Origin of the sequence: Bacillus cereus group sp. BfR-BA-01379 (assembly GCF_022663605.1) — a bacterium.
GTDB classification, from domain to species: Bacteria; Bacillota; Bacilli; order Bacillales; family Bacillaceae_G; genus Bacillus_A; species Bacillus_A mobilis.
Genome location: NZ_JAKUFT010000025.1, coordinates 1 through 57,671, shown reverse-complemented (window position 1 = coordinate 57,671; position 57,671 = coordinate 1). Strand labels below are relative to the sequence as shown.

The following is a 57,671-nucleotide window of genomic DNA, read 5'->3' as shown; positions in this document are numbered from 1 at the left end:
CTCTATCATGTAATTTATACTCCTTCTTTAAAAATGACTGTATGACAACATATATCGGAATGTATAAGTGCATCACTATAACAATTGCTATTATGATAGGTATTTTATTATCTAAATGAACAACAAACTGTTCTACAACAACTGTTAATAATACAATCCAAATAACATGTATAAAAACAAACCATCTTTTCTCTAATTTCCGAGCCTTTCGCACACTATTTTTCGTATTGTTTAGCAGCTCTGAGCTAGGAATCACCTCTCCCGCTAAGCTACTTTTTATCTTTTGATCAAACTTATCTCCCGTCATAATCGACCCCCTCCAAATGTTCCCGCATTTGCTTCTTCGCATAATTAAGGCGGTATTTCACCGTACCAATCGGTATATTTAATATTTCGCTCATTTCTTTATAAGAGTATTGTTCATAATAGTAGAGTACGAGCACGGTTTTATATTTTTCATTCAATAACTGTATAACTTCCCGTATCATTTCCGCTTCCACTTTTTGAATCAATTCTTCTGATATATCCACTTCATCTGCGAAATCGACTTCTCCCCCATACTCTTTATGAAACAAATCTAATACGCGATCTTTCCACCTTTTCTTCTTACGATAAAAGTCATAAAACGTACGAACACAAATTGTAGTAATCCATTTTTTATAATTTTCCACGCAGAAAAGCTGGTGCCTAGAGGAAAAAACTTTTATCCAAGTCTCCTGAAAAATATCTTCTGCATCTTCTTTCGTTTTCGCTAATTTATAGCATAAGGAATATATTTGCTGCTTATATATATCAATTAATTCTTCTACCTTTTCTTCCATCTTAAACCTCCTGTCATTTATATAAGACGACGCAAATTCTCCTTTTGTTTGATAAAATTTTATTTTTTTATTATTTCCATACAAAAAGGCAATCACAACATCGTGTGATTGCCTTTTACTAAAAGCGCAAAGTCGGCTTCGCTTTTCTTTATGTCCAACTCTGCCTCCTAGCCCCTTCTGCCTAAGAACCTTCCCCACAAGAAGATAAAATGCATCTTCTGTGGGAAAGAACCTTAGCCCGCGGGACTAAACAGTCGGCTCCGCTTTTCTTTATTGTCCAGCTCCAGCGGCTAGAATACTCGGTGGCTTCGCGCCTTCCTCCGAGGCAAAGTACGCCTCTCTGTCAGGAGCTCCATCCCCCTCCTATTCTGAACGAGCCGCTTCCGCTTTTCTCTATTACATTTTTTCTGGTGCAGATACTCCTACGATTGCTAATGCGTTTTGAAGTGTAGTACGTACTGCCTTCATTAACTCATAGCGAGCTTTACTTAATTCTAAGTTGTCTTGATTTAATACTTTTTCTGCATTGTAGAAGCTGTGTAATGCTGCTGCTAATTCAAATGCATAGCTTGTAATGCGGTGTGGCAGACGTTTTTGCGCTGCATCCGCAACTACAGCTGGGAATTCACCAAGTTTTTTCAGTAACTCTACTTCTTTCTCAGAAGTAACAAGTTTGTAGTTCACGTCTCCGCCTGTAGCTAATCCTAACTCTTCACCTTGACGAAGGATACTGCATACGCGAGCATGAGCATACTGTGCATAGTATACTGGGTTTTCATTAGATTTTGATACAGCTAAGTCCATATCGAAGTCTAAATGAGAATCACCGCTACGCATTGCGAAGAAGTAACGCATTGCGTCCACGCCTACTTCTTCCATAAGCTCACGAAGTGTAACTGCTTTACCTGTACGCTTACTCATCTTCATTTTTTCACCATTTTGGTACAGTTGTACCATTTGGATAATTTCTACTTCAAGTGTTTCTTTATCGTAACCAAGCGCTTGAATAGCAGCTTTCATACGAGGAATGTAACCGTGGTGGTCAGCACCCCAAATGTTGATTAACTTATCGAAACCACGCTCTAATTTATCACGGTGGTAAGCGATGTCTGGCGTTAAGTATGTGTAAGAACCGTCGTTTTTAATTAATACACGGTTCTTGTCGTCACCGTAAGTCATAGAACGGAACCAAGTTGCGCCGCCTTCTTCAAAGATCTCATCACGCTCTTTTAACACTGCAAGTGCAGCATCGATTTTTCCGTTTTTGTATAATGATGTTTCTGAGAACCATACATCGAATTTAACACGGAAGCTTTCTAAGTCTTTTTGAAGTTTTGCTAGCTCATATTTTAAACCGTATGAACGATAGAACTCATAGCTTTCTTCTGCATCAGCTTTTGCATAACGATCACCAAATTCTTCAGCTAAAAGCTTACCGATTCCAATGATGTCCGCACCATGGTATCCGTCTTCTGGCATTTCTTTCTCTAGCCCTAAAGCTTGCATGTAACGAGCTTCAACAGAAAGAGCTAAGTTATGAATTTGGTTACCAGCGTCATTAATGTAGTACTCACGAGATACATCGTACCCTGCTTTTGCTAATACGTTACATAACGTGTCACCCACTGCCGCACCACGTGCATGTCCTAAGTGAAGGTCACCTGTTGGGTTTGCAGATACGAACTCAATTTGTACTTTTTCACCTTTACCAGTATTCGTTTCACCGTAAGCTTCGCCAGCGTTAACGATTGTTGGGATTAAGTCTGTTAAGTAGCTATTATCCATGTAGAAGTTAATGAAACCAGGACCTGCGATTTCAATTTTTTCAATAGAAGCTTTTGCTTTATCGAAGTTTGCAACTAATTCTTCTGCAATCATACGAGGTGCTTTTTTCGCAACGCGTGCAAGTTGCATTGCCATATTTGTAGAGAAATCACCGTTTGTTTTATCTTTTGGAGATTCTAATACAACGTTTGGAATCTGTTCTTCTGTCGCTAATTCTGCCTTTAATACAGCAGCTTGAATTTCTTCTTTAATTAATCCTTTTACTTGTTCTAAAGAATTCATTATTTTGCCTCCTTCAAATTAAGTGTAATTGTATATCTGCCAGCTTCTTGTTCACTTAGAAGCAATGCGTACGTTAAGAAGAGTTGTCCTTTTTTCTTTTCATCCGACCATTTAAAAAGAACGTTATCCGTTTTCGTTTGCAATGCAAACGTACCAAGTTCACTCGTATACGTACCAGTTGTCCATTCACCTTTCACATGCGTTTGACGCATTGAAACAGCACCTGAACGCATAATGAGAACTTGTTCACCTTGAATTTTAATAATTGTTTTCACTTCGCCCTGTTCGTTCGGCTCTTGGAATGTTACATATGTACCTTGACCTTTTACATAGTATTGACCATTTGCTTCAAAAGCAACGGTTTCCTTCCTCGCCCCTTCACGGATTTCTGTTACGAAATGAACGTGTACCGGCAAGCCTGCAAGTTGTTTCTCCACGTCTTGCACACCCTTCACATGTTATAGATATTAAATATTACTTATAATAAATCACTTTTCCTATCATATCAAAAAAAACCTCTGTCTGTCTGCTGAAAAATCAGGAAAACTCCTTTTCAAAAAATAATTCACTTTCACTTTATTTCATATGATAAAATATTTTTTAAATCTAAATATTCTTTCATTTAAAGAGGTGAGTTAAGTGCTACCAACAAAATTGAAAAAAGGTGATGAAATTAGAGTCATTTCACCATCTTGTAGTTTAAGTATTGTCTCAAATACGAACCAAGAGCTTGCTATAAAAAGATTAACTGACATGGGCTTTCAAGTTACATTCTCAACATATGCTGATGAGATCGATCGATTTGCTTCTTCTTCCATTTCTTCACGCATTCAAGACCTCCATGAAGCATTTAGAGACCCGAATGTAAAGGCCATTTTAACGACACTTGGCGGATACAACTCTAATGGTTTATTGAAACATCTCGATTATGATTTAATTCGAGAAAATCCAAAGTTTTTCTGTGGCTATTCTGATATTACCGCTTTAAATAATGCCATCTACGCAAAAACAGGACTCGTTACATATTCAGGACCCCATTTCTCTTCATTTGGAATGGAAAAAGGTCTCGAATATACGACTGATTACTTTTTAAAAAGCTTAACTTCTAATGAGCCTATTGAAGTCCTGCCATCTGAAAAATGGAGCGATGATTCTTGGTACATCGATCAGGAAAATCGAGAGTTCATTAAAAATGAAGGATACGTTTCCATTCACGAAGGCGAAGCAACTGGAGTGATTATCGGTGGTAATATGAGCACATTGAATTTACTACAAGGTACACCGTATATGCCAAATTTACAGGATAAAATTTTATTTCTTGAAGAGGATAGTTTAACTGGAACAGCTACTCTTAAAACTTTTGATCGTTATTTACATTCCCTTATGCAGCAACAAGATTTTGAGTGCGTAAAGGGCATCGTTATAGGAAAGATGCAAAAAGGTGCAGAATGTACGATAGAAGACATTCAAGAAATGATCGCTGCAAAACCTGAACTTTCACATATCCCTATCATTGCAAACGCAAGTTTCGGGCATACAACCCCGATTTTCACTTTCCCAATTGGCGGACGTGCAAAAATCATTTCTAACAAAGAAAAGACATCGATTACCATTTTAACGCACTAAAAAAGGAGCGAATGAGTCGCTCCTTTTATGGTTTTTCTATTTTTTCCAACGCTTTTTGCGGAATTGATTCTTTTGAGATTTCAGCCCATCCTTTTCCTTGCATACCTTTTGCATAAATTTTTATAAATGCTCCCGTATGCAATTCACGGTTCATCATTCTTTTCACAACTTGTAACTTTCCGTCTTCTGTATACCCTTTAAAGGTATATAAGTATTCTCCATCTTTTTTCTCACCTTTATCTATAACCGCATAATAATCTTGTATTTCTTTATTTGAAAAGAAGTTGTCTACAAAAGCATGTACACCTTCTGTTTTTGTGTTTAAATAATATGCTGTTCCCCCTAAAATAATGGCGAACACAGCTAAAACTTTAATTACCAATTTCATAAATGCGCCTCCTGTTTGCACTTCTTTCTCACTAACCTTATGTCTATACATGTATTATACGAAAAACAACATACTATACTCTATCGAAACGCCTTACACTTTCCTTACATTATTGTAAGAGTTTTTCCCTTTATAGCAAATTCCCATCAAAAAATTTTTCCGTTTAACAAACTTTTATATTATTATTGAATGATACGAATTTTTATTACAAAAATCAAAGGAGACAGTTTTCAAATGGCTATCTTGCAAGGTTTAGCACTATTACTTGTTGTACTTTGTCTATTTACACTTTTTAGTTACCGTGCTCCTTACGGCATGAAAGCAATGGGTGCTTTAGCTAATGCAGCAATCGCAAGTTTTCTTATTGAAGCATTTCACCGTTATATCGGTGGAGAAATGTTTCATAATGACTTTTTACAATCAGTAGGAGAAGCTTCTGGTAGTATGAGCGGTGTCGCAGCGGCAATTTTAGTCGCACTAGCAATCGGTGTTTCACCCGTATATGCTGTGTTAATCGGTATCGCTACTAGTGGGTTCGGTATTTTGCCAGGATTTTTCGCTGGATACGTTTGTGCTTTCGTCGTGAAATTTCTCGAAAAGAAATTACCAGCTGGTGTAGAATTTTTAGCAATTTTATTTATTGCCGCACCAATCTCGCGCGGCATGGCTATGCTTATGGATCCGCTCGTGAACGCAACACTCGGTAAAATCGGTTCTATGATTTCAGTTGCAACTACAGAAAGTCCTATCATTATGGGTATTATGCTTGGTGGATTAATAACAGTTATTTCTACCTCTCCATTAAGTTCTATGGCACTAACTGCAATGCTTGGATTAACAGGTTTACCAATGGCAATTGGTAGTCTTGCCGTAGCAGCCTCAGCCCCAATGAACTTTATTTTCTTTAAGCGACTAAAAATTTGCTCAAAGAAAGACACAATCGCTGTAGCAATCGAGCCTTTAACACAAGCCGATGTTGTTTCAGCAAATCCAATTCCAATTTATGCGACAAACTTCGTTGGCGGTGCACTTGCTGGTATTATTACATCTCTGTTCCAGCTCGTTAATAATGCGCCAGGAACAGCATCACCAATCCCAGGACTTCTTGTCTTATTCGGATTTAATGACGTTGTAAAAGTAACAATTGCTGCTATACTATGTGGAATCGTTACCACGATTGTTGGATATATCGGATCAATCATATTCCGCAAATATCCAATTCGTTCTGCTGATGAAATTCGCGGCATTACTTCTGAAGAGAAGGTTGCATAAAAAAAGAGCCCCCCTATTCATATAGGAGGCTCTTTTTTTATGCAGCTATGGCAGCTAGAATGATTGGTGGCTTTGCTTCTTCCTTCGAGGCAAAAAACGCCTCTACGTCTAAAGCTCCATCCCCCTCACATTCTAAACAAGCCGCTTCCGCTTTTACTTTATCCAGTTACGCCTCCTAGACCCTTGCGTCTAAGAACCTTCCCTGCCAAAAGGTAAAAAAGCACCTTTTGCAGGAAAGAACCTTAGTCACCGGGTCTAAACAGTCGGCTTCACTTTTACTTCACCCAACCGAGCAGCATTTCCCGCACGAATTTGCTTGCTGCGACTGGTGTTTGATCACTATGGTCGTAGACAGGGGCTACTTCTACTAAGTCTGCTCCAACTACATTTATATTTGAATTTGCAATTGCTACGATGGAATCTAATAATTCTTTAGATGTGATACCTCCAGCTTCTAACGTTCCTGTTCCTGGAGCGTGAGCTGGGTCTAATACGTCAATGTCGATTGTGACATAAACTGGGCGTCCTGCAAGTTTCGGCAATACTTCTTTTAACGGTTCTAATACGTCAAATTTATATAAGTTCATACCTACTTCTTTTGCCCATTCGAATTCTTCCTTCATTCCAGAACGAATACCGAAAGAATATACGTTTTCCGGACCAATTAAATCGCACACTTTACGAATAGGTGTAGAGTGGGATAAAGGCTCCCCTTCATACGATTCACGTAAATCAGTATGAGCATCCATATGGATGATTGCTAAATCCGGATATTTTTTTGCCATTGCCTTAAAAATTGGCCAAGACACTAAGTGCTCACCGCCGAGACCTAGTGGAAACTTATCGGCATCTAAAAGTTTTGATACATACTCTTCAATCATGTCTAAACTACGTTGTGCGTTTCCGAATGGTAATGGGATATCACCCGCATCAAAATATTTTACCTCTTCTAGTTCACGATCTAAATATGGGCTATATTCTTCAAGACCGATTGATACTTCACGAATACGTGCAGGGCCAAAGCGAGAACCTGGACGGTAACTTACTGTCCAATCCATAGGCATCCCGTAAATAACTACCTTTGACTCTTCAAAACTTGGATGACTTTTAATAAATACTTTACCTGAATAAGCTTCATCAAAACGCATATTCTTTTCCTCCTTATGTGGAACTTAAGGTATCCCAACCTTTCATTATTTCTCAAATTTGGAGCGCATTGCTCCTCTTTCTCGATTTACCGGGTCTTCTGTTTCATAACAAGAAGACGATTTTCTTTACAGGAGTGTAAGTAGCTAGCATGTTCAAGTCTTCTGGACAAACACCTTAAATGAGCTACTTACACTTTATTTGTTCAATACGATTCTCTTACTTAATTAAATCGCCAACAAATTTCGGTAATGCGAATGCTGCATTGTGTAATTCTTTTGTGTAGTATTTCGTTTCGATTTCGTGGAAACGCTCTTCACTTACTTCTAATGGATCATGTTTTTTAGATCCAATTGTGAACGTCCAAAGACCACTTGGGTAAGTTGGAATGTTCGCAGTGTATAAACGAGTAATTGGGAAGATTTCTTTTACGTCTTTAAACACAGTTGTAATTAGTTCTGGTGTGAACCAAGGGTTGTCCGTTTGTGCAACGAAAATACCGTCTTCTTTTAACGCTTTAGAGATTCCAGCGTAGAAGCCTTTTGTAAATAAGTTTACTGCTGGTCCTACTGGCTCAGTAGAATCTACCATAATTACGTCATATTCATTTTTGCTTTCTGCGATGTGTAGGAAACCGTCTCCTACTTTTACTTCTACACGCTCATTGTCTAATGCACCTGCAATTGATGGTAAGTATTGTTTAGAGTACTCAATTACTTTTCCATCGATTTCAACAAGAGTTGCTTTCTTTACGCTTGGGTGTTTTAACACTTCACGAATAACACCACCATCACCGCCGCCAACAACTAATACGTTTTCAGGGTTTGGATGTGTAAATAAAGGTACGTGCGCTACCATTTCATGATAAACGAACTCATCTTTTTCTGTTGTCATAACCATGCCGTCTAAAATAAGCATGTTTCCAAACTCTTCCGTTTCAACCATATCAAGTTTTTGGAATTCTGTTTGCTCCGTATGTAATGTGCGGTTAATACGCGCCGTAATCCCAAAATGTTTTGTTTGTTTTTCAGTGAACCATAGTTCCATCGTACAATCACGCCTCTCAATGCAAATTTATAATAGGGACATCATTAATGTCCCCTAACAAAAATAAAACAAAACATCCAAAAAGTATAGTTAAAAGTAAAAAAATACCGAAAATATATTTTAGTCAGAGGGTTCTAACATATATATGAAAAAGGATTGCCCTGCAACAGGAAAGAAAACCCTTTCTTAAGAAAGGGCGTTTGTCTCTGCTTCTACTGGCTTTCGAACCGGAATTAAAATCATTACACAACCGACTAGCACAACAATTCCACCGACTAAAAACGGACTTTGCGGTGAAACAGTGTGACCGATGATTCCTGATAAGATTGGAGCAATTGCGCCACCTAACCAACGAACGAAGTTATAAACACCTGATGTAACAGATCTTTCATAAGGTGAAATATCCATTACATAACTTGTAAATAGTGCATTATTTAATCCGGATGCTAATCCTGATAGAACAATTAATACAATTTGTAACCACATAATTTTCACAAAGAATAGTGCGATTAAGAAAAGCGCAAATACGAGTAAACTGCCTTTCAACAATGTTTTCGGCTCATATTTACCTTCTAGCTTATGGGCTAAAATTGCAGAACCGTAAGCTAACGCTAATCCCCATCCGCAAAATACAAATCCTAATTGAATAGCAGATAAATGCATAATAAGTGGTGAATATGCTAACACAACGAAAAATCCGTAGTAATATAACATTCCTGAAATCGCACCTTGCATAAACGGTTTATACTTCACCAGGTTAAGTAATTCTCCCACGCCTGCCGCTTTACGTTTCACTTTTCGCTCCGGTTCTTTTACAAAAAAGAAAACTAAAATAAATGCTAAGAAAATTAAAATACTCGTCGCAAAAAATGGATAACGCCAAGAATGTCCACCTAATATCCCGCCTAATAGCGGTCCGCCTGCCATCCCTAAACCGATAGCTGCTTCATACAATCCTACCGCTTCATGAACTTCTTTACTTAATGCAATCAATAATGTCATCGCCGTTGCGAAGAACATCGCATTTCCTAATCCCCATCCTGCACGGAAAAGAGATAATTGAGCAATCGTTTGCGATATACCACATATAAACGCAAATACAGTCACAATCGCAAGACCAATCGTCATCATTCGTTTATCACCAAATCTCGATGCGAATACTCCAGCTGGTAACATCATAATTGCCATCGTTAAAATATATGCTGTAAATAACATCTCTACTTGCCAATGCGATGCACCAATCTTTTCAGCAATAATCGGCAAGATTGGATCGACTACCCCTATACCCGAAAAGGCAAGGAAGGTAGCCACCACTGTAATCAATCTCCCTAGTTTTTGTTTGCTCTCCATTTTGATTACTCTCCTTTTGTATTCTCTAAAAATGTCGCTGCGCGATGTAAACTATCTTCGAGTTCCGCCTTTACGCGCTGCATTTGCTCCATTTTCTCGTCTAGCGTTTGCACTTGTTTTTCAAGCATCTCTTTAATTTCTTGAATCACTTCGCGGTCACGAGGATTCTCACTATTTCTTCTTTGCTCCATTCTTTCTTTTAACGATAAGAAATGTTGCATTTCTTGAAGCGTAATCCCTAACACTTCTTTCGCTTCCACAATCCTTTTAATTCTGGCGATATCCTCTTCTGTATACAGGCGAATGTTCCCCTCACTACGTTCAGGGGGATGAATTAAACCAATTTCCTCATAATAACGAAGTGTACGTTTTGTTAAACCAACTTGCTTTGTGACTTCATCAATTTTATACATGTTTATTCCTCCCTTCACTCGATTATTACATTTTACGTTAACGTTAACTTTCGTGCAACTGTTAGACTTTTGTAAATGTTTATCCTATTCAATTGTATTTTTCCAAAAGCAGTTTCATAATGAAAGAAAAGAAACGATAAGGAGATTTCCCTATGAATAAACCACTTATTTTCGCTCATCGCGGGGTAAAAGGAACACATCCAGAAAACACGATGATTGCCTTCCAAGAAGCAGAACGTATTGGTGCCCATGGCATTGAACTTGATGTCCACCTATCAAAAGATGGTGAGCTTGTCGTGATTCACGACGAAACAGTAGATCGTACAACAAATGGCATAGGTCTTGTTTCTGAAAAAACGGTAGCGGAATTACAAGCTTTAGATGCTGGCAGCCATAAAGATCCTTCTTTCCATGAAGCAAAAATCCCAACGTTACGCGAAGTATTCATTTGGCTATCTACAACAAAGTTACAACTCAACATTGAGTTAAAAACAGATGTCATTCACTATCCAAACATTGAAGAAAAAGTTGTCGCTCTCGTTCGCGAATATCATCTATCTAATCAAATTGTATTCTCATCATTTAACCACGGCTCTGTTTCATTACTAGCAGAAATAGCTCCTGAAATCCCAAGAGCAATTTTATATGATACACCACTTGCTGATCCGATTGCTGAAGCAAAAAATAGAAACGCAACTGGTTTACACCCGAACTTTCGATTATTAACAAAAGAATTTGTCCAATTTGCACAAAATCAAGGGTACGCTTTCCGCCCTTATACAATTAACGAATACAACGATTTACAGACTATGATTGACTACGGCGTAGATGTCATTATTACCGATTGGCCAGCACGTGCCTTTGAGCTCCTTTCTTAATTAAAGGAGCTTTTTGTTTTCGAAATTTCATTGTTTAAAATAACCGAAAACCCTCAATACTAATACAATAATGTTTGTATTAGTATTGAGGGGCTGAAAAAGATGGATCAAACTATGAATCCGAAACTTAAAAAATATAAACGTCTTTTCTTCACCGTAATGTTTTCTTCTGTTCTTTTTTTCGTTTTTTCCTTTTTTGTTATTATTATAGTTGCAAAAATTATGGGACCTCCTCCTGTTGCCGTCCCGCAAACGAGTGTCTTTTACGCTAATGATGACACTGTTATCGGACAAAGTAATGAAATGCAAAAACGTTACAATGTATCTCTCAATGAAATCTCTCCTTATGTAAAAGAGGCGACACTATCTATCGAAGATCAACGATTCTACAAACATCATGGTTTTGATATGAAACGTATTGCTGGCGCTATTGTTGCCGATTTAAAAGCGATGGCAAAAGTCCAAGGTGCTAGTACGATTACACAACAGTATGCTCGTAACCTATACTTAGATCATGATAAAACGTGGAAACGTAAACTATTAGAAGCGATGTACACAATTCGCCTTGAAGTGAACTATAATAAAAATCATATTTTAGAAGGATATTTAAATACAATTTATTACGGGCATGGCGCTTACGGAATCGAAGCTGCGTCTCGTCTATATTTCGATAAAACAGCAAAAGAATTAACATTAGCGGAAGCTAGTATGCTCGCAGGTATTCCGAAAGGACCTAGCGTCTACTCTCCCTTTTTAAAAGAGGATCGTGCGAAAGGACGACAATCTCTCATATTAGACGAAATGGTAGAACAAGGTTATATTACGAAGAAACAAGCAACGTCAGCGAAAAAAGAGCCATTAACCTTTGCCTCATTAGATACGAAAAAAGTAGCAGAGATTGCGCCTTATTTCCAAGATGCTGTACAAGCTTCTCTTCTGCGTGATATCGGATTAGATGAACAAGCATTACAAAAAGGTGGTTTGCGTATTTATACAACGCTAGACCCTAAATTACAATCGGTCGCAGAGCAAGCTGTAAAAGATCACATACCTGACACAACAAACATACAAACAGCGCTCGTCTCTATGAATCCAAAAACAGGTGAAGTAGCTGCCCTTGTTGGTGGAACTGATTATAATACGAGTCAATTTAACAGGGCTACACAAGCCGCTCGCCAGCCTGGATCTACATTTAAGCCATTCCTGTATTACGCGGCATTAGAACGAGGATTCACCCCTGCTACGCGCTTAAAAAGCGAATATACTGTGTTCACTTTAGGTGACGGTGTTTCAAAGTATAAACCGAAAAACTATAAAGACTATTATGCAGACGATTTTGTAACAATGGCGCAAGCTCTTGCGGTCTCTGATAACGTATACGCCGTGAAGACCAATTTATTTTTAGGCGAAGACATTCTTACAAAAACAGCGAAGCAATTCGGTATTACTACCGCATTAAAAGATGTTCCGTCTCTTGCTCTCGGTACATCTCCTGTAAAACCAATTGAAATGGTTAACGCTTATAGCATGTTCGCAAACGGTGGAAAAGAAGTAAAACCAATGTTTATTCGCCGCATTATGGACCATGAAGGAAATATGTTATACGATGCTCATTTAGAGAGTAAGCAAGTTCTTGATAGGAGCAAAGCGTTTGTGATGGAAGAAATGATGACGGGTATGTTTAATAAAAAACTAAGCAGTTATGCTGCTGTAACTGGTCAATCGATGTTATCAAAGTTATCAAGAACATATGCTGGAAAGTCTGGTTCTACTGAAACGGATAGCTGGATGATTGGATTTACCCCACAAATCGTAACGGGTGTATGGGTTGGATACGATCAACCCAAATCGATTTCAAATGTAGCAGAACAAGGATATGCAAAAAGAATATGGACCGATACGATGGAAAAAGGCTTAGATGGACAACCTAAAAAAGAGTTTAAACAACCAAATGACGTCGTTGCAGTCGATATTAACCCTGAAAACGGAAAAATCGCTACAAAAAACTGTCCCATTTCAGTTAGAATGTATTTCGCAAAAGGTACAGAACCAACTGAATATTGTATGGATCATGTTGATGATAAAGAAGAATTTGAAAAGACAACTGAGGAAAAGAAAAAAACAAGTTGGTGGAAAAAATATCTTCCTTGGTAAAAAAAAATAGCTGACGGGCATCCGTCAGCTATTTTTTATTCACTTAATAATGCACTGCGCAATTCTTCACTAGATTCGTTCCAAATCGCTTCATTATGTTCTTTCAAGAACGTACCAAGTACTTTTTTAGATGATTCATCCATATGGTCAACCATAATTTGACGCTTCATTGATTTATCCATTTTGTTTACGTGCTCTGGAAGTGATTTATATCCGCGGCGAATTTCACGGTCAACTGTCATTTCACAAGCTGTTACACCTGCATAATAAGCTCCTGTCGCCGTTCTTTCAATCGTTACCCAAACAAGCCAAAATGGTTTTCCGTTTGGAACTTCATCTTTATTTGTTAAAAACTTAATACCCTTCTCGACTGTACTACGTGCATGCATTGCACCGATATCAACAAATGCTGTTTTCTCTAGTACATCGACAAATACAGGTGAAATATTTTCTAGACTTAATGCTCCAACACCAAAACCACCATGTCCATCCGTTGAATCATTTTTCACGATATTAAAACCGATTTTTTTCTTTTTCTCTGTCATATGTAAGCTCCTCCTCGTTTAAAGGCCGAAAATAGGCGCAATGATATTCTGTAAAAATATTAATACATACGGAATAACAACATTAAAAATAGGCTGGATTGTGTAATTGCTAAGCGGTGTAATAACAAGAATTAATAACGCTATCGCTCCATACTTTTCATACTGTGTCATTTTCGCACGAATATTTGCTGGTGCTAAATCCTCCACTACGCGATATCCATCAAGTGGTGGAATTGGTAATAAGTTAAAGACAAGTAAAACGATATTCAACATAATAAAAATCTGGAAAAATTGAGCTAATGTATCTGCTACTGCAGATGGGATTGAGTACAATACGCCAAATTTTAATAAGCTATACCAAATAATTAAACCGATTGCGCTTAAAATTAAGTTACTAATTGGTCCCGCAATAGAAACTAATATTCCTGCAAGACGCGGTCTTTTAAAATTATACGGATTAACTGGTACCGGTCTTGCCCAACCAAAACCAAGAATTAATACAGCAATCATCCCGATAGGATCTAAGTGTGCCATCGGTGATAATGTTAAACGGCCTTGCTTCTTTGCTGTATCGTCTCCAAATTTATATGCAACATATGCATGCGCAAATTCATGCACTGATAATGCAATAATAATGGCCATTGCTACCAACGGAATTTGGTGCAACGGATATCTAAATAACTGATCCATGCTTCATCTCCTCTTCAATATGTCAAAAAAAGAAAATATTTGTTTTTTCGATTGTTCTTCCCTATAATCCGCTATAATAAGAGTGTAACTTACATAAAAGGAGCGATTATATATGCCATACGTAACAGTGAAAATGCTAGAAGGACGCACAGAGGAACAAAAGAAAGCTCTTGCTGAGAAAGTAACAGCAGCAGTAAGCGAAACAACTGGTGCTCCTGAAGAAAACATTGTTGTTTTCATCGAAGAAATGTCTAAAAACCATTATGCAGTTGGCGGAAAACGCTTAAGCGACAAATAATTTCAAGTTCTTTCATAAGAAGCAGCTCTTAGCTGCTTCTTATTTTTTTCCTTCTAGTAACTCGATGATTCTCTCTTTATATTTTCCTTTTCTTCCATCTTCATAGATTAAATCATGCGGATAGAATAATTTTTGATCCCTTCTCTTCTTACCAGTAATCGCCTCAACAATATCCGATTCACGTGAAAGCTCTCTAAGCTCCCCATTTGGCATAAGAAGTAAGATTGGTAAACGCTCTTCTTCTTCACCAGCACGGTAAAAATCGTACGGTAAGTCTGATGTTGAATCAACTACTAAATAGTATTCTGGATCAAGTCCAATTTTTTTGAATAAGCTACTTAATTCCATCCAATTATCTAAACCGTGCTTATCTGTAAACTCTACGTATTTAAATAGGTTTCGATTCATAAAACGGCGGCATAAATCACTTAAAATTGGATCTTCTTCGTCTTGCCATACTTGGAAGTAATAATACATAACGTTCTCGTCTAACTTTAAATAATCCTCTACTGTTACTTCTTCTTCAAATAAAGAATAGAAATGAACCGGATGATTTTTAAATGTATAATACTTCTCGTGCAATGATTTTGCACGGTGTAAAATCTTCGTTAAAATGACTTCGGCACTGCGCGTTACCGGGTGGAAATATACTTGCCAATACATTTGATAACGACTCATAATATAATGCTCAACAGCATGCATACCACTATTTTTAATGACTACTTGATTCCCATACGGACGCATGACACGTAGTATACGTTCCATATCAAAGTTTCCATACTTTACGCCAGTGAAATACGCATCTCTTAATAAATAGTCCATACGATCTGCATCAATTTGACTGGAAATCATACTAATCGCTAATTTATTAGTAGATGTTTTTGCGATTACATCGGCCACCTTTTGCGGAAAGTCTTTATCCACGCGGCTTAATACACGGTTAATTTCCGTATCTCCAACGATAATTTTTTGCGTAAATTTCTCATGATCTAATGAAAATACCTTTTCAAACGAGTGAGAAAATGGGCCGTGACCGACATCATGAAGTAATGACGCACATAAACATAACAATCTATCTTCAGCATTCCAGTTCGGTCTGCCATCAAACACATCATCAATCATACGACGAATAATTTCATATACACCTAACGAATGAGTAAAGCGACTATGCTCTGCACCGTGAAATGTAAAAAATGTCGTTCCAAGCTGCTTAATACGGCGCAAGCGTTGAAATTCTTTCGTTCCGATTAAATCCCAAATAACACGATCGCGTACGTGCACATATTTATGTACCGGGTCTTTAAACACTTTTGTTTCGCTGAGTTTGTCGTTTAAATATACCACCTTCCGACATCCCCCTTTCTTTACTGCATTCTTACTATATATTATAAACGAAATAGGAAACAGAAAGAAATGAAAGACTATATTAATTGCCCTTATATAAAGAAAAAATCACTTTTACCGAAGTAAAAGTGATTTTTTCTTTATACATTATTTACCTAAAACGAATTCAGCAACTTCATCTAAGATCATTTCTTTACCTAGAGGGAAGTAACCTTTGTTTAAGTCTTCGTTTTTAATTGTAAATACGTGGTTATTTTTAACAGCGTTCATGTTTTTCCAAATTGATTCTTCTTGGAATTCTTTTAGACGCTGAGAACCGTCACCAGTTGTAAATACAAATAGGTAATCTGGGTTATAATCGATTAAAGCTTCTTTTTGTACTTGTACTAATGGTTTATCCGTTGGTGTACCTTTAACTGCTGGTAATTTCAAGTCATTAAAGATTACGCTACCGTAACCGTAGTCACCGTATACACGGAAAGCATTTGGATATGCAGCCATTTTCATGAATGTTGCATCTCCAGTTTTCGCAACGATTTTGTCATGTAATTTGCTTGCTTTTTCTTCATACTGTTTGAACCATTCTTTTGTTTCTTTCTCTTTACCGAAGATTTGACCTACTTCTTCGAATTTTGGACGCCATTGGTCTAATGGAGTTTTTAACATAACTGTTGGTGCAATTTTAGATAATTGATCATAGATCTTTTCTTGACGATTGTTTACAAGAATTAAGTCTGGTTTTGCAGCAGCTACTGCTTCGATGTTAATTTTATCGCCCCAAGCAGAGCCAACTGGTTTTACGTCTTTTAATTTCTTTTCAATATGTGCATCAATTTTTTCTTGAGATGTATTAGCAGTAATAATTGGTTTCATACCAAAAATTAATAATTCTTCTGTTGAACCACTAAGGTCAGCAATTTTCTTTGGATTTGCAGGGATTTTAATTTCCCCTTTTGCGTGTTGTACAGTGCGCTCTTCAGTTTTCGCATCCTTCGCATCTGCTTTCTTCTCTTCTTCTTTGTTAGAACAAGCTGCAAATAGTACAGAAGTAACGACTAGTACCATTGCTAATAGTGCCATTTTAAAATTCTTCATGTTCCCACTCCTTCTAGCTGTATTTCTCTTATAAGTTACAATGAACTATAAGAAACAAGATTAACAATTAATAAATATATATCGATTAATTGTTGCTTATGCCCCGTTCTAACGGGTGTTCAACTTCCTATTTACTAATAAGAAGCTCAACGTCCATTAGAAGCCCCCCTCTTTACGAGGGGGATTCTACTTATGCTTTTTTACGCAATTGATTACTAATCATCGCTAAATCATATGTTAAACAAATTGGTTTACAGTTTACTGGACATGGAACGATTTGAGCTTCAATCTCAAATACGTTACGAAGTGTTTCACTCGTCATCACTTCATCTGGCGTTCCTTGTTTCATTAACTTACCCGCTTTTAATGCAATCATATGATCTGAGAAACGAGAAGCATGGTTTAAGTCATGGATAACCATAACAATCGTTCTACCTTCTTCTTCATTTAACTTTTTCAATAAGTTTAATACTTCTAATTGATGCGCCATATCTAAGTACGTCGTCGGTTCATCTAATACTAGTAATTCTGTTCCTTGTGCAAGAGCCATCGCAATCCATACGCGTTGACGTTGTCCACCTGATAACGCCTCTGCTGGACGATTTGCGAATTCTGTCATTCCCGTCACTTCAAGTGCCCAATGAATGTAACGATAATCCTCTTCTTTCAACGTTCCAAATCCTTTTTGATGAGGAAAGCGTCCATATGAAACAAGCTCAAACACAGTAAGGCCAGTTGGCACTTCTGCAGTCTGTGGTAAAATTGCCATTTTCTTTGCGATTTCTTTCGTTGGTTGTTTCTCAATTGCTTTTCCGTCAAGATAAACAGTACCTTTTTTCGCCTTCAAAATACGAGAAGCCGTTTTTAATAATGTGGACTTCCCACAACCATTCGGTCCAATAATTGTTGTAATTTTCCCTTCCGGAATTTCAACTGTTAATCCATCAATAATTAACCCTTCATTATAGCCAACAGATACCGCATCAACTGCTAAAGTTGCCATACAAAAAGCCTCCCTTTATTTTGTCCTCATAAGTAAGTATATAAAATACGGTGCACCAATTACAGAAATAACAAGACCGACCGGTATTTCTGAAGTTGTTAACACACTTCTTGAAATTACGTCTGCGAATAAAAGTAAAAACGTCCCTATTAGTGCAGCGGTAGGCAGCATAATTTGATGTTTACCACCAACAAGGCGCCTCGCTAAATGGGGAGCCATTAAGCCGATAAAACCAATTCCTCCGGCAACAGCGACAGATGCACCAGCTAAACAAACTGCAATAAATAATAATTTACGTCTTTCTTTTTCTACATTTACACCAAGGCCAACAGCTGTAGAGTCGCCTAGGTTCATTACATTTAATATGTGCGCCTTACTAATAGCAAGTGGCAAGAAAATAATCATCCATGGAAGTACACTTAGTACGAACTTCCAATCTGTGCCCCACAAACTTCCTGCTAACCAAATCGTCGCAAAACGGAAATCGTTAGACGTCATCTTCATAGAAAAAATTAAACTAACAGCACCAAATCCAGCTGCAACAGCGATACCGACAAGTATTAATCTCGTTGATGACACGCCGTCTTTCCATGCTAGTAAATAAATGATAACTGCTGCTAATATCGCACCAACTAACGCGAAGAATGGAAGGATAAACACAGATAAAAATGTACCAGTCCCAACTTTACCGAAGAAAAAGTAGACGAAGATAACAACTGTTAATCCCGCTCCAGCGTTAATACCGATAATACCTGGATCAGCAAGTGGATTTCGTGATAACCCTTGCAAAATCGCACCTGACATTGCTAAAGCAGATCCAACTAATATAGCAATAACCATACGTGGCATACGGAATTCAAATAAAATAACAGACTGATCTTCAGCCCCAAGTCCAACCAATGACTTTAATACGTCCATTGGTGGTATTTTAAATGTACCTGTATTTAAACTTACTAAAAATACAGTAACGATTAATCCTACTAAAATTGTTAAAACCGAAACGTTCTTTTTTGTTAAGACACTTGTCCTCACATTTTCCCTCTCCCTTCGTTACGTGCTAAGTAGAGGAAGAATGGAACCCCAATTAGCGCTGTAATTGCTCCAATTGGCGTTTCAAACGGCGGATTAATAACGCGAGATAACATATCTGCACATTCAATTAACAGTCCGCCTAAGACCGCAGAACATGGAATAACCCATCTATAGTCTGAGCCTACAAGGAAACGAGTCATATGCGGGATTACAAGACCAACAAATCCAACCGATCCCGCCATAGAAACTGCAGAACCTGTTAACACAAGAACAAGTACTGTTCCGATAAATTTAATTAATGTCGTATTTTGACCAAGCCCAATCGCAATTTCTTCACCGAAGCTTAAAATTGTAATATACCTCGACATTATAATTGCAATAAAGAGACAAACAAGACCAATCGGTACTAACATATTAATACTTTCCCATTTCACACCAGCAACTCCGCCTGCATTCCACATACTCACCTCTTGGGCAAGGTTGAAATATAGCGCAATTCCAGATGAAATGGCCCCTAATAAAGCACTAATTGCTGCACCTGCTAAAGCTAATTTCACAGGCGTTAATCCACCTGGTGAAGAAGATCCAATTCCATATACAATGCTCGCTCCAAACGCAGCACCAATAAACGATGCAATAACGAACATTAAATAAGGTGAATTAGGGAAGAATGCATACATAATTGCAATTCCAAATACAGCCCCATCTGTAATCCCCATTAACGATGGGGATGCAAGTGGATTTCGCGTCATACCTTGCATAATTGCCCCTGATACTGCTAAAAAGGCACCTGCAACTACGCCCCCTATCGCTCTAGGCATGCGAAGTTCTTGAATTACGTTATGATGCGTAATAGAACCGTCAAACTGAAACACAGCTTGCCATACAGTCTTTAAACTAATATCTGCAGCACCAAACGAAATAGACAATGCCATGCTTAAAGCTAACAAAATTGTACCTACTATTAAAATAATAGAAGCAATGAGCGGTCTGCTCTTAATCTCTTTAACATTCACATCTTGCTGTTCTATACTCCTTGCGCTCGCTTCCATCCCTCAACCATCCTAACCAACAACATATATTTAATGAAATGAAATCTATTCTCAAATAGTAATAAAAAAATAAGCGAATCAACCTTTTCTTGATAATGATTCTCAGAATCAGACACCTTCTATTCTACCTATCGCTTCCAAAGACTGTCAACTATTATTTTGAAATACAAATTCATATAGGCCGAGACCTTAATAAATAGATAATACCTATATATCATTACCTATTATCATCACCAATTAAGCTTTCTCAGAATAAATCCTTCCTCTTCTGGGCATAAAAAAAGAAGAGTAATCTGTTCACTCTTCTTTTCCTTACTTATTTAACTTTGCTTCAATTTTTACAATTAATTCGTCTTCTGTTGGAGCCGCAACTGGACGGTTATTTACAAATGCAAATGATTTTTTACGACCAGGACCACAGTAAGACTGACATGCAACTTCAATTTTTGCACATGAATCTACTTTTTTTAACTTCGGAATTAACGTTTTAACGTTCGTTGCCTGACAATCATCACACACACGAAATTCGTTTCCCATTATATAACACTTCCTCTATTTTAAACTTTTCTCAAGTACATTTAAAAATAAACACTAAATGGTATTTTACCGCTCTTTGAAGCTCGTTGCAAGTTTCCCTATAAAGCTCTTTCCTCATATAATGCTTCATATTTATATGTTCTCCTACAGAAGTTCCCCTCATTCTTGGCAAAATTTATCCCGCTTTAACGGGTAGTAAGACTCCCACCTCAAAATTCAGCGAAAGCAAAGAATCTAGGTGGGGGTCGGGCTGCCCATAAAAGTCCGATTGGTGAAGGCTAATAATCAGTGGGGGATGAAGAAAACCCCCACTGATTAAAGTTTCACTTTATACCCTTCATCGAAATCTACTATATTTTTAAAAGCTTTGTATAAAAGCTCCTTTTTTTGCCCATTATAAAAATAGGAAGTTCATAAAAAGAAAGGGAGTTGAATCTATGAAAGTAAGACAAGATGCTTGGACAGATGAGGATGATTTATTACTTGCTGAAACTGTACTTCGTCACGTTCGAGAAGGAAGTACTCAATTAAATGCATTTGAAGAAGTAGGAGATCAATTAAATCGTACATCGGCTGCCTGTGGTTTCCGTTGGAACGCTGTTGTTCGCTATAGTTATGAACAAGCTCTTCAACTAGCAAAAAAACATCGTAAGGATAAAATGCGTGCTGCAAGCGGTGAACAAGCGAAAAAACGTTTACTTTATACACCACCAGCTTCAGAGGCGATAACTGATTATGAAGAATTCGTACAAGAGGAAGCAATTGTACAATATAAAGAAGCTATTCCATATCAAGAATCTACTGTTCCTGCTGCAAAAAGCTCTATGACAATGCAAGATGTTATTTATTTTTTACAAACAGTCGGATCTTCAAATATAAAAGTGACAGCTCTTGAAAACGAGAATACGAGATTGAAACAAGAAATCAAATCACAAATCCTTCGAAATGAAGAACTAGAAAAGAAACTAGAAAAATTAGAAAAACAATCTCATACTGTACAAGAAGATTACGAAACACTTATGAATATTATGAACCGCGCTCGTAAGTTGGCAGTTATGGATGACGAGGAACGTTCTCAAACATCTTTCCGAATGGATCGAAACGGTAATTTAGAAAAAATTGCAGAATAAAAAGGATGCATTGCATGCATCCTTTTTTTGTTACTTCACCTCAACCATATGCACTTCTTCTACGTTAGAACCTCTCTTTATATCTGGGAAAATCTTTTCCTTTGGATTTTCTTTAAAGGCTGCTAATCCAATCGTTTTTACCGGTTCATTTATCTTTGTATATTCAGCATCACTAACAACTGCATACATATCTGTATATTTACGCGCATCACCGATTACTACATTACCTTCATATTTCATTTTCTTTCCATCAATTACTACATCTTTTTGTTCCTCTTTAGCGAATACGATTCCCACTTCATCTGAAACAGATGGCAATGCTTTAATTGGTTCCACATCTTCTTTTACTACCTTTTTCAGCATGTTTTCTTTTACCATTTTTTCAGCTGTTGTTTTATTCATAATTAAAACCTTTTTCTCATTGACAGTACCGAGTTTTGCTTCAAATTTACTTTTGGATTCAATTTTATCTTTATATTGATCCATTGTTTTTTGAACGCCTGTTTCATCTCCGTACATAACAACGCCCTTTGCTTGGGGCGCAATCATATCCATAATAGAACAGCCACTAAATACGGCTGCTGACATAATCGCTACAAGTCCTAATTTAACTTTTTTCATTTGTATGCCTCCCAAAATCATAATTGCATCTCTTAGTTTAACCATCGTAGCTCGTTTAACCAATTCACTTTCCTTACAACAACCTTACAATTCAGTAAGGTTCCCTCTCAAAAACTAATTTCGTTATTTTTTGCTATAATAGAGATTGTCATTTTAAAGATAAGGGGTTAGTTATATGAGCAATTCCCGTTCCATTTTATCTCAGCCAGAGTGGCGTATTGTAGATCAATCTAGTTTGGGTCCAACATTCCATGCATTGCAGTCATTCGCAATGGATGACACATTATGCACAAGCATTGGAAACGGTCAATCAGCTGCAACAATGCGTTCTTGGGTTCATCACAATACAATTGTTCTTGGCATTCAAGATTCACGCCTACCACACTTAGAAGAAGGTATTTCCTTTTTAAAGGAAAACAACTTCCATGTTATCGTTCGTAATTCTGGCGGACTTGCAGTCGTACTGGATGAAGGTGTTTTAAATGTATCGCTTTTATTCCAAGAGACGGAAAAAGGTATCGATATTGACCTTGGATACGATACAATGTGGCATTTAATTAAGGAAATGTTACGCGATTACGATGTTACAATCGAAGCAAAAGAAATTGTTGGTTCTTACTGTCCTGGTAGCTACGATTTAAGTATTCGCGATCAAAAATTCGCTGGCATTTCACAGCGCCGTATTCGCGGCGGTGTCGCTGTCCAAATTTATCTATGTGCTACAGGAAGTGGCTCTGAACGTGCCGCACTCGTTCGTGATTTCTACAACCTAGCCATTCAAGGAGAAGAAACACGCTTTACGTACCCTGAAATTGTACCGAGCACGATGGCTTCACTTTCAGAATTACTTGGCGAAACCATTACAGTACAAGATTTAATGATGCGCCTTTTAAAAACATTGCAACAATTCGCTCCAAAGTTAACACCATCTCAATTAACAATAGATGAAATACCTTTATATGAGACGAATTTACAACGTATTATTGATCGTAACAATAAAGCACTTGGCTTAGAAAAATAAAGACCGTCGCTATTATAGCGACGGTCTTTATTTCAATTCATTATAAAATTAAAGTGCTTGAGCTGCTGTAATTAAAGCTAACTTGTACACTTCTTCTTCGTTACATCCACGAGATAGGTCATTTACAGGCATGTTTAAACCTTGTAAGATTGGTCCTACTGCTTCGAAGTTACCTAAACGTTGAGCGATTTTGTAGCCAATATTACCAGCTTCTAAGCTTGGGAATACGAATACGTTAGCATCACCTTTAATTGTAGAACCTGGAGCTTTTTTCTCAGCTACAGATGGTACGAATGCAGCATCGAATTGGAATTCTCCATCTAAAGTTAATTCTGGAGCCATTTCTTTTGCAATGCGAGTTGCTTCTACAACTTTTTCTGTTTCTGGAGATTTCGCAGAACCTTTTGTAGAGAAGCTTAACATAGCAACGCGTGGATCAATACCGAATAGTTCAGCAGTTTTCGCACTCTCGATACCAATTTCAGCTAAATCTTGGCTGTTTGGTGCAATGTTAATTGCGCAATCAGCGAATACATATTTCTCTTCTTCACGTACCATGATGAATACGCCAGAAGTTTTTGTAACACCTGGTTTTGTTTTAATAATTTGAAGTGCTGGACGAACTGTATCAGCTGTAGAGTGAGCTGCACCACTTACTAAACCGTGTGCTTTGCCCATGTATACAAGCATTGTACCAAAGTAGTTTTCGTCTTTAAGGATTTTGCGAGCGTCTTCTTCAGTTGCTTTACCTTTACGGCGTTCAACGAAAGATGCTACCATTGCATCCATTTCTTCGTATGTAGCTGGGTCATAAATATCAACGCCCGCTAATGTTAAATTCATGCTAGCAGCTTTTGCGCTAATTTCTTCTTTATTACCAACTAAGATTGGTTGTACTAACTCTTCTTTTGCTAAACGCTCTGCAGCGCCTAAAATTCTTTCATCAGTTCCTTCAGGAAGTACGATAGAAATGCCTTTTCCTTGAACTTTTTCTTTTACTGTTGTAAATAAGTTGCTCACGAATAAACCCTCCTACTTATGTTAAAAAAACTCTATCTTTAAGAATACTGCTTTTCCTCTCTATTTTAAACTTATAGCTCCCAAAAAATAGATAAAATGAAAATGATTATATTTTCATAAAATTCAGCCTAGAAATAATGCCCCTTTAAGCCTTATTCCCTCCTATTTTCAAATAAACTTAAATGTGACAATTTTATGCGCCAAAGCTTTATATAGATGATTTTAAAACTATATATGCTATAGTTAACGTGTAAAACTATCATTAATTGAGGTGAATAGAATGAGTGAAGCAACAACAACGTTAGATGGCTGGTATTGTTTACATGATTTACGTTCTATTGATTGGGCTGCATGGAAAACATTATCTAGCGACGAACGCGGACAAGCTGTGTCTGAATTTTTAAATGTCGTTGAAAAATGGAACGAAGTAGCTACTGCGAAAAAAGGCAGTCATGCAATGTATACAGTTGTTGGCCAAAAAGCTGATATTATGCTTATGATTTTACGTCCAACAATGGAAGAGTTAAATGAAATTGAGACAGAATTGAATAAAACAACATTAGCTGAATATATGGTTCCTGCATACTCTTACGTATCTGTTGTTGAACTAAGCAACTACCTTCCAGCTGATGAAGATCCATATCAAAACCCACAAATCTTAGCTCGCTTATATCCAGAACTACCAAAAGCAAATCACATTTGCTTCTATCCAATGGACAAGCGTCGCCAAGGTGATGACAACTGGTACATGCTTCCTATGGAAGAACGCAAGAAAATGATGTACAGCCATAGTAAAATTGGTCGCCAGTACGCAGGTAAGGTACGCCAAGTTATTTCAGGATCAGTTGGATTCGACGATTTTGAATGGGGCGTAACATTATTCGCTGACGATGTTCTTCAATTTAAAAAACTTATATATGAAATGCGTTTCGATGAAGTAAGTGCTCGTTATGGTGAATTCGGAACATTTTTCGTTGGAAACATTTTACCTGACGAAAAGGTAGAGAAATTTTTACACATATAAAGTGAAACTTTAATCAACCTTCACCAATCGGGCTTTTACGGGCAGTTAATCGCCCACCTAACCTCCTTGCTTTCGCTTAATTTTGAGGTGGGGATCTTACTGCCCGTTAATGCGGGGTAAATCGTGAAAAAAGGAACGAAATTCGTTCCTTTTTTTATTACCCTCTATATTTCTCTTCAAAAACCTTCTTTTCTCCGCAAATTTGAACAAAAATCGACAAATTCCTTTCAAATTCCTTACAAAATTGTAACCTTTCTATATCCAAATTTATGCTAAAATGGTACGAGCTACATGCTAATAACGATGCGAAGGTGATAATCTATATGAAGAAAATCTTGTCTATTTTACTAGCGTTTTTATTGTCAATTTCTTCCTTAGGAGTAACAACATCCCATGCGGAAGAAAAGATACACATTGAGGCAGCTGCTGCACTTCTATTCGATGCAGATACAGGAAAAATACTGCATGAACAAAATCCAGATGAATTGCTAGCTATCGCTAGTATGTCAAAACTAATTGTTGTTTATGCTGTATTAGAAGCAATCAAAGAAGGAAAAATCACTTGGGATACAAAGGTAAACATTTCTGATTACGCTTATGAAGTTTCACGTAATAATGAATTCTCTAACGTTCCGTTTGAAAAGGGACGTCAGTATACTGTAAGAGAATTATATCATTCTATCGTTATCTTCTCTGCAAACGGATCTAGTATTGCCTTAGCAGAACTTCTTGCAGGAAGTGAGAAAAACTTCTTAAATCTTGCAAATGAACATGCAAAAAAACTAGGGTTAAAGAAATATAAATTTGTAAATGCTACTGGGTTAAATAACGCTGACTTAAAGGGAAAACATCCTGAAGGAACGGATCCGAATGGAGAAAATTCCATGTCAGCTCGCGATATGGGTATGCTTTCAAAAGCAATGATTACAAAGTATCCAGAAATGCTAGAGGATACAAAACAAAGATTTAGAAACTTCCCAGATAATCATCCGAAACCAATTCGTATGGAAAACTGGAACTGGATGTTACCAGGTGCCGCTTTCTCTTATGAAGGAACAGATGGTTTAAAAACTGGTAGTTCTGATACTGCTGGATACGGATTCACTATTACAGCAAAACGTGGTGACTTACGCCTTATTTCAGTAATTATTAAAACAAAATCAATGGACGAGCGTTTCACTGAATCTCGTGCATTAATTGAATATGGATTTAATAACTTTGAAAAACAAAAATTAAAAGTTGATAAACACAATACAATCTCTGTAGTAAAAGGGAAAGAAGATCAAGTAACTGTTGCACCTGAAAAAGAAATAACAGTCATTGCGAAAAAGGGTGACAAATCACCTTACAAAATTTCTACTGAAGTAGATAAATCGCTCGCTGAAGGTGGACATTTAGTCGCTCCTGTTAAGAAGGAGGCGAAGGTAGGTTCCATCGTCCTAGAACCGACTGATAAATACGGATTTTTAGATGGAAATAAAAACATGAAAGTTACTGCGAAAACGACAGAAGAAGTTGAAAAAGCAAATTGGTTCGTATTAACAATGCGCTCTATTGGAGATTTCTTCTCAAACTTATGGTCTAAAGTATTTTAATGATGAAAAGCTAGCTCATGCTAGCTTTTTTTATTTTCCTCTCTCCATGTAAAACTTCGTTTGGTTGTCATATCTGAGTCCTTTTTCTCATACGTATGAACTAGTAATTGTTACACACTTCATCTAGAGATAAACCTCTTTCCACAAGGTATTCCAAAAAGAGAGGTGACACATAATGGGCGTTATTGCTTATAACGAAGAAGATGTAAAGTTGTTAGCTAGACTGATGCGTGCTGAAGCCGAAGGAGAAGGACAACAGGGGATGTTGATGGTCGGAAACGTTGGGGTAAATCGTGTCCGCGGAAATTGTTTAGATTTTAAAAAAATACGGAATTTACGTCAAATGGTGTATCAAAATCCTGGCGGTTTTGAGGCAACGCAAAAAGGGTATTTTTATCAGCGTGCAAGAGAACAAGATATCGCATTAGCAAGGCGAACGATTCAGGGACAACGCTTTTGGCCTGCCAACTTTGCCTTATGGTTTTTTAGACCTGAAGGCCCTTGTCCGTCAACTTGGTATAATCAACAAAACTCTGGTCGCTTCAAAAAGCACTGCTTCTTCCAGCCATCTGGCGAAGATTGTCCTAGCGTTTATTAAGGATTGATAATGAGGAGGGATTTTTGAATGGCACAGCAACAAAACCCGTATTACGGAACTGGATTTTATCAACCATCTGGAACTTATGTACAACCGCAACAAATGACCCCACAGCAACAGCAACAACAGCAAGCGATGCAACAACAAGCGGCGCAAGCTCAATATGCCGTTTCTCAAGGCATGTTACCATTAGAACAATCCTATATTGAAAATATCCTTCGTTTAAACAAGGGTAAGCAAGCTACGGTTGTAATGACTTATGAACGTGGTAGCTCACTCGGTACCCAATCATATACAGGTATTATCGAAGCAGCTGGTCGTGATCATATTGTAATTAGTGAGCCACAATCAGGGAAACGTTTTTTACTATTAATGATTTACTTAGATTATGTGGAATTCCCAGAAGAAATTACTTATTTACCTAGTCAACAAGCAACTTATGCTCCAAGACCATAAAAAAAGCTGGCATATGCCAGCTTTTGTTTTTTATAACCCTTTTACAACTGCAGTTCCGACTAAGATCCATGCTACGATAAAAGCTACACCACCAAGAGGTGTAATTGGGCCAAAGAACTTAATACCTGTCGTACTTAATGCATACAAACTGCCTGAAAACATAATAATCCCAGCTACCATAAGCCAGCCAGCAGTAGTTAAAAGTGATGATTGAATTTTATCCATCAATAAAGCAACTACGAATAGTCCACCTGCATGAAACATTTGATATGTAACGCCTGTTTTCCAAACTTCTAACATTTTTGCAGAAACTTTATTTTCTAAACCATGTGCTCCAAAAGCCCCTAAAGCAACAGATAGCCCTGCTGCAATACAACCTAGTAAAAAGAAAATTTTCATCTTAATTCCCCTTTTTTTACCTTTATCATAAGCAATTTTTTCATATAAGCCAAACGATTTATCTTCTAGAAATCAAATAAAGAATTACCGTTTGCACCTTCTTCTTTTATATAAACAGGTTCTCCAGAAACCGGCATAACTGGTTGAACTGTCGTCATAGGCTGAGATCCAATTACTTGCGATGGAATCTCAGGTTCTCTATACATAGAAGGCTCAGCTTGTTCATCTAATAATAAATCACATAACGCACGCACAACTAATAAATGCGCTTTTGATTGTTGCCCTTCACTGCTTTTTGCCTTTGCAATTTCATTCGCCATTTTATTTAAAATCTTATCGCTCGATATTTGCATTCCTTGTCACCTCTTACTTTGTAGTTCTTTCTCAAATTGTCCCAGCTTCTCTACTGAACCAAACACTATTATCATATCATGTTCTTGTAGTTTTTCCTGCCCCGTTGGATTATGTATAACATCCCCATTTCTCAAAATGGCTAAAATTGTTACATCAAATTGATTTCTCACATCACTCTCTAATAACGATTTATTAGTTAAAATAGAGCCCTCGCCGACTGCAATTTCTTCAATTACAAATGACTGCTCCAAGCCATACAGTACTGTATCAATATAATGAACTGTTAGCGGATTCGCAATACCTTTTGCAATATGAATTCCTGCCATGCTAGATGGATTAATCACCTTATTTGCCCCAGCCCGCTTCAATTTGTCTTCAGTTTCTGGTTTTTCCGCTCTTGCCACAATTTTAATTGCATCGTTTAATCCCCTTGCCGTTAATGTAATAAATACATTTTCGGCATCATTTGCAACGATAGCAACTAAACCAGCTGCCTTTGAAATTCCGGCATGATGTAACACTTGGTCTTCCGTTGCATCTCCGTGTACATACAAAAGTTTTTCCTTCTCTAATATGCTTTCATCTTTATCCACGACGACAAATGGAATTTTCTTTTCTTGCAATTCATGTACAACTTGAAGCCCTACTCTACCACAACCACATACGATAATATGATTTTGTAACTGTGCTATTTGTTTATCCATCTTCTTCCTCCGCACTGCATGAAATAAATTCCCTTCAACAATCATAGCTGCCACTACACCAATTGCATACGTAACAATGCCGACTCCAATCGGTATGATAAGAAGCGCAAAAACTTTTCCTGCCTGTGTTACAGGAACGGCATCTCCGTATCCAACGGTTAATACAGTAATCATCGTCATCCAAAATGCTTGAAACAAACTAATCTCTTCAATCATCATAAATCCTAACGTTCCAAGAATTACAACAAAAGTCATACATATAACTGCTATCCATAACTGCTTACGTGCATTCATATCGTGCTTCAACTCTTTTCTCTATCTACAATCTTTGCCAGTGGAAATGAAATACATATATACTAGATACGGAATCTATGAAAGAGGTTGATATAATGAAAACATTTCTTTCCGCCTTACAATGGGCGCTATTTATTTTAGCTGGGAGCCTTATCGTACCAATTAGCGTCGCAACTAGTTATGGTCTCGATGGCGCTGAAGCTATTGCATTCGTACAAAGAACATTATTTGTTCTTGGTTTTGCTGGCCTACTGCAAGCTATATTTGGGCATAAACTTCCCATTCAAGAAGGTCCTGCAGGTCTTTGGTGGGGAATTTTCTCCCTTTATGCAAGTTTAGGTGTCGTATTATTTGGATCCAGCAATGAAACGCTGAAAGTCCTTCAGTACGCTTTCTTATTAAGTGGTATCATTTGTATTATTCTTAGCGTTTTTGGATTCATCGATAAACTAGTTCGCTATTTTACGCCGACAGTCATTGGAACATATTTATTTCTTCTTGTCGCGCAACTTAGCGGGGCCTTCTTAAAGGGAATGTTCGGCCTTGACGGACAACATACAGAAGTACAAGCTAACGTATTTATTCTTTCACTCATTGTTATTTTACTATCCTTTTTCATCATGAAGCTACCTATTATTGGACAATATTCCGTTCTTTTCAGTATCGTCTGCGGCTGGATATTATTCGCATGCTTCGGATTATCTAATCCAGTAACGCCTGTGACCGATATAATCCGTTTTCCGTCTCTGTTTGTTTTCGGAATGCCTCGTATTGAATGGAACATGGCAATTACGGTAGTTTTCGTTACACTATTACTTCTAACAAATATGTTGGCAAGTATTCGCGTTGTCCAAAAGATTGTCTCTAAGTATGAAAAAAATGCAGCACCAGATCGTTTCAAACAAGCCGGCATTATAACAGGAATCAATCAATTGCTAGGAGGTCTTTTTTCAGCTATTGGACCTGTCGCCATTTCTGGATCAGCAGGCTTTATCGCAACGACTAATATTTATAAGAGACTCCCATTTATGTTAGGATCAAGTTTTATTATTCTCGTTAGTATATTCCCAAAGATTACTTCATTCTTTGCGGCAATCCCTGTCGCAGTCGGATATGCTGCCATTTATCCTGTATTTGCAAGCATGATTGGTCTTGCCTTTCGCGAATACGAAACAGTGCAGAATAAAGAACGATTATTTAAAGTAGCAGGTCTTTCAATCTTTACAGGAGTTGGAGTTATGTTTGTTCCAGCAGGGGCATTTTCTACGCTCCCACCATTTTTAGCATCGTTTTTAAGTAACGGTCTCGTTCTTGGATCTGTAATGGCAATTTTGCTTGAAATACTATTTTCTCGTTCAACAGAAAAACAACCATCGTAAATTGGAAAACTTCCATTATTGCACTCTATCTTTAGAGTTGTTACGATAATGATAAAGTGAGAGCTAATCAAGCATTAGCGGTATAAATTATCATGGGCAACATGCTCATGGTAATTTATACTAACAATATAGAACTTTTCCTAACTTCATATGAAGAAGTTCGATGTCTTACTATATATTCCCCAATATCTTCATAAAACTTTATTTCTATTTCAACAAAGAGAGGAATTTTCAATATGACTTATAAAATGATTGTTTTAGATTTAGATGATACTTTATTACGTGACGACCATACCATTTCACCTCGTACGAAAGAAGCCCTAATGACTGCACAAGAACAAGGTGTAAAAGTTGTACTTGCTTCTGGACGTCCAACTTTTGGTATGCGCAATGTAGCGAAAGAACTTCGTTTAGAAGAATACGGCAGTTTCATTCTATCTTTTAATGGCGCAAAAATTATTAACTGTAAAACAAACGAGGAAATCTTTAGTAGTACGCTATCTCCTGAAATCGTTCACAACCTATTTGAAATTAGTAAAACTGAAGATGTATGGATTCATACTTATATGGGCGATGATATCGTAACGGAAGAAAATAATCCTTATACTGAAATCGAGGGCGATATTACTGGTATGCCAATTGTTGTAGTGGATGACTTTAAAGCTGCTGTTCAAGAGCCTGTAGTAAAAGTATTAATGAATAAAGAGGCTGAACGCCTTGTTGTAGTAGAAAAGAAACTACAAAAACAACTAGAAGGCCAATTAAGTGTTATGCGTTCTAAACCATTCTTCTTAGAATTTACTGAAGCTGGTGTTACAAAAGGAACGAGCTTAAACAAACTGATCCAAAAGCTTGGCATTGAGCGTGAAGAAGTTATCGCAATGGGCGATAGCTATAATGACCAAGCGATGATTGAATTTGCTGGTCTTGGTGTTGCAATGGGCAATGCACCAGATGATATTAAAGAAATTGCAAACTACGTAACAGATACAAATATGAACGATGGCGTTGCAAAAGTAGTTGAGAAATTTGTACTAAAAAACGAAGTACTTGCTTAATAGTTTCATTCACAAAACCTATTTGAAGTCAAATACTTCAAATAGGTTTTTATTTAAATTACCACGTTTTTGTGACTATATTTTGAACTTTGCACTATTCTCGTAGTGTAAACTTTCTTTTTGTATATAATGAAACAAAATAGACTATTTTATTTTGAAAAAGAATACAAATTTACTATATACAAGCATACGTTAAAGGAGGCTATTTCATGTTATCTACACCAATCGGACGATTAAGAGCAATCGGCTTAATTGAGGGGATTTCTTTCCTATTACTATTATTTGTAGCAATGCCATTAAAATATTTCGCAGGATTTGCAACAGCTGTTAAAATTACAGGTATGGCTCATGGTGTTTTATTTATTCTATTCATCTTTGCGGTAATTCAAGTAACAATCGTACACCGCAAATCAATTGCATGGGCACTTGGGGCATTCGTTTCATCAATTATCCCATTCGGTACATTTGTACTAGATGCAAAATTAAAGAACGAACAACAATAATAAAAAGGTAGTTAACAACTGTTAACTACCTTTTCTATTTATAGATTTGGTATTTCCCAATCAATTTCTCTCTCGTCCATATTAGCTAAAATCGTATTTACTTTAGAGTATGGCTTACTACCAAAAAAACCACGTCTTGCTGATAGTGGGCTTGGATGTACAGATTCGATAATATGATGCTTCGTATTCGTAATTAACTTTTTCTTCGCCTGTGCATGACGTCCCCACAATATGAAAATAACTGGGTTTTCACGTTCATTTAATAGCTCAATTACACGATCCGTGAAATGCTCCCATCCTTTTCCTTTATGAGAATTCGCCTCACCTTGACGAACTGTTAATACCGTATTTAATAATAAAACTCCTTGTTCTGCCCACTTTACTAAATAACCGTTATTCGGGATTTCATAACCATATTCATCTCGGAGTTCTTTATACATATTTAACAATGACGGTGGCGTTTTAATGCCGGGTTGTACCGAAAAACTTAAACCATGCGCTTGATCCGGTCCGTGGTATGGATCTTGTCCTAAGATAACGACCTTTGTATTTGCATAACTTGTATACTCTATAGCGCTAAAAATATTTTCTAGTTTCGGATACACAACATGTGTACTGTACTCTTCTTTCAAAAAATCAACCAGCTTGTGATAATATTCTTTCTCAAATTCTGGTGCCAATAAAGAACCCCAATCATTTTTTAAAGCATTTTTCATACTTTCACTTCCCGTCCAATTAATTCACCATATCCTGCTTTGTAAATACTACAAACGAAATAATAAGGGACACAACGGCCCAAACAGTTAAATTCATTAAAGAAAACCCCATCGATAAACCTTGTAATGCAGGTAATTTTCCTGATAGATAATCTGTTAATGATAAATTCACACTAAAAATATATTTCGCACCTTCCCAAGATGTTGCGAATGAGCTCAAAATGCCACCTGCAATTAATGCGGCTAACATAACACCCATACCAGCTGGTGTATTTCTAATTAAAACAGAAACCATAAATGATATAGTTCCGACAACGATAGCAACAAACCAAGCTAATCCATACGCCATCAAAATATATTGCCACTGCGGAATAAGATGCACAAAATTCGTATTTAACGTTTCCTTATCGATAACAAAACCTGTTAAAACAGGTAAATTCCATCCTGAGTATCCAAATACAAGACCTGATAATACGTAAGCAAACAGACCGACAAGTAACAGTATGAGTGAAATGAAAAATAACATCGTCACGTACTTACTAAGGAGTATTTTCCAGCGCCGAATCGGCCGCGTAAGTAGCATCTTCATCGTTCCATCACTTCGTTCTCCTGAAACAATATCAATAGCAACAATCATTACAAGAAGCGGAATAAACAATGTAATTCCTTGCTCAATAAACGCCCTTACAAAAGTCGGTGCGCCTGGTGCCATCGGGTTAATATCGTGATCTAAATAATATTGTTGCTGCTCCACTCTTACCTTCAGCCAATCCCGCCATTCTTCTGGTAGTCTAGAATTGTTCAAGCGGTTTTGAGAATCAACAATTTGTTGTTGCAGCGAAACTTTCCAATCCGTTGTACCTAGCCTTTTTTGTGTCGTTTCTACTTCACGATACTGCGCATACACAAAAAGCGGGATTAAGATTGCTAAAATAAGCATGACAACAAAAATACGTTTCTTACGATAAATTTTCTCCGATTCATTTAAAACTAGATTCGCAAATTCACGCATGCTGCTCACCCCTTGTGAGTTCAATAAATAAATCTTCTAGCGTAAATACAAGCTCCTTAACACTATGTACATCTATCTCGTTTTCTACAAAATGTTTATTCCAATTACTTATAGATGCGACATCCATGCGGCATAGTAATCGATCATCTTCTATACTCACTTCTCTTACTTCCTCAGCATCTTCTAGCATATCTTTCGCCTTAGAAATCGGTGTAACAATCCATTCTACACGATCACTTGCTGTTTTAATTAACTCTTCAACCTTGGCAACTGTTATCATTTTTCCTTTATGAATAATAGCAACCCGATCGCATATCATTTGTACTTCGCTTAGCAAGTGACTTGAAATAAACACACTCATATTTTCTTCTTCCACAAGCTTATGTATAAATTCCCTAAGTTCTCTAATTCCAGCTGGATCTAAACCATTTGTTGGCTCATCTAATATGAGTAATTTAGGATTCCCAAGGAGCGCTTGCGCAATGCCAAGGCGCTGTTTCATACCAAGTGAGTACGTTTTTACTTTATCGTGAATCCTTTCATCCAAATGAACCATTTGAGCAATTTCAATAATACGTTCATCCGATATACCACCTAACATACGGGCAAATTGTTTTAAATTTTCCCATCCCGTTAAATATGTATACAGTTCAGGGTTTTCAACGATACTCCCAATTTGACGCATCGCTTCTCTGAAATTTTCCTTAATAGAATAGCCGCCGATAGAAATTGTACCTTCTGTTTCTTTAATCAATCCAACTAACATTCGAATGGTAGTTGTTTTTCCGGCACCATTCGGTCCTAGGAAGCCAAACACTTCTCCTTGTTTTACATCGAAGGAAATATTCTCTACAATAGTCTTCTTCCCAATTACTTTCTTCACGTCTCGTACAGAAAGTATCGTCGTCATTTTACCCCTCCTTGTTCTAGCTTTAATTTACTCACAACATTTTGAACTAATCGGTCCGCCATATATATATACCCTACTTCATTCGGATGAAAATGATCGGAGTATAATAAATCTTTCCCGCGGTTTTGGAATAAATCAAATGTCGGTGTAATATACACATTTTTATTATTTAGCGCTAATTTTTCTAGAGATGCATTCCAGTCTACAACAATGTTTGATGATCCTTTTAAATCTGCTACATCTTCAAAAGGATTGTATAAACCAAGCCAAAAAATAGGACTATCTGTATTTAACTTACGAATTTCTTCTATAATTTTCTTCGCTTCATTTTGGAACGTTTCTGTATCAGGACGATATGTTTCTAAGTCTATCTTTCCAAGTGATTCCCATCCTGGAAATAAATCATTTCCTCCTATCGTTAAAACGATTACATCTGCTTGCTTAATTGAATATTGAGCGCCACTACTCTCCATTTGTTTTAATAAGTCAGGCATTTTTGCACCACTAACAGCTAAGTTAGTTAAAGCAATCTTTTGCTTATAATCTTTTTGTAAATCTTCTTTCATTCGTCCAATATAGCCAATTCCTTCTTTATCACCAACACCGCGTGTTAATGAATCACCTAAACTAACGATTTGTAACGTTCCCGTTTTCTTTTTCTCTTTTGCCACTACATCGGTCTTTTTAATTACATTTGAAGCTTTCGGATTTAACACATCATTTACACCTGAAACAAAGCCATATGCAAATAAACAGAAGGATGCAATTGTAATGAGTAGAATTACTTTTACTACTTTTGATCTCATATCAAAACCCCTTTTAGCCCTCATAGATTGTCCATAATTATACCAAACGCAATTTTGAAAAGCGATTTTCACACCTTATCTATTATGTTGTTTCCCTATGTACTAATTCTGGCAATAACTCTACGTGCTTTACATCTATTTTCTCATCATTAATCTTTTCATATAATAATTCGAATGCCTTCACACCAACATTTTTACTACAATACGAAATCGTCGTAATGCCTAAAATATCTGCCACATCTTGATCATCACAACCGATAATCGTAATATCTTCTGGAATACGAATGCCTTGTTTTTTCGCTTCCGTTACCATTCCCGCTGCAATATGGTTGCAAGATACAAGAAACGCTGTTGGTTTTACTGACATATGGGCCCATTCCCTAATTACATTACGCCCATCTTCCACCGTAAAACAGCCTTTAAACTTCCAGTCCTCTATCGGCGTTACAGCAATCGGTTGAAGCGAATCCTCATATGCTTGTTTTCTTCTCTGGCTATTAATACTATTACTTCTTCCAATGCAATACCCAATACTTGTATGGCCAGCATCTATTAAGCTCTTCATCCCGCGCGAAAACACCTTATAGTAATCAATATGCACACTCGAAATGAAATTCGAGTCTATTTCTTCGCACATAACAATCGGACCAAATTTCGTATATTCTTCAAGCTTTTCCTTACTATTCGCCCGGGAACATATAATAACCCCATCAAGCTTTTTCATTTTTAACATATTCAAAATTTCTAATTCTCTTTCCTCACTATAATTCGTCTGACAAAGCATCATATTATAATTATTTTTTGCTGTTTCCTTTGATATCCCTTCGATAATAGCGCTATAATATTGATCATTTACGTGTGGTAATAAAACGCCAATGACATTCGTTTTCCCTTTCACTAAATGAATTGCATTCACATTTTGCGTATAATTTAAATCTTCTATAATTGCTAAAATTTCTTTTCGCTTCTGTTCATTCACATATGGATGATTATTCAGTACACGTGAAACCGTTGAAACAGATACCCCAGCAAGTTCAGCAATCTTTCTTATATTCGTCATCTCATTTTCCCCTTCTCTGCAAAAATTCTCCCTTGACCTGGTAAGCTTTCCACAATATATCCTTTCCTAGCAAATACATTTTGAAAGGATATACAACTATGCTTCGATTCAAATTAGAATATATATTTTTCATTGGCGGTCTACTCACCCTCGCCATCGGTATTAATATGATGACGACAATTACTTCCTTTGGACTTAGCCCTTATGATTCCTTCTTTATTGCACTATATCAAAATTTCGGGATAAGTATCGGTTTTTGGATTTTCATGATTAATTTTGCTTTTACTCTTATCGTACTCTTTTGGAATAAAAAACAAATTACGATCGGTACAATTGTAACGATGGTTCTTATTTCCCTTTTTGTTGATTGGATCGGTTCCATTACAACTATTATGGATGCTATCCGTTCTCTTCCAAAATATATAACACTTATTTGCGGAAATCTATTCGTTGGAGCTGGGATTGGTCTTTACGTCTCTACAAACCTTTGTGCAGCACCTCAAGAAGCTTTCGTTTTAACGGTTGCTGAGAAAAAGAAATGGACATTTAGAAGAACAGAAATTTCATTAGCGTTTTTATTTTTAACGTTAAGCTTCCTATTAGATGGACCTATCTATTTTGGAACAATCATCTTATCTTTTACAACAGGCTGGATTATTCAAGCATTTATTCAAATTGGTACGCAAATTTTAAATAGAAAAAAACCTATTAAGCAGGCCGCTTAATAGGTTTTTTATTAGAGGAGATGCTACTTTGCATCTCCTTCAATTCGGTAATTTGCTTTCAAACAATCTATTTCTTCATACGATTGCAATGTATGTAGAATATAATCATAATCAGCAAGAGACGCACGATGCGTTACAATTACAATTTCAGCTTTTCCTTTCTCTTCAAGCGGCATTTGAATAATCTTTTCAAAACTAACACCACGCTCAGAGAATAACGAAGTAATTTTTGCAAATACACCAATTTCATCTTTTACATGAAGTCTTAAAAATTTCTTCACAACAATTTCGTCTGGCTCTTTTAATACCTTTTTATACTGCGGGGATACCGCACTATTTCCGTTTACACCTAATCGAATATTTTGCATGACAGCTACTAAATCTGAAACAACAGCTGTTGCTGTCGGTAAGCTTCCTGCACCTGGTCCATAAAACATCGTTTCTCCAACCGCTTCACCATACACATATACAGCATTATATTCGTTTTGTACGGCCGCAAGGGGATGTGTATTTGGAAGTAGCGTTGGTTCAACTGTAACTTCTAATTTTTCACCATCTCGCTTCGCAAGACCGATTAATTTAATCGTGTAGCCTAAACTTTTACTGTATTCAATATCTTCTTCTGTAATAGAAGTAATTCCTTTTACCTTCACATCTCCAAGCTCTACATTTGTAGAGAAACCAAGGGTAGCCAAAATCGTCATTTTTCTTGCTGCATCTAAACCTTCCACATCTGATGTTGGATCTGCTTCTGCAAATCCAAGTTGTTGGGCTTCTTTTAACACGTCGTTATATGCTCTCCCTTCATCTGACATTTTCGTCAAAATAAAATTTGTCGTTCCATTTACAATTCCCATTACTTTCGTAATAAGATCTGAAGAAAGTCCTTCTACGATACTTCGTAAAATCGGGATTCCTCCAGCTACACTTGCTTCATAAAACAAGTCTGCTTTATTATCTTTTGCTACCGCTAAGAGTTCCGCCCCATGTAACGCCATTAAATCTTTATTGGCAGTTACAACATGCTTCCCGCTTTGTAAGGCTTGCAAAATATATGCTTTTGCATCATCAATGCCACCCATCACTTCGATGACAACGTCAATATTTGGATTATCTAAAATTTCATTTGCATCTTGTGTTAATAGAGTAGAAGGTACCTCTACTTCTCTCTCTTTTTCAATATTTTGTACTAGTACTTTCGTTACTTTTACAGGACAACCTACTTGGTGTATGAGTCTCTCTTGATGATCTGTAATAATACGAACTACACCGCTACCAACTGTCCCAAGGCCTAATAAGCCCACTTGAATTTCCTTCATAATACTGTCCACCCCTCAAAAATTGTGTTTAGATGAAATTATATGAGTAAAAAATCTGAAAAACAATGTTTTTTGAACATTCGGAAAAATATAAGTTAATCTTTACAAAGAAAACGTTGCCACGTGTTACACAATCTTTTTTTTATAATACATAAGGGGTTTCTTGATACACGTAATAATTCAGCCAATTAGAGAATAATAGATTCCCATGGCTTCTCCACCTCACAAGCGGTTTCTCGTTTGGATTATTATGCTTAAAATAATTTTTCGGCACATCAATATTCAACCCTTTTTGGCAGTCCCGTTCGTATTCTTGCTTTAACGTATCACAACTATATTCACTATGCCCGAGCGCAAATACTTGCCTTCCTTCTTGCCCAATAACAAGGTGAACACCCGCTTCCTCAGAGTTTGCTAATAATGTTAATTCTTTCACCTCTCTAATATCACTCTCTCTTACTTCTGTATGACGAGAATGCGGGGCAAAAAACAATTCATCAAACCCTTGTAACAATTTCACGTGTTGCTCACGGACTTCATGTTCAAATACACCGAACATTTTTTCCTTAAGAGGATACTTTGGAACACCATAATGATGATACAAACCAGCCTGCGCCCCCCAGCAAATATGAAGCGTAGATGTTACATTCTTTTTTGAATACTCCATAATACGTTTAAGCTCTTCCCAATAATCTACCTCTTCGAAAGAAAGAGTTTCAACTGGTGCTCCTGTAATAATCAGCCCATCAAATTTCTCATTCTCAATATCACGGAATGTTTTATAGAAACTCGTTAAATGTTCCTTTGCTACATTACGGGACAAATGTGATTCCATATGAAGTAAATGAACATCTAATTGCAACGGCGTGTTGCCAATTAAACGAAGTAATTGCGCTTCTGTGTCTTGCTTTGTAGGCATTAAATTTAATATAGCAATTTTCAATGCCCGGATATCTTGTGTTTCTGCTCGCTCCTTCGTCATTACAAAAATATTTTCCTCCTGCAACACTTTGCGAGCTGGTAAATCTTTATCAATTATGATCGGCATGTTCTTTGCCTCCGACTAGCGCTGCTTCTAAATCAGCAATAATATCAGAAACATCTTCTATACCAACCGATAAACGAATTAAATCTGATGTAACGCCAGCTAAACGCTGATCTTCAGCACTTAATTGTCTATGCGTCGTGCTAGCAGGATGTATAACGCAAGTTCGCGCATCTGCTACATGCGTTACGAGAGTTGCTAGTTTTACATTTGCGATAAATTCTTTCGCAGCTTCTAATCCTCCCTTAATGCCGAATGTTAAAACACCACTAGCACCTTTTTTCAAATACGTTTGTGCTAACGAGTAATTTTCATTACTATCTAGTCCCGGATAATTCACCCATTCAATACGTTCATGATTAGCAAGCCACTTAGCAACTGCGAGAGCATTTTCACTGTGACGCTCCATTCGTAAATGCAGCGTTTCTAAGCCGATATTACTAATATACGCATTGAATGGGCTCATACAGTTTCCGTAGTCTCTTAATAATTGAACACGTGCCTTCACAATATAGGCTGCTGCACCAAAATTTTGAACATAACTTACGCCATGATAACTTGGATCCGGTTCAACAAGTTCAGGATATTTCCCATTTGTCCAATCAAAGTTCCCTCCGTCAATGACAATACCGCCTAAAGAACTTGCATGACCATCAATATATTTCGTCGTAGAATGAACGATAATATTTGCTCCGTGCTCAAATGCTTGGCATAAATAAGGAGTTGCTAATGTATTATCCACGATAAAAGGTACTTCCAACTCTTTCGCTGCATCTGAAAACTCTTTGAAATTTAAAACGTTCATCGCTGGATTTCCTAGCGATTCTGCATAAACCAGTTTCGTCTTATCATTAGCAAGGGCCACAATTTCATCAGCAGTTAAATTTGGATTAAAGAACGTAACATCAATACCAAGCTTACGCAAACTCACTCCAAATAAATTAAACGTCCCGCCATACACTGTGGAAGAACAAAGCAGGTGGTCTCCGCTACTACAAATATTTAAAACAGCAAGCATAATAGCAGCCTGCCCAGAAGCCGTTGCAACAGCCCCTACACCACCCTCTAAATCCGCTAATTTTTGCTCAAATGCAGCTAAAGTAGGATTTCCAATACGCGTATATATATATCCTTCTGCCTCTAAATTAAATAGTGCTGCTAAATCGTCCGAAGTATCGTATTTATACGTTGTACTTTGATAAAGTGGCAAAACACGCGGTTCGCCATTCTTTGGTGTATAGCCACCTTGCACACAAATTGTTCCTTTTCCCCATGATTCTCCCATCTCTCATTCTCCTTTCTTTTATACAAAATAAAAAAACTGCTCCTTTCCTGAAAACAAGAAAGGAGCAGTTTGAAAACACGCTCTAAAGGCTCTTTCTTATCTCTCAGGATTTATTACCTGCAGGATTTGGCACAATTCCGTTATACGGCTGTTGCCAAGGTTTCATCGGGCCTGTCCCTCCACCTTTTCTTGATAAGACTATGCAATTACCGTTGATTTTATAGCAATAATTTCCTAATGTCAATCAGTTTTTCTGAATGTTCTAAATTAACTACGAAGAATTTGACATACATAACAAAAGAAATATATTCCATATTCATTTGAAAAAGACCTTTTAAAACCCACGATTACTATATAGAATTAAGTAAGTAGTTTAACTGTATACATTTCAAATTCTCACGAGACCTCAATATATTGAATAAGCAAACCTCTCAAAAAGATACTATACATATTCATTTCATTTCACAGTAGCATATTGAATCCTTTCGACATTAAAGCTTACATAACGGAGGTATAACATGACAAATACAAAGGATATGCACTATATACTCGTCCTATACGGCATTCTTTTAGGCTCTATAGTAGGAGCAACAGTCTGGCTATTTTTAGTTACAATAAATATCGGCATTCACTTTATTTGGGGATACTTACCTACTATTTTCTCTGCTCCTCCGTATTACACTATTTGTGTAACAACTATCGGTGGTATTCTCGTCGGTTTAACTCAAAAATACTTCGGCACATATCCACGTCTTATGCCGGAAGTGATGGGTGAATATAAAAAAACAGGTAGAATTGAATACCGTTTCGTACATAAATCTACTTTAACTGCGATTATCGTTTTAATATTTGGAGCTAGCTTAGGTCCCGAAGCAGCACTTGTTGGCATTATCGGTGGACTTTGTACATGGATAGGAGATCGCTTTACATTCGCATTAAAAGGAATGAATGAACTAACAGAGGTTGGAATTGGTGCTACTTTAAGTGTAATTTTTAACGCACCATTATTCGGTTATTTAGCTCCAAATGAAAATGAAGGTGAGCGAATTAACGAATTTTCTAAAGGAAAAAAAGCAATTGTATATTTAGCTACCACTTTCTCTGGTTTTTCCGTTTATTTATTACTTAGTAAATTCGATAATCGTGGATCCTTTATCGTTGATTTTGGAGAAGGTTCCCTATCTCTTAATGAATGGATTGCCTTTCTACCACTTGCTAGTATCGGTGCTATAGTTGGCTTCTTTTATTTCAAATTAGAATTCACATTAGAGAAATTAATCCATCCCTTAAAAGAATACAAACTATCACTTGGAATTATCGGTGGTATTTTATTAGGAATTACAGGAACTTTTCTCCCGTACACGTTATTCTCAGGAGAACATCAATTAAAAGATTTAGTCATTGAATGGAGCCATTTATCATTCTGGGTACTACTTCTTTCAGGGGTTTTAAAATTATGTATTACTGCCGTTTGTTTAAATACAGGTTGGCGCGGTGGACACATTTTCCCCATTATATTTGCGGGATCTAGTATCGGATATGCTATAGCATCCATTATCCCTATAGATCCAATTGCTTCGGTAGCCATCGTCACGACAGCAATTTCAAGTTATGCATTAAGAAAACCAATTGCAATAACATTACTATTGCTCATGTTTTTCCCGCTCAATTTACTACTACCGATGCTTGGAGCGGCAGCGATTGGTAATGCATTTCCACTTCCTAAAAACAACAACGCTACAAGCGAATAAAAGTAGGCAGTAGGGACAAAAGTTCCACTGCCTATTTTTATTACACACGTTGCTTCAATAGTGCGTATAACTCTTCAAAATTTTGCACTTCATATGTTGGCACAATCTCGCTATCATTTGATTTCTTTTCTCGATTAAACCAACAAGTATCAATTCCCGCTACATATCCGCCTTTCATATCAGCACTTAACGAATCCCCAATAATGAGCCCCTTTTCTGGAGCAAAATTAGGAATTCGTTCAAAAACATAATCAAAATACTCTTTCATCGGCTTTTGGAATCCTGTATCCTCAGAAACAAAAATATCTTGAAACAAGGCATGTAATCCTGCATTACGTAAACGTTTATCTTGCGTCTGAGAAATACCGTTTGTCACAATATATAAATCGTAATCACTCTGAATTTGACTTATAAATTCAAACGCGCCTTGCATGAGCTGATTTCCTTCTTCTAAGTAGCTACGATAATTATTTTCGAATAATATCCCATCTACCTCTTCCCCATATTCTTTCAACAAAATCGAAAATCGTGTATTTAAGACTTCATCTCGATTTATTTCCCCTTCTTCAAAAGCCTCCCAAAGGCGTTTATTAATTTTTTTATACTGCGCTTCAACCTCTCTAGTTAGATTAATCCCTCTCTCTTCAAACAGCATACGTAACGCCACTTTTTCCGCCTTTTGAAAATCTAACAATGTATCATCTACATCGAATAACAATGTTTTATATTTTTTCATAAGCCCTTCACACCCTCTTTTCTACAAAAATAAATTTACGTAAATCGTATCATTCCTTCTTGTAAACATAATAGGAGATATCTCATACTAAACAGGAGGTGAAAACATGAAAGTTAGCAAAAATAGCGAAGAAATCTCTCATTACATGCAAACTTCCAACTTCCATACCCTTTTTTCTTTTAATGTCTTACCATATGCTGAACTACACTCCTTTCAAAAGAAAGAAAGGATATGTAATGAAGGCGTTGATGTTCCTTATCTTTATTACTTAATTTCCGGGAAAGCAAAAATATATATGAGTCACAAAAACGGGAGGGTCTCCTTAATTAACTTTATTCAAGAACCTTCGTTCATTGGGGAATTAGGGTTAATCGGCGTCGAATCCGTTACGAAAACGGTGGAAGTGATTGAAGATTGTATGTGCTTGGCGCTCCCTCTTAAAGAATGTCAGCATCTTTTATTGCAAGATCCTATCTTTCTACAGAAACTATGTAAATTTATCGGCGAAAAAACAATTACCCGAACAGAAAGTTACGCAAAAAATAATAGTTATCCGTTCGAAAACCGGTTAGCGGCATTTATTCTATTAACAGAACAAAATAACAGTTATACAGAGAAACATACCGAAGCTTCGGAATACTTAAATGTCAGCTACCGTCATCTTTTATATGTATTAAACCAGTTTTGCCAACAAAATTACTTACAAAAAGACGGAAGGACCTATTACATACAAGATCGAATTCAATTAGAAACACTAGCTGATGAACTTAAAATATAAAAAAGCAGCATTAACGTTTATATGTTAATGCTACTTTTTTCGAGTGACGATTCTATTTTCAATTAAAATTTGCTTGCTACTTTAGCTGCTTCTTCAAGACCCGCTGTAATGATCTCTTCTGCTTTATCAGGGAATTGATTATGTCCTTCAATAACTACTGTTTCCATATTTGTTGCACCGAAGAAGCCCATCATGCTTGCTACATATTTAACAGCCATTTCTACTTCAGCTGCCGGACCTTCAGAATATACGCCACCGCGCGCGTTTAATAATGCAATCTTCTTATCTCCAATTAGACCAACTGGACCTTCTGGCGTATATTTAAACGTTTTTCCAGCTCGGTTTAAATAATCAATATATGTGTGCAATACTGCTGGGATTGTTAAGTTCCATAATGGGAAACCGAAAACGACTTTATCAGCTTCTAAAAATTGATTTAAATACTTATCAGCAACTGCTACTGCTTTTGCTTCCTCTTCCGTTAAATCAAATCCTTTACCTGCTTTGAATGTACCATTAATCATATCTACACCTACATATGGTAATTCTTCTTTATATAAATCAAGTTCTACTACTGTATCATTTGGATGTGCTTCTTTATAGTTTGCTAAAAATGCCTCGTATAATTTCACACTAACTGCCTGTTCCGCTGGGCGGTTGTTTGCTTTTACAAATAAAACTGTTTCCATTATTTTTCCTCCTAGTACTCACTCTTCTGTTGTTATATGCTTTCAAAAAAGGTATCCCTTGTAATTGTTGTTTTGTTGCTTACAAACATATTTTATCTTTATATCAAGACAATTTCGTCCTCACATAGACGTATTTTTCCATAAAAAAAGTCCACCTTCTAAAGGCGAACTAGGTCTTACGACTTTTGTCTTATACAATTCCATTTTTCACTGCATATAATGCCGCTTGCGTGCGATCAGATAAATTCAACTTACTCAAAATACTACTTACATGAGCTTTTACCGTTTTTTCTGTAATAACTAAAACAGATGCGATCTCTTTATTACTCATCCCTTTCGCTAATAGCTGCAACACTTCATTCTCTCTCGCTGTTAGCACATCCACTTGAATAGAAGGTTCTTCCTCCTTTTCTTCTACAGGTAATGTTTGAGAAAGAAGAGCATTTGCTATATCAGGATGTAATTGAATATTACCTTTATATGCGCTTCGAATCGCTTCAACAAGTTGATCCGGTTCTACATCTTTTAAAATATAACCGCTTGCTCCTGCCCTTAATGCTGGTAAAACATGTGCCTGATCAGAAAAGCTAGTTAATACAATTACTTTCACATCCGGATATTCTTTTTTAATACACCCTGTCGCCTCAACACCATCCATTTCAGGCATATATAAATCCATTAGTACAACATCAGGATTAGTCTCTCCTACTTTCACTAATGCCTCTTTCCCATTACTTGCTTCTCCAACTAGCTCTAAATCTTCTTGTGTACTTAAGAAAAATGCTAATCCTTTTAAAACAACTGTATGATCATCAACTAACAATACTTTTATTTTCACGAACTTCCCTCATTTTCACATCATAATGGTACGTTTATTTTTACACTTGTTTTTTTCTTATCACTTACAATTTTAATTGTTCCACCAACTAATTCTACTCTTTCGCGCATCGTAGTCATGCCAAGTGATTTCTTCTCTTTTATATCCTTTTCTACAAAGCCGCTTCCTTGATCGACTATTTCTAATGATACAGTCTTCTCCGTCACTTTGAAATAAATCGTCGCTTCTCTAACATTCGCATGTTTACTTACGTTATTTAAAGCTTCTTGTCCAATTCTCCATAGCGCTTCCTCTACTACGCGCGGCAAATCACGAACACCTGTAACTTGTTCCCGAATTTTCAATCCCAAACTTTCACCATATTGTTTTAAAGCTGGTAATAGTCCTTTCTCTAATCCTGCTGGACGTAGTTGCCAAATTAACGTCCTCATTTCTTTCAAGGCACCTTGCGATAACTCACGTATCTCATGCAAAGACTGATCTACCTTTTCATTTTTTCCTTTTAAGACAGCTTCAGCGCCTTTCGTCATGAAAGTTAATGAAAACAACTTTTGTGAAACAGAATCATGCAAATCTCTAGCTAAGCGATTGCGTTCTTCCATTCGTACAAGTTCTCGGCGTTTTTCATTTAACCTTAAGTTCTCTATCATTAACGATATATGATTCGCTAACGCTTGTACTACATCGATCGTATTTATATCAAATTCTCCATTATTCGAACTTACACTTAATACGCCAAATATATGATCTTGAATGTGTATGGGAATGGCAATAACTGCACGATTAGGATGTACGATATTCCCAACCTGACTCTTTAACAAAACAGGTTCTTCTTTTTTCAGCGCTTCCTGTGCCGCTGACTTCAAATTCTCTTGCAACTCATCTATCTTATACGAAGCTCTTACAGCAAGTTCATTTTCTTCTCTACTAAAGAATACAACTTGCTCCCATAGAAATAACTTCCCTATTTGTTTTACAATCTCCTCAGGCAATGCATTAAATTTATGAATCGTCCTTAAAGCTTGAATAAAACGTTCTAACTTTACATAATAATGAGCCCTTCTCTTTTCATTCTCATACAATTTTGTACGTTTTAATGCTGTTCCAATTTGGAACGCAACTGATTGTAATAGCACTAATTCTTCTTCAGAAAAATGCGTTTTACCCGGGCTAGCGACATTTAATACGCCAAATTCATCTTCCCCAGCTTTTAACGGCACTGTCGCATGATGCACGATTCCTTCTGTATCTCCCCAGTTATATTCAATCGCATTATTAATTCTCTTACATTCAATAATATTAACGGCTCTCTCTAGTTTCCCTTCCACAAATCGGTGTAAACACCAACAATTCCCCTCACACATCGGTCGTTTATTTTCAAATCTCAATCCCTCTGGCAATTGATAATCAATTAATTTCGTATATCTACCATTTTCATCCGCAAGAAATATCCATCCTGTCGTTAAACCCGTTACATTCAATAGTTTTTCCAATACAGCTTGCAGCACATGATATGTATCATTTGAAGTGTTCAACGTCTCTGCAATCTCTTTTAATATAACTAATTCATTGGTACGATTTTCTTGAAACATAACTCGTCTCCTACATACAATATTTTCAATAGCTCCTAAAATAAATCATCTATTTTTCACTTTGTACTTATTCGTAACATTGATATAATGGTGAAAACATAGTTTTCATTATATCACTTGAGGGGGCTTTCATAATGACATTAAATAAAGCACTTACTATCGCTGGTTCTGATACAAGTGGCGGTGCAGGTATACAAGCAGATTTAAAAACATTCCAAGAACTTGGTGTATACGGAATGACATCTCTTACGACAATCGTAACGATGGATCCACATAACGGTTGGGCGCATAACGTATTCCCAATCCCGGCTTCTACATTAAAACCACAATTAGAAACAACAATTGAAGGTGTTGGCGTAGATGCTTTAAAAACAGGTATGCTAGGATCAGTAGAAATTATTGAAATGGTTGCAGAAACAATCGAAAAACATAATTTTAAAAATGTAGTAGTTGATCCTGTTATGGTATGTAAAGGTGCTGATGAAGCATTACATCCTGAAACGAATGATTGCTTACGTGACGTTCTTGTTCCAAAGGCATTAGTTGTAACACCAAACTTATTTGAAGCTTACCAATTAAGTGGCGTAAAGATTAATTCTCTTGAAGACATGAAAGAAGCAGCGAAAAAAATCCACGCTTTAGGCGCGAAATACGTCCTAATTAAAGGCGGTAGCAAGCTTGGTACAGAAACTGCAATCGACGTCCTATATGATGGAGAAACATTCGATCTTTTAGAATCAGAAAAAATCGATACAACAAATACACACGGCGCAGGTTGTACATATTCTGCTGCAATTACAGCAGAACTTGCAAAAGGAAAACCTGTGAAAGAAGCAGTAAAAACTGCGAAAGAGTTTATTACAGCTGCTATCCGTTATTCATTCAAGATCAACGAATACGTAGGTCCAACACATCACGGTGCATATCGTAAATTCGTTGCATCAAAAGAACTTGTCTAATCTATAAACAAAAAAACCCACAGAGTTTATATATTCCCTCTCTGTGGGTTTTTTTATAAGATCTTCTGGTCATCTTATCTTTAAGATGCAGAACTAACTTGATTTCTACCATTTCTTTTGGAGTAATATAATGCATCATCAGCAGCTTGAATAAATTGCTCTGGTGATTCTTCATACACTGAAATACCTACTGAAACTGTAATTTTTATTTTTGTCCCATTTAACAATTGAAATGGATGATTTTCAACAACTGTGCGAACTTGTTCTCCCATACGCATTCCATAAGCTAATCCCTTCTTTGGTATCAAAAGTGCAAACTCCTCTCCACCCTTTCGAAAAGCCAAATCTGGAAATGATGAAATTTCTCTTAAAATACATCCAATTTGCTTTAACACTTCGTCTCCTGCAGGATGCCCATACGTATCATTTACACACTTAAAGTGATCAATATCTATAAGTAGTAAACAAAGTGAATCATTTTTCATACGCTTATTACTAATATGACGATTCATTTCTAAATCAAACTGTCTTACGTTTCCTAAACCTGTCAATGCATCTATCGTTGCATATTGCTTCATCGTTTGAAATAATTCATTGGATTGCAATACATAATTTGCGCTTATAAATGTGATATATGCTGCAACAACACTACAAACTACATATAGTGCTACTATAGACATATCCTTAAATAAAATAGAAAGTGGCACTACTAAAATAAATAAACTATATACATTAAACCAAATCCACCTTGTCAATGTAGAAGCTTTCATCCGCCAAATAAAAACAACTCCAACACCTATTAATACAATACTATAACAAGCCAATTCAGAGGCTAAAGAGTACTCAGTAAAAAATAATCGGGTAATTAAAATAATAGTAACTGTTATACTACTAGCTATCGGACCTCCGATGATAATTGCTAAAATAACAGCTAAATAACGTAGATCCAACATAATATCCTCAATATGTACACCAAAATGCATCAATAGTACACTTAATATTCCAGTAAGCATACCTACTACACACTTCTGCCAAAGAGAAAACTCTTCTTTTAACGGCCTATCTCTTAAAATCTGACCTCCAACAAAAATAAAGGAAAGAATAATTGTTGTGTTTACAAATAAGTCCCTTAACATAAAATAATCTCCCTACTTTTCTATCTATCCCTTTCCTTATTTTATTGTATACGAGATACCTATAATTCCCAAAGCTTTTTATTTATTTTTGCTGTTCCACGTGAAACAGCAAAAAAAGGGCGAAAATTCACCCTTTTCATTAACAACATCGTGATATCTTTCCGCCCTTTGCATTAAACCTAGCTTCTTGCGCTTCTGCAAAAAACTGTTTTTGACATATCACTTCTTCTTCTGGATGATGCTTTTTCATATGCTCTACATATGTTTCATAGCTTGGTACCCCAACAAGTAAACTAATAAAATGTTTCCTTTTTCTCCATACTTTCCGTAGTCGTTTAAGCATAATAGTTCCTCGACTCACTTTCATCTCTAGAAATATATGGTGCCTCTTTTAGCGGCATTGGCTTATTTCTTAATACTTGAATCCAAATTCGAATCGCAGAAATTAATACAGCGATTACAACTATCATAAAAATCCCACAAAGCGCTGCATCAATATAATCATTGAAAATAATTTGTTTCATTTGAGTGACATTTTTAGCTGGCGCTAACACTTTCCCCTCATCTAATGCTCCTTGAAACACCTTTGCATGAGATAGAAATCCTATTTTAGGATTTTCATGAAATAGCTTTTGATAACCCGCTGTCATCGTTACAATAAGCAATCCGACAGTTGGAATAAGTGTCACCCAAACATATGCCTTTTTCCCCATTTTGAACAAAATTGTCGTTCCAAGTAATAACGCAATACCTGCTAACATTTGATTTGCAATACCGAAAAGTGGCCATAATGTGTTAATTCCACCAAGCGGATCTACTACCCCTTGGTATAAGAAATAACCCCATCCTAATACACATAACGTTGTAGCTATTACATTCGCTAATGTAGAATCCGTTTTCCCAAATGGCTTATATACATGTCCTAAAATATCTTGAATCATAAATCGGCCTACGCGCGTTCCAGCATCAATTGTTGTTAAAATGAATAGTGCTTCAAAGAGGATTGCAAAATGATACCAAAAGGCCATCATGGCCGTTCCACCTATTACTTGTGAGAAAATATATGCCATACCTATCGCTAACGTCGGTGCGCCACCTGTACGTGATAAAATCGTTTGCTCTCCAACGTTTACAGCGAGATCTTTTAGTTCATTTGGTGTAATTGCAAATCCCCATGAAGAAATAACTTGAGCTGCCTGCGAGACATCCGTACCGATAAGTGCTGCGGGACTATTAATCGCAAAATAAGTTCCTGGTGTTAATACACAAGCTGCAATCATCGCCATCGCGGCTACAAATGACTCCATTAACATTGCTCCATAACCGATTGGTTGTGCATGTCCCTCTTGTTCAATCATCTTTGGTGTCGTACCTGATGAAACGAGAGCGTGGAATCCAGACACCGCACCACAAGCAATTGTAATAAATAAGAACGGGAATAAGTTTCCAGAGAAAACAGGACCTGTTCCATCGATAAATTTCGAAACTGCTGGCATTTGTAAATCTGGTGCTACAATTAAAATACCGATTGCTAATCCAACAATTGTTCCGACTTTTAAAAATGTACTTAAATAATCACGTGGTGCTAAAAGCATCCAAACTGGTAATGCCGATGCGATAAACCCATATACAATAAGCATAATAGCAATCGTTTCACCGCTAAATGTGAACATACTTGCAAGTGTTGGATGTTCTGCTACATACTGTCCTCCAATAAGAGACAGTATAAGTAGAATAATTCCGATTACTGACCCTTCACCAACCCGTCCAGGCCTAATGTAGCGCATGTACACTCCCATTAAAATAGCGATAGGAATCGTTGCTGCTATCGTAAACATCCCCCAAGGACTTCCTACAAGCGCCTTTACTACTACTAATGCTAATACCGCTAATAAAATAATCATAATGCCTAAAATACCTATCATTGCAATAAGACCTGTAACAGGACCAATCTCATCTTTAATCATTTCTCCTAAAGATTTACCATTCCGTCTCATTGAAGCAAATAAAATTACAAAATCTTGCACAGCTCCAGCGACAACTACCCCAACAATAATCCATATTGTCCCTGGTAAATACCCCATTTGCGCCGCCAAAATCGGTCCTACTAAAGGACCTGCCCCAGCAATGGCTGCAAAATGATGTCCAAATAATACCCACTTATTTGTCGGAACATAATCTTTTCCATCATTTAATGTATGGGCTGGCGTTTGCCGATTATTATCTAAACCGAATACCTTTCTCGCTATAAATCTACTATAAAAGCGATAAGCAACTGCATACACACATACCGCAGCTACTAAGAGCCACACGGCATTAATAGTTTCACCTTGTGATAAAGCTATTACACCAAAAGCACCTGCTCCTACTGCTGCAATAACTCCCCAAAGTAAAATCGACTTCAATGTTTTCACATACAATCCCCCCAATACTATTGCTTAGTGGGATTGTACTAAATTTTCTGAATATTTTATTTGAATCCTCCTTATCATGAAGGATTTTTAGTTTATCATGTTAAAAATTTCGCATTATCTACTATAATTCTATTTTATTTCGAAGTTTTTTCACGTAATTCCGACTAACTGGAATCGGTTGCTCATCATATTTATCTAAATACAAATTATATGTGCCATTATAATAAGGTTTTAGTTCTTGTACATATGACATATTAATTAAATAACTTTTATGTACGCGTAAAAAATCATATGCATTTAACTTATTTTCCAGCTCCTGAAGTGTATATGTTGAAATATACTGATTATTCGTTGTATAAATTGAAACTGTTTTATTCTCCTTATTTTTGCTTATATATACAATATCTTCAGGGAAAATATATCTAATCCCCTCTTGACCTTCTATCGGTAGTTTTCGCAAATAACTCTTTGCTTTCTCGCCGTGCTCTTTACACATTCTATATAAAAGGAACTGCAAATCTTCCTCACGAAATGGGCGTAGTAAATAATAGAATGCTTGAAAACGAAATGCCGTAATCGACTCTTCTATATCTTCACCCATAAAAATCAATTTCGTATAACAATTTACTTCCCGTAATAAACTCGCATATTCAAAACCAGTTCCATCTAGTAATTTTGAATTCAAGAAAACAAAATCTGGTGTATGCTTTTTCATGATAAATAATGATTCTGTTCCCGTATTCGCTTCAAAACATTCTACATTCTTTATATTTTCAGTGAATTTTTCAGCTAAACTTCTTCGCTCTTCTACTTCTTCCATGATCAGTAAAATTTTCATTTCTTCAACCACCTAATTCTTTTGTCCATATGTCCTGTTGTATACATTCGCTTTTATAAGGAATATTCCCTTTTTCTTACTATACCATTATTTATCTAAAAAAACAGAAAAAAGGGAACCGTCACGGTCCCCCCTGTCTTTTTATTCCATTATTTATTGACAGTAAAACTCACTGAATGCGAAAAAATGAAGCCGGAGTTTTACTGCCCCAAAAACACAATTGATGCTGGCTAGTAATCAGTGGGGGATAAACCCCTCACTGATTACAGTTTCACCTTATACTAGTTCTCGTTGCTTCGTTTCTTGCCCAAGTACAATTACAGCAACTACGCCAATTAAAATTGCTCCACAAAAAATCGTAAATATTAGTGATAATGAAGCCTGTGAAGCAACTAAATATCCTACTAATAGCGGCCCAAGAATACCGCCAATGCGTCCGAATGCCGCAGCCATCCCTGCACCCGTACCACGAATAACTGTTGGATACTGTTCAGGTGTATAAGCATATAATGCACCCCAAGCACCTAAATTAAAGAAGGATAATAACATGCCTGCTATGATTAATACTGTTAATGACTCCGCTACTCCAAACAAGTAAGCACTACAAGCTGTACCGATTAAATACGTAACTAAAACAAACTTACGACCAAGTCGTTCAATAAACCAAGCAGCCGTGAAATATCCTGGCAATTGAGCTAACGTCATAATAAGTACGTACTGGAAACTTTTTATTAAACTAAATCCTTTTAATACCATTACACTAGGTAACCAAAGGAACATCCCATAATAGGAAAAGACAACAGAAAACCATAGAATCCATAACATAATTGTTGCCCTACGATATTCTCCAGACCAAACTGACTTTATATTTTCGATAACGGATGGTCTTTTTTCAACCTTTTGGAATCTCGGTGAATCCGGTAAATTCCATCTTAAATATAAAGCATATAGTGCCGGAACCGCGCTCAATACCATTGCAACTTCCCAACCATATTTCGGAATTACAAAATACGAAATAAGGGCTGCAATTAGCCATCCACCTGCCCAAAAGCTTTCTAATAACACAACTATTTTGCCACGTTCATGTGCTTCAACGCTCTCTGATACTAATGTAGAAGCAACTGGAAGCTCTCCACCAAGCCCCATACCAATTAAAAATCGTAAAACAAGGAACATCGCAAGTGTCGTCGTTAAGGCAGTTAAACCACTACCGATAGAAAATAGTAATAATGTAATAATAAAGACTGATTTCCGCCCTATTTTATCTGATAGTATTCCAAAAACGAGCGCTCCGACTGCCATACCAATTGAATTAATGCTGCCTATCCAGCCCATTTCTTGCGTACTTAATCCCCAATCTTTTTGCAATGCTACCATTACAAATGAAAGCATTCCAACATCCATCGCATCAAATAACCATCCAAGCCCCGCTATTCCAAGTAGCTTTCGCTTCGAAATTTCTTTCACCTTGCCCACAAGAAGTCCTCCTCACACAGCTGTCTTTACACATCATTTTACATGTGTGAATTGTATAAGTAAAATACTTTCGTTCAAAAAATTCTCCTTCATCATTCCCCAAAAGTAAAATACTTATCACACTATTTGAGGGCTGTAAGACTCACGCCTCAAAATTCAGCTGAAGCGAAGAGTTTAAATTGAAGACCAACTGCCATTAAACGTCCGATTGGTGAGGTCTAACAATCAGTGGCGGATGAGTAAAATCCCACTTTATCCAAAATGGCCAAATAAAAAAAGTAGCGATATTCCGCTACTTTTTCGAACGCATGACTTCTTTTAAAAATTCCGCTAATACTAACTGACGGCGCCAGCGCGTTGGATTACTACATAATCTATAAAACCACTCTAAATTAATTGCTTGAATCCATTTTGGTGCACGTTTTACCTCTCCAGCCCATACATCTAAACTTCCGCCTACTCCAACAGCCATTTTCGTTTCTAAACGATGCTTGTTAGTTTGGATAAAGTTCTCTTGTCTCGGGAAACCCAGTGCGACAAGCAATAGATCTGGTTTTGCTTCTTGAATACGAGAAACGATATTCTCTTCTTCTTCTTGTTTAAAATACCCATCTTGTGTACCCACAATAGATACAGCTGAATACGTCTTCGTTAAATGATCTGCTGCAGCTTGTACAACATGCGGTTTTGCACCAAGTAAGAAAACAGATACCGGTTTATTCTCCTCTGATAGCTTTGCAAATAGATTACACATTAAATCAAAACCTGCTACACGTTCCTTTACAGGTGTACCTAACATACCACTTGCTTTTACAACTCCAATACCATCAGGTGTAATTAAATCTGTATTTAATAATGTTTTATGGAATGTTTCATCCTTTTTTGCACACATAACAATTTCAGGATTCGCTGTGACTACCTGAAAAGTATGAGTTCGCTCCAATTCTAGTTGTTCCTTCAAATATTGGATTGTTTCATCCATTGTCATTGTAGAAAAAGGAACACCTAGAATATCAACCGTTTTTACTTCCATGATTAACTATCCTCTCTATTTCAGTAAAAGTTTTTTATATGCATTATAAGTATCTTCATACAAATTCTTTAGCGAGAAATGAGTAGACGCATGATTATATAAACGATTTCCCATCGCTTCTAATTCACCATTCAACCATTTTTCATAAGCATTTTCTAACGCGTTTGCTAACGAATCTGCATCACCAATCGGTACAATCCATCCATACGTATCATCAACTATTAACTTTTTCATATCACCTACATTTGTCGCAATAGATGTTAAGCGCTGATTAGCCGCTTCTAATAAAACCAGAGGGAAACTTTCGCTATAAGAGGTTAACAAATTAATGTGTGCAGATGCATATAATTCTTTTGAATCTGTACGAAAACCTAGAAACATCACCTTATCCTCTAAACCCTTTTGTTTCACCATCTCTTTTAATTCTGCTTCTATAGGTCCATCACCAAGTAAGAGCACCTTCATATTTTGGATTTTAATTTTTTGTAACGCTTCAAATAAAATATCATGACCTTTAACAGGATGAAGACGAGCTACTTGAATAGCTGTAAATACTCCTTCACCGATGCCAAATTCACTCTTATCATAAGGGTTGGCTGGAGTACTATCATACTCAATTCCATTATAAACCGTACAAATTTTCTCTTCTGGTACACCTAGTTTTATTATGTTTCTCTTAAAGTTTTCCGTAATTGCAAAGAATAAATCTACCTTCCTGAAAGAACGTAAATTTAACTTCGTAAATACCCATCCTTTTAATCCCCTCTTCATAAAATCCAAAGTTGGATCACTGTGGACAGTCATTATCCATTTCGCTTTTATACCTTTTTTCAAGAGGGAGAGATAGAAATTTGCTCGTGCGCCATGTGTATGCACAATGTCAAATTGATTTTCATTAATAAATGCTTTTATTTTTGAAAGAATTGATAGGTCGTACCGAGATGATTGGGTAAAAACATGCACTTGAATACCAAGGTTTCTCGCCTCTCTAGCAATCGCACCTTCTTCAAATACCATTAATTCCACTTCTTCCTTTGAAAATTGAGATAAAAGTGAAATAATATGTGTTTTCCCACCACCTTCTTCTGCACCAGCATTCATATGCAACACTTTCATTTCTTACATCCCCCATTTTTTTCTTTTTATTTACTATAACAAAATAAAAGCTAACATTATGCTAGCTTTTATTTTTCTATCATTCAATTTCCAAGTCAACTATTAAATATGCCATGAGTAATACTAAGTAGAAACTCACTCCTGGTGCAATTAAAATATGACCAGCTATGAATGAGATACCTAATCCGAGAAGTATCGCTGCAATCACCATTGCATATTTCACTGTGAATATTTGTTTAAATTTAGTAAATATACATGCAATAAATTTAATACCAAAGTATAAGAATGGAATTACAAGTAAAATGAACCCTATGATTCCGAAAGAATAGAACCAATCGTGGAAGTCACGTTCAATTAATTTCGGCTGTTCTTTATAGTTACCAGCATAACCCATTCCTAATAATTTTTGAGACATTGGGGCTTCAGTATAGAAATCTTTATACATCTGTTCAAATAATTGACGCCCACTAAAGATAAGTGCTTGCGTTTCTTCTTTTTTCTCCGCTACTTTCTCTTTTGCTTT

Annotated in this window: 61 protein-coding genes and 1 riboswitch (2 of these 62 only partly in view); of the genes, 18 read left to right on the top strand and 43 right to left on the bottom strand. The window is 36.7% G+C overall.

All coding sequences use genetic code 11. The annotated features are described in order from the left end of the window. Positions 1-9, bottom strand: the 5' end (the start) of a protein-coding gene (locus MR113_RS12085) for an anti-sigma factor (RefSeq protein ID WP_242254446.1). The gene continues 663 nt to the left of window position 1, outside the view; 9 of the gene's 672 nt are visible here — the first part of the coding sequence; its start codon is at positions 7-9; its stop codon lies beyond the left edge, outside the window. Next, positions 1-307, bottom strand: the 5' portion of a protein-coding gene (locus MR113_RS12080) for an anti-sigma factor (protein ID WP_242254444.1). It extends 8 nt beyond the left edge of the window; 307 of the gene's 315 nt are visible here — the first part of the coding sequence; the start codon lies at positions 305-307; its stop codon lies off the left edge, out of view. Before MR113_RS12080 ends, MR113_RS12085 begins: the two co-directional genes overlap by 17 nt. After that, the gene (locus MR113_RS12075; RefSeq protein ID WP_242254441.1) at positions 294-821 is read right to left on the bottom strand and encodes an RNA polymerase sigma factor; all 528 of its coding nucleotides are present in this window, start codon (positions 819-821) and stop codon (positions 294-296) included. The genes MR113_RS12080 and MR113_RS12075 overlap by 14 nt, the downstream gene beginning before the upstream one ends. Before the next feature lie 396 nt (positions 822-1,217). Beyond that, a complete protein-coding gene (gene argS, locus MR113_RS12070; protein ID WP_001086441.1) occupies positions 1,218-2,888 on the bottom strand; it encodes an arginine--tRNA ligase in 1,671 nt (556 codons plus the stop codon). Further along, positions 2,888-3,325 carry a YwiB family protein gene (locus MR113_RS12065; RefSeq protein WP_000414871.1) on the bottom strand — a complete coding sequence of 146 codons (438 nt, stop codon included), beginning with the start codon at positions 3,323-3,325 and terminating at the stop codon, positions 2,888-2,890. The genes argS and MR113_RS12065 overlap by 1 nt, the downstream gene beginning before the upstream one ends. Positions 3,326-3,527: 202 nt before the next feature. Between MR113_RS12065 and MR113_RS12060 the strand changes: the two genes are divergently transcribed. Next, on the top strand, positions 3,528-4,514 hold the full coding sequence (locus tag MR113_RS12060) for a S66 family peptidase (RefSeq protein ID WP_242254439.1): 987 nt from the start codon (positions 3,528-3,530) through the stop codon (positions 4,512-4,514). Between the two features lie 25 nt (positions 4,515-4,539). Here the strand turns inward: MR113_RS12060 and MR113_RS12055 are convergent, their stop codons facing one another. Continuing rightward, a complete protein-coding gene (locus MR113_RS12055) occupies positions 4,540-4,902 on the bottom strand; it encodes a YxeA family protein (RefSeq protein WP_061680051.1) in 363 nt (120 codons plus the stop codon). Positions 4,903-5,136: 234 nt separating this feature from the next. On the opposite strand from MR113_RS12055, the gene MR113_RS12050 reads away from it, so the two are divergent. Beyond that, on the top strand, positions 5,137-6,174 hold the full coding sequence (locus tag MR113_RS12050; protein WP_242254437.1) for a PTS sugar transporter subunit IIC: 1,038 nt from the start codon (positions 5,137-5,139) through the stop codon (positions 6,172-6,174). A 275-nt stretch (positions 6,175-6,449) separates the two neighbouring features. Here MR113_RS12050 and speB read toward each other — a convergent pair whose 3' ends face one another. From speB to MR113_RS12030, 4 genes are all read right to left on the bottom strand, one after another. After that, positions 6,450-7,322, bottom strand: coding sequence for an agmatinase (gene speB / locus MR113_RS12045; protein WP_001209831.1), 873 nt, complete (start codon positions 7,320-7,322; stop codon positions 6,450-6,452). A gap of 217 nt (positions 7,323-7,539) precedes the next feature. Continuing rightward, positions 7,540-8,367, bottom strand: a complete 828-nt coding sequence (gene speE, locus MR113_RS12040; RefSeq protein ID WP_242254435.1) for a polyamine aminopropyltransferase — start codon at positions 8,365-8,367, stop codon at positions 7,540-7,542. Positions 8,368-8,553: 186 nt separating this feature from the next. Continuing rightward, on the bottom strand, positions 8,554-9,717 hold the full coding sequence (locus tag MR113_RS12035) for an MFS transporter (protein ID WP_242254433.1): 1,164 nt from the start codon (positions 9,715-9,717) through the stop codon (positions 8,554-8,556). Between the two features lie 5 nt (positions 9,718-9,722). Further along, positions 9,723-10,130 (bottom strand): MerR family transcriptional regulator, encoded by a 408-nt coding sequence (locus tag MR113_RS12030; protein ID WP_222661311.1) that lies wholly within the window; start codon positions 10,128-10,130, stop codon positions 9,723-9,725. Positions 10,131-10,282: 152 nt separating this feature from the next. Between MR113_RS12030 and MR113_RS12025 the strand changes: the two genes are divergently transcribed. Then, positions 10,283-11,008: a glycerophosphodiester phosphodiesterase gene (locus tag MR113_RS12025; protein ID WP_088023417.1), complete on the top strand. Its 726-nt coding sequence runs from the start codon at positions 10,283-10,285 to the stop codon at positions 11,006-11,008. 102 nt (positions 11,009-11,110) lie between these two features. Further along, positions 11,111-13,162 carry a transglycosylase domain-containing protein gene (locus MR113_RS12020; protein ID WP_242254432.1) on the top strand — a complete coding sequence of 684 codons (2,052 nt, stop codon included), beginning with the start codon at positions 11,111-11,113 and terminating at the stop codon, positions 13,160-13,162. A 35-nt stretch (positions 13,163-13,197) separates the two neighbouring features. On the opposite strand, the gene MR113_RS12015 is transcribed toward MR113_RS12020, so the two are convergent. Beyond that, on the bottom strand, positions 13,198-13,707 hold the full coding sequence (locus MR113_RS12015) for a YwhD family protein (protein ID WP_242254431.1): 510 nt from the start codon (positions 13,705-13,707) through the stop codon (positions 13,198-13,200). Positions 13,708-13,725: 18 nt separating this feature from the next. Further along, a complete protein-coding gene (locus MR113_RS12010; RefSeq protein WP_097817113.1) occupies positions 13,726-14,397 on the bottom strand; it encodes a site-2 protease family protein in 672 nt (223 codons plus the stop codon). Between the two features lie 112 nt (positions 14,398-14,509). Between MR113_RS12010 and MR113_RS12005 the strand changes: the two genes are divergently transcribed. After that, a complete protein-coding gene (locus MR113_RS12005) occupies positions 14,510-14,695 on the top strand; it encodes a 2-hydroxymuconate tautomerase (RefSeq protein ID WP_001147171.1) in 186 nt (61 codons plus the stop codon). A gap of 39 nt (positions 14,696-14,734) precedes the next feature. On the opposite strand, the gene MR113_RS12000 is transcribed toward MR113_RS12005, so the two are convergent. The 6 genes from MR113_RS12000 to MR113_RS11975 form a co-directional block, all read right to left on the bottom strand. Then, positions 14,735-16,039: an HD domain-containing protein gene (locus MR113_RS12000; RefSeq protein ID WP_000262748.1), complete on the bottom strand. Its 1,305-nt coding sequence runs from the start codon at positions 16,037-16,039 to the stop codon at positions 14,735-14,737. A 147-nt stretch (positions 16,040-16,186) separates the two neighbouring features. Further along, positions 16,187-17,134, bottom strand: a complete 948-nt coding sequence (locus MR113_RS11995; protein ID WP_000787719.1) for an ABC transporter substrate-binding protein — start codon at positions 17,132-17,134, stop codon at positions 16,187-16,189. A 190-nt stretch (positions 17,135-17,324) separates the two neighbouring features. Next, on the bottom strand, positions 17,325-18,137 hold the full coding sequence (locus MR113_RS11990) for an ABC transporter ATP-binding protein (protein WP_000212060.1): 813 nt from the start codon (positions 18,135-18,137) through the stop codon (positions 17,325-17,327). A gap of 15 nt (positions 18,138-18,152) precedes the next feature. Next, positions 18,153-19,169: a FecCD family ABC transporter permease gene (locus MR113_RS11985; RefSeq protein WP_242254430.1), complete on the bottom strand. Its 1,017-nt coding sequence runs from the start codon at positions 19,167-19,169 to the stop codon at positions 18,153-18,155. Continuing rightward, positions 19,166-20,221: a FecCD family ABC transporter permease gene (locus MR113_RS11980; protein WP_242254429.1), complete on the bottom strand. Its 1,056-nt coding sequence runs from the start codon at positions 20,219-20,221 to the stop codon at positions 19,166-19,168. Before MR113_RS11980 ends, MR113_RS11985 begins: the two co-directional genes overlap by 4 nt. Positions 20,222-20,533: 312 nt before the next feature. After that, positions 20,534-20,758 (bottom strand): YuzB family protein, encoded by a 225-nt coding sequence (locus MR113_RS11975; RefSeq protein WP_073517724.1) that lies wholly within the window; start codon positions 20,756-20,758, stop codon positions 20,534-20,536. Between the two features lie 437 nt (positions 20,759-21,195). Between MR113_RS11975 and MR113_RS11970 the strand changes: the two genes are divergently transcribed. Further along, entirely contained in the window at positions 21,196-21,888 is a 693-nt protein-coding gene (locus tag MR113_RS11970) for an RsfA family transcriptional regulator (protein WP_242254428.1), read from the top strand. 30 nt (positions 21,889-21,918) lie between these two features. Here the strand turns inward: MR113_RS11970 and MR113_RS11965 are convergent, their stop codons facing one another. Beyond that, the gene (locus MR113_RS11965) at positions 21,919-22,509 is read right to left on the bottom strand and encodes a lipoprotein BA_5634 family protein (protein WP_132133222.1); all 591 of its coding nucleotides are present in this window, start codon (positions 22,507-22,509) and stop codon (positions 21,919-21,921) included. Positions 22,510-22,684: 175 nt separating this feature from the next. Between MR113_RS11965 and lipL the strand changes: the two genes are divergently transcribed. Then, complete coding sequence (gene lipL, locus MR113_RS11960) at positions 22,685-23,530, top strand: octanoyl-[GcvH]:protein N-octanoyltransferase (protein WP_242254427.1); 846 nt, start codon at positions 22,685-22,687, stop codon at positions 23,528-23,530. Between the two features lie 48 nt (positions 23,531-23,578). Here lipL and pta read toward each other — a convergent pair whose 3' ends face one another. Next, entirely contained in the window at positions 23,579-24,550 is a 972-nt protein-coding gene (gene pta / locus MR113_RS11955) for a phosphate acetyltransferase (protein ID WP_000067226.1), read from the bottom strand. Positions 24,551-24,830: 280 nt separating this feature from the next. Here pta and hemQ point away from each other — a divergent pair, with 280 nt between their 5' ends. From hemQ to gerQ, 4 genes are all read left to right on the top strand, one after another. Further along, the gene (hemQ, locus tag MR113_RS11950; RefSeq protein WP_001287595.1) at positions 24,831-25,574 is read left to right on the top strand and encodes a hydrogen peroxide-dependent heme synthase; all 744 of its coding nucleotides are present in this window, start codon (positions 24,831-24,833) and stop codon (positions 25,572-25,574) included. Between the two features lie 317 nt (positions 25,575-25,891). Continuing rightward, positions 25,892-27,169, top strand: coding sequence for a serine hydrolase (locus MR113_RS11945; RefSeq protein ID WP_242254455.1), 1,278 nt, complete (start codon positions 25,892-25,894; stop codon positions 27,167-27,169). Positions 27,170-27,344: 175 nt separating this feature from the next. After that, positions 27,345-27,767: a cell wall hydrolase CwlJ gene (cwlJ, locus tag MR113_RS11940; protein WP_000538161.1), complete on the top strand. Its 423-nt coding sequence runs from the start codon at positions 27,345-27,347 to the stop codon at positions 27,765-27,767. A gap of 27 nt (positions 27,768-27,794) precedes the next feature. Next, positions 27,795-28,223: a spore coat protein GerQ gene (gene gerQ / locus MR113_RS11935; protein ID WP_000068647.1), complete on the top strand. Its 429-nt coding sequence runs from the start codon at positions 27,795-27,797 to the stop codon at positions 28,221-28,223. A gap of 30 nt (positions 28,224-28,253) precedes the next feature. Here gerQ and MR113_RS11930 read toward each other — a convergent pair whose 3' ends face one another. The 3 genes from MR113_RS11930 to MR113_RS11920 form a co-directional block, all read right to left on the bottom strand. Beyond that, positions 28,254-28,622 carry a DUF423 domain-containing protein gene (locus MR113_RS11930; protein ID WP_000688322.1) on the bottom strand — a complete coding sequence of 123 codons (369 nt, stop codon included), beginning with the start codon at positions 28,620-28,622 and terminating at the stop codon, positions 28,254-28,256. A gap of 65 nt (positions 28,623-28,687) precedes the next feature. Continuing rightward, positions 28,688-28,975: a YwdI family protein gene (locus tag MR113_RS11925; RefSeq protein WP_001167358.1), complete on the bottom strand. Its 288-nt coding sequence runs from the start codon at positions 28,973-28,975 to the stop codon at positions 28,688-28,690. Positions 28,976-28,981: 6 nt separating this feature from the next. Beyond that, positions 28,982-29,974: a potassium channel family protein gene (locus tag MR113_RS11920; RefSeq protein ID WP_242254453.1), complete on the bottom strand. Its 993-nt coding sequence runs from the start codon at positions 29,972-29,974 to the stop codon at positions 28,982-28,984. A 95-nt stretch (positions 29,975-30,069) separates the two neighbouring features. On the opposite strand from MR113_RS11920, the gene MR113_RS11915 reads away from it, so the two are divergent. From MR113_RS11915 to MR113_RS11905, 3 genes are all read left to right on the top strand, one after another. Continuing rightward, entirely contained in the window at positions 30,070-31,353 is a 1,284-nt protein-coding gene (locus tag MR113_RS11915; protein ID WP_242254426.1) for a purine/pyrimidine permease, read from the top strand. Positions 31,354-31,589: 236 nt separating this feature from the next. Next, positions 31,590-32,411, top strand: a complete 822-nt coding sequence (locus MR113_RS11910) for a Cof-type HAD-IIB family hydrolase (RefSeq protein WP_242254425.1) — start codon at positions 31,590-31,592, stop codon at positions 32,409-32,411. A 209-nt stretch (positions 32,412-32,620) separates the two neighbouring features. Then, entirely contained in the window at positions 32,621-32,914 is a 294-nt protein-coding gene (locus MR113_RS11905; RefSeq protein WP_061680068.1) for a DUF3817 domain-containing protein, read from the top strand. Between the two features lie 38 nt (positions 32,915-32,952). On the opposite strand, the gene MR113_RS11900 is transcribed toward MR113_RS11905, so the two are convergent. The 5 genes from MR113_RS11900 to MR113_RS11880 are packed head-to-tail and all read right to left on the bottom strand — an operon-like array spanning position 32,953 to position 37,418. Next, positions 32,953-33,630, bottom strand: coding sequence for a uracil-DNA glycosylase (locus tag MR113_RS11900; RefSeq protein ID WP_242254424.1), 678 nt, complete (start codon positions 33,628-33,630; stop codon positions 32,953-32,955). A 19-nt stretch (positions 33,631-33,649) separates the two neighbouring features. Then, a complete protein-coding gene (locus MR113_RS11895) occupies positions 33,650-34,642 on the bottom strand; it encodes an ABC transporter permease subunit (RefSeq protein WP_001206503.1) in 993 nt (330 codons plus the stop codon). Then, positions 34,635-35,552 (bottom strand): ABC transporter ATP-binding protein, encoded by a 918-nt coding sequence (locus MR113_RS11890; RefSeq protein ID WP_242254421.1) that lies wholly within the window; start codon positions 35,550-35,552, stop codon positions 34,635-34,637. Before MR113_RS11890 ends, MR113_RS11895 begins: the two co-directional genes overlap by 8 nt. Further along, positions 35,549-36,430, bottom strand: coding sequence for an SGNH/GDSL hydrolase family protein (locus MR113_RS11885; protein WP_242254419.1), 882 nt, complete (start codon positions 36,428-36,430; stop codon positions 35,549-35,551). Before MR113_RS11885 ends, MR113_RS11890 begins: the two co-directional genes overlap by 4 nt. A 10-nt stretch (positions 36,431-36,440) precedes the next feature. Further along, a complete protein-coding gene (locus tag MR113_RS11880) occupies positions 36,441-37,418 on the bottom strand; it encodes a LacI family DNA-binding transcriptional regulator (RefSeq protein ID WP_242254418.1) in 978 nt (325 codons plus the stop codon). Positions 37,419-37,516: 98 nt separating this feature from the next. Between MR113_RS11880 and MR113_RS11875 the strand changes: the two genes are divergently transcribed. Then, the gene (locus MR113_RS11875) at positions 37,517-38,143 is read left to right on the top strand and encodes a YczE/YyaS/YitT family protein (RefSeq protein WP_048566734.1); all 627 of its coding nucleotides are present in this window, start codon (positions 37,517-37,519) and stop codon (positions 38,141-38,143) included. Between the two features lie 23 nt (positions 38,144-38,166). On the opposite strand, the gene MR113_RS11870 is transcribed toward MR113_RS11875, so the two are convergent. From MR113_RS11870 to MR113_RS11860, 3 genes are all read right to left on the bottom strand, one after another. Next, complete coding sequence (locus tag MR113_RS11870; protein ID WP_242254416.1) at positions 38,167-39,462, bottom strand: homoserine dehydrogenase; 1,296 nt, start codon at positions 39,460-39,462, stop codon at positions 38,167-38,169. A gap of 142 nt (positions 39,463-39,604) precedes the next feature. After that, positions 39,605-40,510: a homoserine O-acetyltransferase MetA gene (gene metA, locus MR113_RS11865; protein ID WP_242254414.1), complete on the bottom strand. Its 906-nt coding sequence runs from the start codon at positions 40,508-40,510 to the stop codon at positions 39,605-39,607. Beyond that, positions 40,494-41,792: a bifunctional O-acetylhomoserine aminocarboxypropyltransferase/cysteine synthase gene (locus MR113_RS11860; protein WP_016085402.1), complete on the bottom strand. Its 1,299-nt coding sequence runs from the start codon at positions 41,790-41,792 to the stop codon at positions 40,494-40,496. Before MR113_RS11860 ends, metA begins: the two co-directional genes overlap by 17 nt. A 93-nt stretch (positions 41,793-41,885) precedes the next feature. Beyond that, a riboswitch (SAM riboswitch) is annotated at positions 41,886-41,991 on the bottom strand. A gap of 319 nt (positions 41,992-42,310) precedes the next feature. Between MR113_RS11860 and MR113_RS11855 the strand changes: the two genes are divergently transcribed. After that, positions 42,311-43,543, top strand: coding sequence for a chloride channel protein (locus tag MR113_RS11855; protein ID WP_242254412.1), 1,233 nt, complete (start codon positions 42,311-42,313; stop codon positions 43,541-43,543). A 40-nt stretch (positions 43,544-43,583) separates the two neighbouring features. Here the strand turns inward: MR113_RS11855 and MR113_RS11850 are convergent, their stop codons facing one another. Further along, on the bottom strand, positions 43,584-44,279 hold the full coding sequence (locus MR113_RS11850) for a YjjG family noncanonical pyrimidine nucleotidase (protein ID WP_242254410.1): 696 nt from the start codon (positions 44,277-44,279) through the stop codon (positions 43,584-43,586). Positions 44,280-44,385: 106 nt separating this feature from the next. On the opposite strand from MR113_RS11850, the gene MR113_RS11845 reads away from it, so the two are divergent. Continuing rightward, a complete protein-coding gene (locus MR113_RS11845) occupies positions 44,386-45,057 on the top strand; it encodes a transcriptional regulator YeiL (RefSeq protein ID WP_242254408.1) in 672 nt (223 codons plus the stop codon). Between the two features lie 62 nt (positions 45,058-45,119). On the opposite strand, the gene MR113_RS11840 is transcribed toward MR113_RS11845, so the two are convergent. The 3 genes from MR113_RS11840 to MR113_RS11830 all read right to left on the bottom strand — a co-directional run bounded on the left by MR113_RS11840 (position 45,120) and on the right by MR113_RS11830 (position 48,176). Further along, positions 45,120-45,746 carry an FMN-dependent NADH-azoreductase gene (locus tag MR113_RS11840; protein ID WP_063262381.1) on the bottom strand — a complete coding sequence of 209 codons (627 nt, stop codon included), beginning with the start codon at positions 45,744-45,746 and terminating at the stop codon, positions 45,120-45,122. A 190-nt stretch (positions 45,747-45,936) separates the two neighbouring features. Then, the gene (locus tag MR113_RS11835) at positions 45,937-46,584 is read right to left on the bottom strand and encodes a response regulator (RefSeq protein ID WP_242254407.1); all 648 of its coding nucleotides are present in this window, start codon (positions 46,582-46,584) and stop codon (positions 45,937-45,939) included. A gap of 20 nt (positions 46,585-46,604) precedes the next feature. Next, positions 46,605-48,176 carry a GAF domain-containing sensor histidine kinase gene (locus MR113_RS11830; RefSeq protein WP_242254405.1) on the bottom strand — a complete coding sequence of 524 codons (1,572 nt, stop codon included), beginning with the start codon at positions 48,174-48,176 and terminating at the stop codon, positions 46,605-46,607. Positions 48,177-48,310: 134 nt separating this feature from the next. On the opposite strand from MR113_RS11830, the gene pdxK reads away from it, so the two are divergent. After that, positions 48,311-49,135: a pyridoxine/pyridoxal/pyridoxamine kinase gene (gene pdxK, locus MR113_RS11825; protein WP_000174251.1), complete on the top strand. Its 825-nt coding sequence runs from the start codon at positions 48,311-48,313 to the stop codon at positions 49,133-49,135. Positions 49,136-49,215: 80 nt separating this feature from the next. Here the strand turns inward: pdxK and MR113_RS11820 are convergent, their stop codons facing one another. The 8 genes from MR113_RS11820 to MR113_RS11785 all read right to left on the bottom strand — a co-directional run. Continuing rightward, the gene (locus tag MR113_RS11820; protein ID WP_242254403.1) at positions 49,216-50,271 is read right to left on the bottom strand and encodes a GGDEF domain-containing protein; all 1,056 of its coding nucleotides are present in this window, start codon (positions 50,269-50,271) and stop codon (positions 49,216-49,218) included. Positions 50,272-50,410: 139 nt separating this feature from the next. Beyond that, complete coding sequence (locus MR113_RS11815; protein ID WP_242254401.1) at positions 50,411-50,614, bottom strand: YbdD/YjiX family protein; 204 nt, start codon at positions 50,612-50,614, stop codon at positions 50,411-50,413. Next, complete coding sequence (gene cstA / locus MR113_RS11810) at positions 50,607-52,685, bottom strand: carbon starvation protein CstA (RefSeq protein ID WP_098342282.1); 2,079 nt, start codon at positions 52,683-52,685, stop codon at positions 50,607-50,609. The genes MR113_RS11815 and cstA overlap by 8 nt, the downstream gene beginning before the upstream one ends. A gap of 121 nt (positions 52,686-52,806) precedes the next feature. After that, positions 52,807-53,523, bottom strand: coding sequence for a LytR/AlgR family response regulator transcription factor (locus tag MR113_RS11805; protein ID WP_061680084.1), 717 nt, complete (start codon positions 53,521-53,523; stop codon positions 52,807-52,809). A 276-nt stretch (positions 53,524-53,799) separates the two neighbouring features. Next, entirely contained in the window at positions 53,800-54,999 is a 1,200-nt protein-coding gene (locus MR113_RS11800; RefSeq protein ID WP_242254399.1) for an MFS transporter, read from the bottom strand. 292 nt (positions 55,000-55,291) lie between these two features. After that, entirely contained in the window at positions 55,292-56,032 is a 741-nt protein-coding gene (locus MR113_RS11795; protein ID WP_242254397.1) for a WecB/TagA/CpsF family glycosyltransferase, read from the bottom strand. 15 nt (positions 56,033-56,047) lie between these two features. Beyond that, entirely contained in the window at positions 56,048-57,148 is a 1,101-nt protein-coding gene (locus tag MR113_RS11790) for a glycosyltransferase family 4 protein (protein ID WP_242254395.1), read from the bottom strand. 79 nt (positions 57,149-57,227) lie between these two features. Continuing rightward, on the bottom strand, positions 57,228-57,671 hold a 444-nt coding region (locus MR113_RS11785), incomplete at its 5' end, for an O-antigen ligase family protein (RefSeq protein ID WP_242254393.1).

Excerpts from the sequence above, each read along its gene's own strand:
- MR113_RS12075 (WP_242254441.1), bottom strand. The coding sequence starts at position 821 with ATGGAAGAAAAGGTAGAAGAATTAATTGATATATATAAGCAGCAAATA.
- argS (WP_001086441.1), bottom strand. The coding sequence starts at position 2,888 with ATGAATTCTTTAGAACAAGTAAAAGGATTAATTAAAGAAGAAATTCAA.
- MR113_RS12055 (WP_061680051.1), bottom strand. The coding sequence starts at position 4,902 with ATGAAATTGGTAATTAAAGTTTTAGCTGTGTTCGCCATTATTTTAGGG.
- MR113_RS12050 (WP_242254437.1), top strand. The coding sequence starts at position 5,137 with ATGGCTATCTTGCAAGGTTTAGCACTATTACTTGTTGTACTTTGTCTA.
- speB (WP_001209831.1), bottom strand. The coding sequence starts at position 7,322 with ATGCGTTTTGATGAAGCTTATTCAGGTAAAGTATTTATTAAAAGTCAT.
- speE (WP_242254435.1), bottom strand. The coding sequence starts at position 8,367 with ATGGAACTATGGTTCACTGAAAAACAAACAAAACATTTTGGGATTACG.
- MR113_RS12035 (WP_242254433.1), bottom strand. The coding sequence starts at position 9,717 with ATGGAGAGCAAACAAAAACTAGGGAGATTGATTACAGTGGTGGCTACC.
- MR113_RS12030 (WP_222661311.1), bottom strand. The coding sequence starts at position 10,130 with ATGTATAAAATTGATGAAGTCACAAAGCAAGTTGGTTTAACAAAACGT.
- MR113_RS12025 (WP_088023417.1), top strand. The coding sequence starts at position 10,283 with ATGAATAAACCACTTATTTTCGCTCATCGCGGGGTAAAAGGAACACAT.
- MR113_RS12020 (WP_242254432.1), top strand. The coding sequence starts at position 11,111 with ATGGATCAAACTATGAATCCGAAACTTAAAAAATATAAACGTCTTTTC.
- MR113_RS12015 (WP_242254431.1), bottom strand. The coding sequence starts at position 13,707 with ATGACAGAGAAAAAGAAAAAAATCGGTTTTAATATCGTGAAAAATGAT.
- MR113_RS12010 (WP_097817113.1), bottom strand. The coding sequence starts at position 14,397 with ATGGATCAGTTATTTAGATATCCGTTGCACCAAATTCCGTTGGTAGCA.
- MR113_RS12005 (WP_001147171.1), top strand. The coding sequence starts at position 14,510 with ATGCCATACGTAACAGTGAAAATGCTAGAAGGACGCACAGAGGAACAA.
- MR113_RS11995 (WP_000787719.1), bottom strand. The coding sequence starts at position 17,134 with ATGAAGAATTTTAAAATGGCACTATTAGCAATGGTACTAGTCGTTACT.
- MR113_RS11990 (WP_000212060.1), bottom strand. The coding sequence starts at position 18,137 with ATGGCAACTTTAGCAGTTGATGCGGTATCTGTTGGCTATAATGAAGGG.
- MR113_RS11980 (WP_242254429.1), bottom strand. The coding sequence starts at position 20,221 with ATGGAAGCGAGCGCAAGGAGTATAGAACAGCAAGATGTGAATGTTAAA.
- MR113_RS11975 (WP_073517724.1), bottom strand. The coding sequence starts at position 20,758 with ATGGGAAACGAATTTCGTGTGTGTGATGATTGTCAGGCAACGAACGTT.
- MR113_RS11970 (WP_242254428.1), top strand. The coding sequence starts at position 21,196 with ATGAAAGTAAGACAAGATGCTTGGACAGATGAGGATGATTTATTACTT.
- MR113_RS11965 (WP_132133222.1), bottom strand. The coding sequence starts at position 22,509 with ATGAAAAAAGTTAAATTAGGACTTGTAGCGATTATGTCAGCAGCCGTA.
- lipL (WP_242254427.1), top strand. The coding sequence starts at position 22,685 with ATGAGCAATTCCCGTTCCATTTTATCTCAGCCAGAGTGGCGTATTGTA.
- hemQ (WP_001287595.1), top strand. The coding sequence starts at position 24,831 with ATGAGTGAAGCAACAACAACGTTAGATGGCTGGTATTGTTTACATGAT.
- cwlJ (WP_000538161.1), top strand. The coding sequence starts at position 27,345 with ATGGGCGTTATTGCTTATAACGAAGAAGATGTAAAGTTGTTAGCTAGA.
- gerQ (WP_000068647.1), top strand. The coding sequence starts at position 27,795 with ATGGCACAGCAACAAAACCCGTATTACGGAACTGGATTTTATCAACCA.
- MR113_RS11930 (WP_000688322.1), bottom strand. The coding sequence starts at position 28,622 with ATGAAAATTTTCTTTTTACTAGGTTGTATTGCAGCAGGGCTATCTGTT.
- MR113_RS11925 (WP_001167358.1), bottom strand. The coding sequence starts at position 28,975 with ATGCAAATATCGAGCGATAAGATTTTAAATAAAATGGCGAATGAAATT.
- MR113_RS11920 (WP_242254453.1), bottom strand. The coding sequence starts at position 29,974 with ATGAATGCACGTAAGCAGTTATGGATAGCAGTTATATGTATGACTTTT.
- MR113_RS11915 (WP_242254426.1), top strand. The coding sequence starts at position 30,070 with ATGAAAACATTTCTTTCCGCCTTACAATGGGCGCTATTTATTTTAGCT.
- MR113_RS11910 (WP_242254425.1), top strand. The coding sequence starts at position 31,590 with ATGACTTATAAAATGATTGTTTTAGATTTAGATGATACTTTATTACGT.
- MR113_RS11905 (WP_061680068.1), top strand. The coding sequence starts at position 32,621 with ATGTTATCTACACCAATCGGACGATTAAGAGCAATCGGCTTAATTGAG.
- MR113_RS11900 (WP_242254424.1), bottom strand. The coding sequence starts at position 33,630 with ATGAAAAATGCTTTAAAAAATGATTGGGGTTCTTTATTGGCACCAGAA.
- MR113_RS11895 (WP_001206503.1), bottom strand. The coding sequence starts at position 34,642 with ATGCGTGAATTTGCGAATCTAGTTTTAAATGAATCGGAGAAAATTTAT.
- MR113_RS11890 (WP_242254421.1), bottom strand. The coding sequence starts at position 35,552 with ATGACGACGATACTTTCTGTACGAGACGTGAAGAAAGTAATTGGGAAG.
- MR113_RS11880 (WP_242254418.1), bottom strand. The coding sequence starts at position 37,418 with ATGACGAATATAAGAAAGATTGCTGAACTTGCTGGGGTATCTGTTTCA.
- MR113_RS11875 (WP_048566734.1), top strand. The coding sequence starts at position 37,517 with ATGCTTCGATTCAAATTAGAATATATATTTTTCATTGGCGGTCTACTC.
- MR113_RS11870 (WP_242254416.1), bottom strand. The coding sequence starts at position 39,462 with ATGAAGGAAATTCAAGTGGGCTTATTAGGCCTTGGGACAGTTGGTAGC.
- metA (WP_242254414.1), bottom strand. The coding sequence starts at position 40,510 with ATGCCGATCATAATTGATAAAGATTTACCAGCTCGCAAAGTGTTGCAG.
- MR113_RS11860 (WP_016085402.1), bottom strand. The coding sequence starts at position 41,792 with ATGGGAGAATCATGGGGAAAAGGAACAATTTGTGTGCAAGGTGGCTAT.
- MR113_RS11855 (WP_242254412.1), top strand. The coding sequence starts at position 42,311 with ATGACAAATACAAAGGATATGCACTATATACTCGTCCTATACGGCATT.
- MR113_RS11850 (WP_242254410.1), bottom strand. The coding sequence starts at position 44,279 with ATGAAAAAATATAAAACATTGTTATTCGATGTAGATGATACATTGTTA.
- MR113_RS11845 (WP_242254408.1), top strand. The coding sequence starts at position 44,386 with ATGAAAGTTAGCAAAAATAGCGAAGAAATCTCTCATTACATGCAAACT.
- MR113_RS11840 (WP_063262381.1), bottom strand. The coding sequence starts at position 45,746 with ATGGAAACAGTTTTATTTGTAAAAGCAAACAACCGCCCAGCGGAACAG.
- MR113_RS11830 (WP_242254405.1), bottom strand. The coding sequence starts at position 48,176 with ATGTTTCAAGAAAATCGTACCAATGAATTAGTTATATTAAAAGAGATT.
- pdxK (WP_000174251.1), top strand. The coding sequence starts at position 48,311 with ATGACATTAAATAAAGCACTTACTATCGCTGGTTCTGATACAAGTGGC.
- MR113_RS11820 (WP_242254403.1), bottom strand. The coding sequence starts at position 50,271 with ATGTTAAGGGACTTATTTGTAAACACAACAATTATTCTTTCCTTTATT.
- MR113_RS11815 (WP_242254401.1), bottom strand. The coding sequence starts at position 50,614 with ATGCTTAAACGACTACGGAAAGTATGGAGAAAAAGGAAACATTTTATT.
- MR113_RS11805 (WP_061680084.1), bottom strand. The coding sequence starts at position 53,523 with ATGAAAATTTTACTGATCATGGAAGAAGTAGAAGAGCGAAGAAGTTTA.
- MR113_RS11795 (WP_242254397.1), bottom strand. The coding sequence starts at position 56,032 with ATGGAAGTAAAAACGGTTGATATTCTAGGTGTTCCTTTTTCTACAATG.
- MR113_RS11790 (WP_242254395.1), bottom strand. The coding sequence starts at position 57,148 with ATGAAAGTGTTGCATATGAATGCTGGTGCAGAAGAAGGTGGTGGGAAA.